The organism is Pseudomonas sp. S32 (genome assembly GCF_016648095.1).
Classification (GTDB): Bacteria; Pseudomonadota; Gammaproteobacteria; order Pseudomonadales; family Pseudomonadaceae; genus Aquipseudomonas; species Aquipseudomonas parafulva.
This window is the reverse complement of the sequence record NZ_JACVVF010000010.1, coordinates 1-56,703: the sequence shown is the minus strand read 5'-3', so window position 1 is coordinate 56,703 and position 56,703 is coordinate 1. Positions and strand designations below refer to the sequence as shown.

General features: G+C 64.5%; 53 protein-coding genes and 1 riboswitch (1 of these 54 only partly in view). Of the genes, 22 read left to right on the top strand and 31 right to left on the bottom strand.

The features are described 5' to 3' along the window. The 3 genes in view from trxA to IAE38_RS07805 are tightly spaced (at most 31 nt apart) and all read right to left on the bottom strand, a layout consistent with a single transcriptional unit that may run on beyond the window. Positions 1-825 carry the 5' portion of a thioredoxin gene (gene trxA / locus IAE38_RS07815; RefSeq protein WP_201162808.1) on the bottom strand. It extends 48 nt beyond the left edge of the window, so the window shows 825 of its 873 coding nt (coding positions 1-825); it begins with the start codon at positions 823-825; its stop codon lies off the left edge, out of view. Positions 826-856: 31 nt separating this feature from the next. Beyond that, positions 857-1,516, bottom strand: coding sequence for a class I SAM-dependent methyltransferase (locus IAE38_RS07810; protein ID WP_201216908.1), 660 nt, complete (start codon positions 1,514-1,516; stop codon positions 857-859). After that, positions 1,517-1,969 carry a YbaY family lipoprotein gene (locus IAE38_RS07805; RefSeq protein WP_201216906.1) on the bottom strand — a complete coding sequence of 151 codons (453 nt, stop codon included), beginning with the start codon at positions 1,967-1,969 and terminating at the stop codon, positions 1,517-1,519. A gap of 106 nt (positions 1,970-2,075) precedes the next feature. On the opposite strand from IAE38_RS07805, the gene nrdR reads away from it, so the two are divergent. The 12 genes from nrdR to IAE38_RS07745 all read left to right on the top strand — a co-directional run bounded on the left by nrdR (position 2,076) and on the right by IAE38_RS07745 (position 10,773). Further along, the gene (gene nrdR, locus IAE38_RS07800; RefSeq protein WP_027915127.1) at positions 2,076-2,540 is read left to right on the top strand and encodes a transcriptional regulator NrdR; all 465 of its coding nucleotides are present in this window, start codon (positions 2,076-2,078) and stop codon (positions 2,538-2,540) included. A 2-nt stretch (positions 2,541-2,542) separates the two neighbouring features. After that, complete coding sequence (gene ribD, locus IAE38_RS07795) at positions 2,543-3,673, top strand: bifunctional diaminohydroxyphosphoribosylaminopyrimidine deaminase/5-amino-6-(5-phosphoribosylamino)uracil reductase RibD (RefSeq protein ID WP_201216904.1); 1,131 nt, start codon at positions 2,543-2,545, stop codon at positions 3,671-3,673. Between the two features lie 41 nt (positions 3,674-3,714). Then, entirely contained in the window at positions 3,715-4,380 is a 666-nt protein-coding gene (locus tag IAE38_RS07790) for a riboflavin synthase (RefSeq protein WP_201216902.1), read from the top strand. 17 nt (positions 4,381-4,397) lie between these two features. Further along, positions 4,398-5,489 carry a bifunctional 3,4-dihydroxy-2-butanone-4-phosphate synthase/GTP cyclohydrolase II gene (ribBA, locus tag IAE38_RS07785; protein ID WP_201162812.1) on the top strand — a complete coding sequence of 364 codons (1,092 nt, stop codon included), beginning with the start codon at positions 4,398-4,400 and terminating at the stop codon, positions 5,487-5,489. A gap of 92 nt (positions 5,490-5,581) precedes the next feature. After that, a complete protein-coding gene (gene ribH / locus IAE38_RS07780) occupies positions 5,582-6,058 on the top strand; it encodes a 6,7-dimethyl-8-ribityllumazine synthase (protein ID WP_028633048.1) in 477 nt (158 codons plus the stop codon). Next, entirely contained in the window at positions 6,055-6,555 is a 501-nt protein-coding gene (gene nusB / locus IAE38_RS07775; RefSeq protein WP_201162814.1) for a transcription antitermination factor NusB, read from the top strand. Before ribH ends, nusB begins: the two co-directional genes overlap by 4 nt. Before the next feature lie 17 nt (positions 6,556-6,572). Then, the gene (gene thiL / locus IAE38_RS07770) at positions 6,573-7,541 is read left to right on the top strand and encodes a thiamine-phosphate kinase (RefSeq protein WP_201216899.1); all 969 of its coding nucleotides are present in this window, start codon (positions 6,573-6,575) and stop codon (positions 7,539-7,541) included. Further along, positions 7,538-8,041 carry a phosphatidylglycerophosphatase A family protein gene (locus tag IAE38_RS07765; RefSeq protein WP_028633045.1) on the top strand — a complete coding sequence of 168 codons (504 nt, stop codon included), beginning with the start codon at positions 7,538-7,540 and terminating at the stop codon, positions 8,039-8,041. The genes thiL and IAE38_RS07765 overlap by 4 nt, the downstream gene beginning before the upstream one ends. A gap of 16 nt (positions 8,042-8,057) precedes the next feature. Further along, positions 8,058-8,801 carry a substrate-binding periplasmic protein gene (locus tag IAE38_RS07760; RefSeq protein ID WP_201216897.1) on the top strand — a complete coding sequence of 248 codons (744 nt, stop codon included), beginning with the start codon at positions 8,058-8,060 and terminating at the stop codon, positions 8,799-8,801. A gap of 126 nt (positions 8,802-8,927) precedes the next feature. Further along, entirely contained in the window at positions 8,928-9,545 is a 618-nt protein-coding gene (gene ribA / locus IAE38_RS07755) for a GTP cyclohydrolase II (protein WP_028633043.1), read from the top strand. Beyond that, on the top strand, positions 9,542-9,961 hold the full coding sequence (locus IAE38_RS07750; RefSeq protein WP_201216895.1) for an MFS transporter: 420 nt from the start codon (positions 9,542-9,544) through the stop codon (positions 9,959-9,961). The genes ribA and IAE38_RS07750 overlap by 4 nt, the downstream gene beginning before the upstream one ends. After that, positions 9,961-10,773, top strand: coding sequence for a cobalamin-binding protein (locus tag IAE38_RS07745; RefSeq protein ID WP_201162818.1), 813 nt, complete (start codon positions 9,961-9,963; stop codon positions 10,771-10,773). The genes IAE38_RS07750 and IAE38_RS07745 overlap by 1 nt, the downstream gene beginning before the upstream one ends. Here IAE38_RS07745 and IAE38_RS07740 read toward each other — a convergent pair. From IAE38_RS07740 to IAE38_RS07705, 8 genes are all read right to left on the bottom strand, one after another. Then, positions 10,751-12,625: a TonB-dependent receptor domain-containing protein gene (locus IAE38_RS07740; RefSeq protein WP_201216893.1), complete on the bottom strand. Its 1,875-nt coding sequence runs from the start codon at positions 12,623-12,625 to the stop codon at positions 10,751-10,753. The two genes, IAE38_RS07745 and IAE38_RS07740, sit on opposite strands and share 23 nt — an antisense overlap. 60 nt (positions 12,626-12,685) lie before the next feature. Continuing rightward, entirely contained in the window at positions 12,686-14,581 is a 1,896-nt protein-coding gene (dxs, locus tag IAE38_RS07735) for a 1-deoxy-D-xylulose-5-phosphate synthase (protein ID WP_201216891.1), read from the bottom strand. Positions 14,582-14,672: 91 nt separating this feature from the next. Further along, a complete protein-coding gene (locus IAE38_RS07730; protein WP_201216889.1) occupies positions 14,673-15,560 on the bottom strand; it encodes a polyprenyl synthetase family protein in 888 nt (295 codons plus the stop codon). Then, entirely contained in the window at positions 15,557-15,799 is a 243-nt protein-coding gene (locus tag IAE38_RS07725) for an exodeoxyribonuclease VII small subunit (RefSeq protein WP_028633037.1), read from the bottom strand. The genes IAE38_RS07730 and IAE38_RS07725 overlap by 4 nt, the downstream gene beginning before the upstream one ends. Positions 15,800-15,930: 131 nt before the next feature. Next, the gene (gene ribB, locus IAE38_RS07720) at positions 15,931-16,581 is read right to left on the bottom strand and encodes a 3,4-dihydroxy-2-butanone-4-phosphate synthase (protein ID WP_201216887.1); all 651 of its coding nucleotides are present in this window, start codon (positions 16,579-16,581) and stop codon (positions 15,931-15,933) included. A gap of 82 nt (positions 16,582-16,663) precedes the next feature. Beyond that, positions 16,664-16,805, bottom strand: a riboswitch (FMN riboswitch). Between the two features lie 55 nt (positions 16,806-16,860). Next, on the bottom strand, positions 16,861-17,778 hold the full coding sequence (locus IAE38_RS07715) for an alpha/beta hydrolase (RefSeq protein WP_201216885.1): 918 nt from the start codon (positions 17,776-17,778) through the stop codon (positions 16,861-16,863). Between the two features lie 70 nt (positions 17,779-17,848). Then, positions 17,849-19,195: a HAMP domain-containing sensor histidine kinase gene (locus IAE38_RS07710; RefSeq protein WP_201216883.1), complete on the bottom strand. Its 1,347-nt coding sequence runs from the start codon at positions 19,193-19,195 to the stop codon at positions 17,849-17,851. Then, complete coding sequence (locus tag IAE38_RS07705) at positions 19,195-19,887, bottom strand: response regulator transcription factor (RefSeq protein ID WP_201216880.1); 693 nt, start codon at positions 19,885-19,887, stop codon at positions 19,195-19,197. Before IAE38_RS07705 ends, IAE38_RS07710 begins: the two co-directional genes overlap by 1 nt. Before the next feature lie 182 nt (positions 19,888-20,069). Here IAE38_RS07705 and IAE38_RS07700 point away from each other — a divergent pair, with 182 nt between their 5' ends. Beyond that, complete coding sequence (locus IAE38_RS07700; protein WP_201216879.1) at positions 20,070-22,235, top strand: TonB-dependent siderophore receptor; 2,166 nt, start codon at positions 20,070-20,072, stop codon at positions 22,233-22,235. A gap of 276 nt (positions 22,236-22,511) precedes the next feature. Here IAE38_RS07700 and IAE38_RS07695 read toward each other — a convergent pair whose 3' ends face one another. The 9 genes from IAE38_RS07695 to exaC all read right to left on the bottom strand — a co-directional run bounded on the left by IAE38_RS07695 (position 22,512) and on the right by exaC (position 31,749). Continuing rightward, positions 22,512-23,213, bottom strand: coding sequence for a LexA family transcriptional regulator (locus IAE38_RS07695; RefSeq protein WP_201162827.1), 702 nt, complete (start codon positions 23,211-23,213; stop codon positions 22,512-22,514). A gap of 194 nt (positions 23,214-23,407) precedes the next feature. Further along, the gene (ppa, locus tag IAE38_RS07690; RefSeq protein WP_016484715.1) at positions 23,408-23,935 is read right to left on the bottom strand and encodes an inorganic diphosphatase; all 528 of its coding nucleotides are present in this window, start codon (positions 23,933-23,935) and stop codon (positions 23,408-23,410) included. A gap of 93 nt (positions 23,936-24,028) precedes the next feature. After that, positions 24,029-24,844 (bottom strand): zinc-dependent peptidase, encoded by an 816-nt coding sequence (locus tag IAE38_RS07685; RefSeq protein WP_201216876.1) that lies wholly within the window; start codon positions 24,842-24,844, stop codon positions 24,029-24,031. Positions 24,845-24,863: 19 nt separating this feature from the next. Next, the gene (locus IAE38_RS07680; protein WP_028633029.1) at positions 24,864-25,511 is read right to left on the bottom strand and encodes a DedA family protein; all 648 of its coding nucleotides are present in this window, start codon (positions 25,509-25,511) and stop codon (positions 24,864-24,866) included. Between the two features lie 188 nt (positions 25,512-25,699). Beyond that, a complete protein-coding gene (locus IAE38_RS07675) occupies positions 25,700-26,158 on the bottom strand; it encodes a GNAT family N-acetyltransferase (RefSeq protein ID WP_201162829.1) in 459 nt (152 codons plus the stop codon). Between the two features lie 107 nt (positions 26,159-26,265). Beyond that, positions 26,266-27,084 carry an ethanolamine ammonia-lyase subunit EutC gene (eutC, locus tag IAE38_RS07670; protein ID WP_201162830.1) on the bottom strand — a complete coding sequence of 273 codons (819 nt, stop codon included), beginning with the start codon at positions 27,082-27,084 and terminating at the stop codon, positions 26,266-26,268. Positions 27,085-27,092: 8 nt separating this feature from the next. Beyond that, positions 27,093-28,487, bottom strand: coding sequence for an ethanolamine ammonia-lyase subunit EutB (locus tag IAE38_RS07665; protein ID WP_028633026.1), 1,395 nt, complete (start codon positions 28,485-28,487; stop codon positions 27,093-27,095). Between the two features lie 46 nt (positions 28,488-28,533). Further along, on the bottom strand, positions 28,534-29,982 hold the full coding sequence (gene eat / locus IAE38_RS07660; protein ID WP_201216873.1) for an ethanolamine permease: 1,449 nt from the start codon (positions 29,980-29,982) through the stop codon (positions 28,534-28,536). Between the two features lie 246 nt (positions 29,983-30,228). Beyond that, positions 30,229-31,749: an acetaldehyde dehydrogenase ExaC gene (gene exaC / locus IAE38_RS07655; RefSeq protein ID WP_028633024.1), complete on the bottom strand. Its 1,521-nt coding sequence runs from the start codon at positions 31,747-31,749 to the stop codon at positions 30,229-30,231. 256 nt (positions 31,750-32,005) lie between these two features. Between exaC and IAE38_RS07650 the strand changes: the two genes are divergently transcribed. The 4 genes from IAE38_RS07650 to IAE38_RS07635 all read left to right on the top strand — a co-directional run bounded on the left by IAE38_RS07650 (position 32,006) and on the right by IAE38_RS07635 (position 36,248). Further along, a complete protein-coding gene (locus IAE38_RS07650; protein WP_201216871.1) occupies positions 32,006-33,922 on the top strand; it encodes a sigma-54-dependent Fis family transcriptional regulator in 1,917 nt (638 codons plus the stop codon). 66 nt (positions 33,923-33,988) lie between these two features. After that, positions 33,989-35,338, top strand: a complete 1,350-nt coding sequence (gene mpl, locus IAE38_RS07645; RefSeq protein ID WP_201216869.1) for a UDP-N-acetylmuramate:L-alanyl-gamma-D-glutamyl-meso-diaminopimelate ligase — start codon at positions 33,989-33,991, stop codon at positions 35,336-35,338. Continuing rightward, complete coding sequence (gene ubiX / locus IAE38_RS07640; protein ID WP_028633021.1) at positions 35,335-35,964, top strand: flavin prenyltransferase UbiX; 630 nt, start codon at positions 35,335-35,337, stop codon at positions 35,962-35,964. Before mpl ends, ubiX begins: the two co-directional genes overlap by 4 nt. Next, positions 35,961-36,248 carry a YceK/YidQ family lipoprotein gene (locus IAE38_RS07635; protein WP_201216866.1) on the top strand — a complete coding sequence of 96 codons (288 nt, stop codon included), beginning with the start codon at positions 35,961-35,963 and terminating at the stop codon, positions 36,246-36,248. The genes ubiX and IAE38_RS07635 overlap by 4 nt, the downstream gene beginning before the upstream one ends. Positions 36,249-36,251: 3 nt before the next feature. On the opposite strand, the gene IAE38_RS07630 is transcribed toward IAE38_RS07635, so the two are convergent. The 5 genes from IAE38_RS07630 to IAE38_RS07610 all read right to left on the bottom strand — a co-directional run bounded on the left by IAE38_RS07630 (position 36,252) and on the right by IAE38_RS07610 (position 41,998). Beyond that, positions 36,252-36,896, bottom strand: a complete 645-nt coding sequence (locus IAE38_RS07630; protein WP_201216864.1) for an oxidoreductase — start codon at positions 36,894-36,896, stop codon at positions 36,252-36,254. Positions 36,897-36,923: 27 nt separating this feature from the next. After that, positions 36,924-38,657: a C13 family peptidase gene (locus tag IAE38_RS07625; RefSeq protein WP_201216861.1), complete on the bottom strand. Its 1,734-nt coding sequence runs from the start codon at positions 38,655-38,657 to the stop codon at positions 36,924-36,926. Between the two features lie 204 nt (positions 38,658-38,861). Then, positions 38,862-39,968: an acetoin dehydrogenase dihydrolipoyllysine-residue acetyltransferase subunit gene (locus IAE38_RS07620; RefSeq protein ID WP_201216859.1), complete on the bottom strand. Its 1,107-nt coding sequence runs from the start codon at positions 39,966-39,968 to the stop codon at positions 38,862-38,864. Then, positions 39,965-40,987 carry an alpha-ketoacid dehydrogenase subunit beta gene (locus IAE38_RS07615; protein WP_028633016.1) on the bottom strand — a complete coding sequence of 341 codons (1,023 nt, stop codon included), beginning with the start codon at positions 40,985-40,987 and terminating at the stop codon, positions 39,965-39,967. The genes IAE38_RS07620 and IAE38_RS07615 overlap by 4 nt, the downstream gene beginning before the upstream one ends. A gap of 33 nt (positions 40,988-41,020) precedes the next feature. Beyond that, the gene (locus IAE38_RS07610) at positions 41,021-41,998 is read right to left on the bottom strand and encodes a thiamine pyrophosphate-dependent dehydrogenase E1 component subunit alpha (protein WP_201216857.1); all 978 of its coding nucleotides are present in this window, start codon (positions 41,996-41,998) and stop codon (positions 41,021-41,023) included. Positions 41,999-42,319: 321 nt separating this feature from the next. Here IAE38_RS07610 and IAE38_RS07605 point away from each other — a divergent pair, with 321 nt between their 5' ends. Further along, a complete protein-coding gene (locus IAE38_RS07605) occupies positions 42,320-44,173 on the top strand; it encodes a sigma-54-dependent Fis family transcriptional regulator (RefSeq protein WP_201216854.1) in 1,854 nt (617 codons plus the stop codon). 70 nt (positions 44,174-44,243) lie between these two features. Here IAE38_RS07605 and accC read toward each other — a convergent pair whose 3' ends face one another. The 6 genes from accC to IAE38_RS07575 form a co-directional block, all read right to left on the bottom strand. Beyond that, the gene (accC, locus tag IAE38_RS07600; RefSeq protein WP_201216852.1) at positions 44,244-45,599 is read right to left on the bottom strand and encodes an acetyl-CoA carboxylase biotin carboxylase subunit; all 1,356 of its coding nucleotides are present in this window, start codon (positions 45,597-45,599) and stop codon (positions 44,244-44,246) included. Between the two features lie 17 nt (positions 45,600-45,616). After that, the gene (gene accB, locus IAE38_RS07595) at positions 45,617-46,078 is read right to left on the bottom strand and encodes an acetyl-CoA carboxylase biotin carboxyl carrier protein (protein ID WP_060482302.1); all 462 of its coding nucleotides are present in this window, start codon (positions 46,076-46,078) and stop codon (positions 45,617-45,619) included. A 95-nt stretch (positions 46,079-46,173) separates the two neighbouring features. After that, positions 46,174-46,629 carry a type II 3-dehydroquinate dehydratase gene (gene aroQ / locus IAE38_RS07590; protein ID WP_028633011.1) on the bottom strand — a complete coding sequence of 152 codons (456 nt, stop codon included), beginning with the start codon at positions 46,627-46,629 and terminating at the stop codon, positions 46,174-46,176. A gap of 180 nt (positions 46,630-46,809) precedes the next feature. Beyond that, a complete protein-coding gene (locus IAE38_RS07585; RefSeq protein ID WP_201216850.1) occupies positions 46,810-48,594 on the bottom strand; it encodes a protein-disulfide reductase DsbD in 1,785 nt (594 codons plus the stop codon). Between the two features lie 73 nt (positions 48,595-48,667). Beyond that, positions 48,668-50,629, bottom strand: a complete 1,962-nt coding sequence (locus IAE38_RS07580) for a methyl-accepting chemotaxis protein (RefSeq protein ID WP_201216848.1) — start codon at positions 50,627-50,629, stop codon at positions 48,668-48,670. A gap of 129 nt (positions 50,630-50,758) precedes the next feature. Next, positions 50,759-52,117, bottom strand: a complete 1,359-nt coding sequence (locus IAE38_RS07575; protein WP_201216846.1) for a diguanylate cyclase — start codon at positions 52,115-52,117, stop codon at positions 50,759-50,761. A 249-nt stretch (positions 52,118-52,366) separates the two neighbouring features. Between IAE38_RS07575 and IAE38_RS07570 the strand changes: the two genes are divergently transcribed. The 4 genes from IAE38_RS07570 (at position 52,367) to speA (ending at position 56,630) form a co-directional block, all read left to right on the top strand. Next, positions 52,367-53,434 (top strand): DUF2333 family protein, encoded by a 1,068-nt coding sequence (locus IAE38_RS07570; protein WP_028633007.1) that lies wholly within the window; start codon positions 52,367-52,369, stop codon positions 53,432-53,434. 1 nt (position 53,435) lies between these two features. After that, a complete protein-coding gene (locus tag IAE38_RS07565) occupies positions 53,436-53,969 on the top strand; it encodes an NUDIX hydrolase (RefSeq protein WP_201162843.1) in 534 nt (177 codons plus the stop codon). A 235-nt stretch (positions 53,970-54,204) separates the two neighbouring features. Then, entirely contained in the window at positions 54,205-54,576 is a 372-nt protein-coding gene (locus IAE38_RS07560) for a translation initiation factor Sui1 (RefSeq protein ID WP_028633006.1), read from the top strand. A gap of 140 nt (positions 54,577-54,716) precedes the next feature. Next, positions 54,717-56,630, top strand: a complete 1,914-nt coding sequence (gene speA / locus IAE38_RS07555) for an arginine decarboxylase (RefSeq protein ID WP_060482296.1) — start codon at positions 54,717-54,719, stop codon at positions 56,628-56,630. The last annotated feature ends 73 nt before the right edge of the window (positions 56,631-56,703 follow it).

Sequence of the window (56,703 nt, the reverse complement as noted above, 5' to 3'; positions counted from 1 at the left end):
GTGATCACTGCCCAGCAGCTCGAACACCTGCAGCAGGGCTTTTTGTGGCAGGCCGTTTTCGTAAGCGCGGTTACGCTGGAACAGCTTCAACAGACCTTCCAGTGCAGCCTCGTACTGCTGGCGCGCCAGCTGCTGAATACTCAGCTGGTAAGCCGCCTCATCGTCTTCGGCGTTCTGCGCCAGCCGGCTTTTCAGGTCAGCCACTTCCGGCAGGCTCTCGGCCTGGCGCAGGAAGGTCAGTTGCGCCTTGGCACCGGCCAGTGCAGCCTTGTGTTCGTCGCTTTTGACCGCATCCAGCACCACTTGGGCTTCACCCAGCTCACCGCGCTCGGCCAGGCAGCGGGCGTAGAAGATCAGCGCTTCAGCGTTGCTGTTGTCCTCAGCCAGCAGTGCCTGCAACAGCGCCTCGGCTTCGGCGAAGCGGCTTTCGGCAAACAGCGCCTTGGCTTGTTCCAGCGGCGACGCCGCGGCCGGGGCTGGCATTTGCACGTGGGGTTCAAGCAGGGCGCGGATTGCCGATTCAGGCTGGGCACCGGCGAAACCGTCCACCGGCTGGCCGTCCTTGAACAGCACCACCGTGGGCAGGCTGCGGATACCGAACTGGGCCACGACCTGCTGTTCAACGTCGCAGTTGACCTTGGCCAGCAACAGCTCGCCCTGGTAGCCCTCGGCGATTTTTGCCAGCAGCGGCATCAGGGCCTTGCAGGGCGCGCACCACTCGGCCCAGAAATCCACCAGCACGGGCTTATGGAAGGAGTTCTCGATCACCAGCTGCTGGAAGTTGGCATCGGTGACGTCGAAAATGTAGGGCGTGTCTTGGGTCATCGCGACTCTCACAAACGGGTGTATGGCACCACTATAAGGGGTCGCGGCTGGCGTGGTACAGGCTGACCCGGCGGAATTCGTACGGTTCGGCCAGGTCTGGCAGGGTCAGGGCGTCCAGTACCCCCAGTTGCCGGTACAGCGGGTGGCTGAAGTCGCGCACCCTGGAGTCTGCCACCAGCGCCTGGCGGCCGCGGCCGAGAAAGGCATCCAGCAGCGGCAGGTTGGCGCGGTCGTACAGCACATCGGCTACCAGAATGAGGTCGAAGCGGTCGTCTTCGGCAAAAAAATCGCTGCTGTAACCCAGCGTCACGCCATTGAGCGCCGCATTCGCCTGGCATGCCTGCAAGGCCAGCGGGTCGAGGTCGCAGGCCACAACCTCCAAGGCCCCCGCCCGCGCGGCCGCAATACCGGCGATGCCGGAGCCTGCGCCAAAATCCAGCACTCGCTTGCCCGCTACCCATTGCGGGTGCTTTGCCAGAAAGTGCGCCATGGCCAGGCCGCTGGCCCAGCAGAAGCTCCAGTACGGCGGCTCTTCCAGGATGCGCCGGGTTTCATCACTGCTGAAGGCCCGGTCCATGTTCTGCTCGTCGATCAGCCATAGCCGCAGGTCGCAGCCGGGCAGGTCGCTGACGACCAGGCGGGCTTCACCGATCAGCGCGCCAAGCGCCTGCGTCAGGGCCAGCGGCGCCACTCAAGGCGCCTTTTCGAAGCGCAGCGGGCCAGTGGCCTGGGTTTGCGCCTGGGCGATGGCCACCGGCGGCAGGTGCAGGATCAACTGGCCGGAGCGGCTGGCGCGACCGCGCAACTCTACACGTGCGCCGGCCGGGAAGGCTTCGGGGTTGAAACGCAAGTGGTAGGGCAGCGCCTGGCCAGTACCGGTCAGGTTGCTGCTGGCCAGCAGCCGTTGCGGGCGGTTGCGCTCGTCGATCACCAGCAGGGCGAGTTCAACCTCGGCCCCGGCCGGCACCTCCAGCAAGGTACCGCTCAACTCGCGCTGGTAGACGGGCAGCGGGCCCAGCACTTCGGCAGGCTTGGCTTTGGCAACCGGCGCAGGCGCAGGCGGGGTGTCGGTCTTCGGCCTGTCGCTGCCACACGCGGCGAGCAGGGCGGCGCAGCACAGCACAACGAGTGCTCGGTGGTGCATGGAGGAGTCCTTAGCGGGCAGATTTCCCTTGGATGTTAACCCCTTTGGCTTGTCTTGCCAGTGCAATGCGCTACCATGGCCCTCCCTTTTTTTGTTGCCTGCCACCATGCACTGTCCCTTTTGCGGTGCCAACGACACCAAGGTCATCGATTCTCGCCTCGTTGCCGAGGGCGAGCAGGTGCGCCGCCGCCGCGAGTGCGTGGCCTGCGGCGAGCGCTTCACCACCTTCGAAACCGCCGAACTGGTGCTGCCCCGGCTGATCAAGCAGGACGGTACACGCCAGCCCTTCGACGAAGACAAGCTGCGCGCCGGCATGCAGCGGGCCCTGGAAAAGCGCCCGGTGAGCGTAGAGCGCCTGGAAGCTGCGCTGGCGCACATCAAGAGCCGGCTGCGCGCCACCGGTGAGCGTGAAGTGAAATCCCTGGTGGTGGGCGAACTGGTCATGGGCGAGCTGCGCAAGCTCGATGAAGTGGCCTACATCCGTTTTGCCTCGGTTTACCGCCGCTTCCAGGACCTGGACGAGTTCCGTGAAGAAATCGACCGCCTGGCCCGCGAGCCAGCCAAAGAGTGAACATGCAAAGCCCCTCTGCCGCCCTTGATGCCCACTACATGGCCCGCGCGCTCGAACTGGCGCGCAAGGGCGTGTACAGCACCCATCCCAACCCCCGCGTGGGTTGCGTCATCGTGCGCGATGGCCAGGTGGTGGGCGAGGGCTGGCACGTGCGCGCCGGCGAGCCCCATGCCGAGGTGCACGCGCTGCGCCAAGCCGGGGAGCAGGCCCGGGGCGCCTGTGCCTACGTGACCCTCGAACCCTGCAGCCACCATGGGCGCACCCCACCGTGCGCCGAAGCCCTGGTCAAGGCCGGCGTGGCTCGGGTGGTAGCAGCCATGCAGGACCCGAACCCGCAAGTGGCAGGGCGTGGCTTGCAGCGCCTGGCCGACGCCGGCATTGAAGTGGCCAGCGGTGTGCTTGAAGCCGAAGCGCGGGCGCTCAACCCGGGCTTTCTCAAGCGCATGGAGCACGGCATGCCGTTCGTTCGCGCCAAGCTGGCCATGAGCCTGGACGGGCGCACCGCCATGGCCAGCGGCGAGAGCCAGTGGATCACCGGCCCAGCTGCCCGCTCGGCCGTGCAGCGCCTGCGCGCCCGCTCCAGCGCGGTGCTGACCAGCGCGGCCAGCGTGCTGGCCGACAATGCGCGCATGACCGTGCGCGGTGACGAACTAGGCCTGGATGCCGACACCACTCAACTTGCCCTCAGCCGCCGCCCTCTGCGCGTGCTGGTCGATGGCCGCCTGCGCCTGCCGCTGGACGCGCCTTTTTTCCAGGCCGGCCCGGCCCTGGTGGTGACCGCTGTCGCAGATGACCCGCGCTATGCCGCTGCAGGCCATGAACTGCTCAGCCTCCCCGGCGACAATGCCCAGGTCGACCTGCCGGCGCTGCTGCACGCCCTGGCGGCCCGGGGCGTCAACGAAATCCTGCTGGAAGCCGGCGCCGGGCTGGTGGGGGCGTTTGCCCGGCACGGCCTGGTCGATGAGTACCAGCTGTTCGTCGCCGGCACCTTCCTCGGTTCGCTCGCCAGGCCGCTCCTGGAGTGGCCACTGAGCAAGATGAGTGAGGCGCCGCGGCTGAAAATCACCGACATGCGTGCAGTAGGCGATGACTGGCGCGTCACAGCCGTCCCGCTGCCGCCGCCCGGCGTATAATGCCCGGCTTGCCCCGCGCAAAGCGTTTTTGAGGAAGACCCATGTTCACCGGCATCATCGAATCCATCGGCACCATACTCAGCCTCACCCCCAAGGGGGGCGACGTGCGTGTATACGTCGAAACCGGCAAGCTCGACCTGGCAGACGTCAAGCTGGGGGACAGCATTGCCGTCAATGGTGTGTGCCTGACGGCGGTCGAGCTGCCCGGCAACGGCTTCTGGGCCGACGTCAGCGTCGAAACCCTCAAGCGCACGGCCTTCATCGACCTGAAAAGTGGCAGCAAGGTCAACCTTGAAAAAGCCCTCACCCCTACCACCCGCCTGGGTGGGCACCTGGTCAGTGGCCACGTCGACGGGGTGGGCGAAATCATCTCGCGCAGCGATAACGCCCGCGCCATCCAGTTCCGTGTGCGCGCACCCAGGGAGCTGGCCAAGTACATCGCCCACAAGGGTTCGATCACCGTCGATGGCACCAGCCTCACGGTCAACGAGGTCGATGGCGCCGAATTCGAGCTGACCATCGTCCCGCACACCCTGTCCGAAACCATCATGGCCGACTACCGCGCAGGGCGTCGGGTAAACCTTGAGGTCGACCTGCTGGCCCGTTACCTGGAGCGTCTGCTGCTGGGTGACAAGGCTGCCGAACCGAGCAAGGGCAGTGGCATAACCGAAAGCTTCCTGGCCGCCAACGGCTTCTTGAAATCCTGATTGAGAAGGGGGTGCCAGTGGCGCTCAACAGCATCGAAGAACTGGTCGAAGACATCCGCCAGGGCAAAATGGTCATCCTCATGGACGACGAAGACCGCGAGAACGAAGGCGACATCATCATGGCAGCCGAGTGCTGCCTGCCCGAGCACATCAACTTCATGGCCAAGCATGCCCGCGGCCTGATCTGCATGCCGATGACCCGCGAGCGCTGCGAAACCCTGAAGCTGCCCCTGATGGCCCCGCGCAACGGCTCGGGCTTCGGCACCAAGTTCACAGTGTCCATCGAAGCGGCCGAGGGTGTCACCACCGGTATCTCCGCGGCCGACCGTGCACGTACCGTGCAAGCGGCAGCTGCCAAGGACGCCAAGGCCGAAGACATCGTCAGCCCCGGGCACATCTTCCCGCTGATGGCCCAGCCGGGCGGCACCTTGGCCCGCGCCGGCCACACCGAAGCGGCTTGCGACCTGGCGCGCATGGCCGGTTTCGAGCCCAGCGGCGTGATCTGCGAAGTGATGAACGACGACGGCACCATGTCGCGCCGCGCCGAGCTGGAAGTGTTCGCTGCCGAGCACGGCCTGAAAATCGGTACCATCGCCGACCTGATCCACTACCGCATGATCCACGAGCGCACCGTGCAGCGGGTGTCCGAACAGCCCGTGGAAAGCGAGCTGGGTGAATTCAACTTGGTCACCTACCGCGACGCGGTGGAAGGCGACGTGCACATGGCCCTCACCCTGGGCAGCATCTGCGCCGAAGAGCCGACCCTGGTGCGCGTGCACAACATGGACCCGCTGCGCGACCTGCTGCTGGTCAAGCAGCCGGGCCGCTGGAGCCTGCGCGCTGCCATGGCCGCCGTGGCCGAGGCCGGCAGCGGCGTGGTGTTGCTGCTGGGCCACCCGCTGGACGGCGATGTACTGCTGGCGCATATCCGCGAAAGCGCGGGCGATGCCCCGGCCAAGGCGCCCACTACCTACAGCACCGTCGGCGCCGGCTCGCAGATCCTGCGGGACCTTGGCGTACGCAAGATGCGCCTGATGAGTTCGCCGATGAAGTTCAACGCGATATCCGGATTCGACCTGGAAGTTGTAGAATACGTGCCCTCCGAGTGACTTGAGGCGGCATTGACGCCCTGCAGCTCGAGTCCATACCCCTGTCGAGGCCGCCAGCAAGCGGCCTCGCGTTTGAAGATGAGAATATCGGAATGAACCTGAAGACCATCGAAGGTACCTTCATCGCCCCCAAAGGTCGCTATGCTTTGGTGGTTGGCCGCTTCAACAGCTTCGTCGTCGAAAGCCTGGTGAGCGGTGCCGTTGACGCCCTGGTACGCCACGGTGTCAGCGAAAGCGACATCACCATCATCCGTGCCCCGGGTGCTTTCGAGATCCCGCTGGTGGCACAGAAGGTCGCCCAGCAAGGTGCCTATGACGCAATCATCGCCCTGGGTGCAGTGATCCGTGGTGGTACCCCGCACTTCGAATACGTAGCGGGCGAATGCACCAAGGGCCTGGCCCAGGTGTCCATGGAGTTCGGCGTACCGGTGGCATTCGGCGTACTGACCGTCGATTCCATCGAACAGGCCATCGAGCGCTCCGGCACCAAGGCCGGCAACAAGGGTGCCGAAGCCGCCCTGTCCGCTCTGGAAATGGTCAGCCTGCTGGCGCAGTTGGAGGCCAAGTGATTAGCGACGAAAGCGATCGTTTCAACCCGCGCGATCCTAAACCTGCGGATGCCGGCAAGCCGTCGAAGAGTGCCAAGCGTCGTGAAGCGCGCAAGCTTGCGACCCAGGCGCTGTACCAGTGGCACATGGCAAAGCATTCGCTGAACGAGATCGAGGCGCAGTTCCGGGTCGATAACGATTTCACCGATGTCGACGGCGCCTATTTCCGCGAGATCCTGCATGGGGTGCCGGCAAGCAAGGACGAGATCGACAACGCGCTGGTGCCGTGCATGGCCATTGCACTGGATGAACTGGACCCGGTTGAACTGGCCGTGTTGCGCCTGTCCACCTGGGAGCTGATCAAGCGCGTCGACGTACCGTACCGCGTGGTGATCAACGAAGGTGTGGAACTGGCGAAAGTGTTCGGGGCCACCGACGGCCACAAGTTCGTCAACGGCGTGCTGGACAAGCTGGCACCTGTGCTGCGTGAAGCTGAAGTCAAGGCTAACAAGCGCTGACCCCGGCGCTGGCTGCCATGGGTGAGTTCGAGCTGATCAACCACTACTTTGCCTCTGCGGCGTGTGCGCAAGGGGGTGAGGGGGTGGTGCTGGGGATCGGCGACGACTGCGCCCTGCTCAGCCTGCCACCCGGCGAGCAGCTGGCCGTGTCCACCGACACGCTGGTGGCTGGGGTGCATTTTCCCGACGCCTGCGACCCTGGCCTGCTTGGCCAGCGCTCGCTGGCCGTGGCAGCCAGTGACCTGGCCGCCATGGGCGCCACCGCCATCGGGTTCACCCTGGCGCTGACACTGCCCGAGGTCGGCCCGGCCTGGCTGCAGGCTTACGCCAATGGCCTCAGCCGCATGGCCCACCGCTGCCGCATGAGCCTGGTGGGCGGCGACACCACCCGTGGCCCGTTGAGCATCACTATCACCGTTTTTGGCCGTGTGCCCGCCGGGCAGGCACTGCGCCGCAGTGGCGCGCGCCCTGGCGACGTGCTGTGTGTGGGCGGCCCGCTGGGCAACGCGGCTGGCGCACTGCCGCTGGTACTGGGCCAGCGCCAGGCGCCTGCCGAGCAGGCCGAGCCGCTGCTCAATCACTACTGGGCCCCCATGCCACAGCTCACCCTGGGGCAATGGCTGCGTGGCTCTGCCACGGCAGCGCTGGACATCTCCGACGGGCTGCTCGCCGATTGCGGGCACATCGCCAAGGCCTCGGGCGTGGCGCTGCAGGTGAACCTGGCCCAGGTGCCAGTGTCTCCTGCTTTGCAGGCATTTCTCGGGCATGACGCTGCGTTGCAGGCGGCGCTCACCGGGGGTGACGACTACGTGCTGGCCTTCACACTGCCGCCCGAGGCACTGGCGCCGCTGGCCAGCCTGGGCTTCATTGATGTGCATGTGATTGGCCACGTACTGGAAGGGCAGGGCGTTACCTTGCTCGACCGCAACGGCCAGGACATCACCCCCGTGCAGCGGGGCTACCAACATTTTAGGGAGACACCGTGACCGACCACCCCAATCAGGTGCCTGCGGAGTTCGTTCCGCCTTCGGTCTGGCGCAACCCGTGGCACTTCATCGCCTTTGGTTTTGGTTCGGGCACTTTGCCCAAGGCCCCGGGTACCTGGGGCTCGCTGGTAGCAATACCGTTCATCCCGCTGTGGCAGATGCTGCCAGACTGGGGTTACTGGTTGCTGCTGGGTGTGAGCATGCTGTTCGGCATCTGGCTGTGCGGCAAAGTGGCCACCGACTTGCGTGTGCACGATCACGAAGGCATTGTCTGGGACGAGATCGTCGGCATGTGGATCACCCTCTGGCTGGTGCCGGACGGGTGGCAATGGTTGCTGGCGGGCTTCCTGATGTTCCGTTTCTTCGACATCCTCAAGCCCTGGCCCATTCGCTGGATCGATCGCCACGTGCACGGCGGTGTGGGCATCATGCTGGACGATATCCTGGCAGGCGTGTTCGCCTGGCTGGGCATGCAGGTGCTGGTTTGGGCGGTTGCCTGACACAGGGAGCGTAGGGATGGCGTTGAGGGCTGTGTTGCTGGCAATGCTGCTGAGTATTTGCCCTTGGGTGGCGGCTGGTGAACGCCTGCCCCAGCAAGTGCGCCTGGCCAGCGAAGAATGGCTGGACTACACGAATGCTGATGGCAGCGGGCTCGCCTGGGACCTGATGCGCAAGGTATTCGAGCCGGCCGGCGTCAAGGTGGTGGTGCAGAGTGCCCCCTATAGCCGGGCCATCGGCCTGGTCAAACGCGGCGAGGCCGATGCCTGGGTGGGGTCATACAAGGAAGAGGGCGAAGACAACCTCTACCCGCGCTGGCACTACGACATGGACCATATCTACGCCTTGGGGCTGGCCAGCAAGCCAGCCCCCACCTTGGCGAACATCGGTGACTATCGCCTGGCATGGGTACGCGGCTACGACTTTGGCAAGTACTTGCCGCGGGTTGGTGATTTCCGTGAAATCCAGCGCCGCGAAGGTATCTTGCCGATGCTTGAGCACGACCGGGTGGACTTCTACATAGACGCGCTTACCGAAGTCGACTATGTGTTGGGGCAAAGTTCGCGGCCCGAACATTTTCGCCGTACCCACGTGGCCGAATTACCGCTGTACCTGGCCTTTGCCCGTAACGACCAGGGCAGGGCCTTGCGCGACCTGTTCGACAAGCGCATGGACGAACTGGTACGCAGCGGCGAGCTGAAGGCCATTTTCGAGCACTGGAAGCAGCCGTACCCATTCGGGGCAGGCAGCGCTCCTCAGTGATCGCCTGCGGGCAGCGGTATATCGAATTTTTCGATATCAACCGCCCGTATTCAGCCAGCGCACAGTCGCCGACCTGCTGATACAATCGGCCCACGAGAAATCACCTACTTATGCCAGGAGCACAACGTGCCCGTCGTCTTTGTTGCCGCCTCTAAACTCCCGACCCCCTTTGCGACCTTCACCATGCATGGCTTTCTCGATGAAGCCACGGGCCGTGAGCACGTGGTGCTCAGCCTGGGTGACATCGCGGACGGGCAGCCGGTGTTGGGGCGTCTGCACTCCGAATGCCTGACCGGGGATGCCCTGTTCAGCCAGCGTTGTGACTGTGGGTCGCAGCTTGAAGCTGCGCTGCAGGCCATCGCCCGCGAGGGGCGCGGTGTGCTGCTGTACCTGCGTCAGGAAGGCCGTGGCATCGGCCTGCTGAACAAGATCCGCGCCTATGAACTGCAGGACGGCGGTGCCGATACCGTCGAAGCCAACGAGCGCCTGGGCTTTGCTGCCGACCAGCGTGATTACGGCATCTGCCTGCCGATGCTCGAGCACCTCGGGGTGAAGTCGCTGCGCCTGATGACCAACAACCCGCGCAAGGTCAAAGCCCTCACCGACATGAACATCATGGTTGCAGAGCGCGTGCCGCTGCACACCGGCCACAACCCGCACAACCGCTACTACCTGGCAACCAAGGCCGGCAAGCTGGGCCATATGCTGGGCAATGAACACCAGGGCGAGGTGCCCCAGGCGTGACCCGCGCCCAGGTCAAACGGCGCCTGGCGCTGGCTTGGTGGCAATACCTGGCGGTCGGCCTGGTGCCGTTGCCTGTCATGGCCTGGGCCTTCGGCGGGGGCGATGCGCTGATTCCGGTGCTGGCCATGCCGCTGTTCATCGCTGGCGCGGCCACCATGTTCCTCAGCCTGCCGCGCTTTGGTGCCTACAAGCTGGCCCTTATCGCCACTTCCAAGGTATTGGGCACCAGCGCAGAGCCTGCTGCCTGGATCGAGCTGGCACGGGCCCGGCGCATGGCCATGTTGTACGCGTGCTTCCCGGCCTGGGTCGGGGCGCTGTCGGTACTGGTAGGCCTTGAGACGGTACCGCGCCTGCTGCTGGCGTTGTCGACGCTGGTGCTGTTGTACCTCTATCGCATCCCACGCCAGCTCGGCTGATGCGCCTGCTGCTCGGGTTGCTGGCGCTGCTGGCATCCACCGCCATGGCGGCGGCGCCGCTGCGGGTCGTCAGCCTGGCGCCTTCCATGACCGAAATCATGCTCGAACTGCACGCTGGTGACCTGTTGGTGGGTGTGCTCGACGGTGGCGAGCGGCCTGGCGCGCTGGCGGCGCTGCCCTCGGTTGGGCGCCAGGGCCAGTTGAATATAGAGCGCCTGGTCGGCTTGCAGCCAGACTTGCTGCTGCTGTGGCCGGGCAGTATTGGCCCCGCCCAGCGCGATCAGCTAAAGCGCCTGGGCATTGCGACCTTCAGTGCCGAACCTCGTACTGTCGACCAACTGATCGGGCAGATCGAGGCCATTGGCCAACAGGTGGGGCGTGGCGAGGAGGGCCGCCGGTACGCACAGGCACTGCGTCAACGGCTGCAGCAGCTGCGTCAGCAATACCAGCGGCGTGAGCCGTTGCAGGTGTTCTACCAGGTATGGGACCGACCGCTGTATACCCTCGGTGGCCGCCAGGTGGTCAGCGACGCCCTGGCCGTGTGCGGGGCACGCAATGTGTTCGCCGACCTGAGCTTGCCGGCACCGCAGGTCAGCGTTGAGGCGGTGCTGGCGCGCAACCCCCAGGTGATTGTGGCCGGGGACCAGGCCCAGTTGGCCGGCTGGAAGCGCTGGCCGCAGCTGCGTGCGGTAGCCGATCAGCGCCTGCTGGTCGTGCCCGACAAAGGGCTGGAGCGGCCCAGCGGGCAAATGATCGAGGCCACAGCCCGCCTATGTGCACTGCTGGCGGCTAAAGCGCCGGCGTCCAGGTAACGCTGAACAGCAGGGTGCGGCCTTCCTCGCGGTAAGTCGGGTTGGTCCCTTCATAACTGTAGCGTGCCCGGCCGTACGAGCGGCCCAGCAGGTTGTCCACCTTGGCCTCCAGCTTCAGCGCATCCGTGGCCGCCCAGCTGCCGCGTAACCCCAGCAGCCCATAGCCGCCGATGCGGTTACGGTTGCCCTCGTCGTCATAACTGCTGCTCACGGCCTGCCAGCTCGCGCCAACGTTGAAACGCCCCAGTTCCCTGTCCACATCCAGGCTCAACGTACGGCGAGCACGGCGGGCGAGGGTGTGGCCACTGTCGCGGTCACGTGGGTCGATCAGCGCCAAACCCAGCTGGCTATGCCAGGCGCCCCACTGCTGGGCCAGGGCCATTTCCAGGCCATTGATGCGTGCCGAGGCGACGTTGCGCGGTATCGAGCCCTCACCGAACACGATCGCATCGCGCAGGTCGGTGCGGTACAGCGAGGTTTCCAGCCGGCTGTCAGTCGTCAGCTGGCTGCGCCACTGCAGCTCGTAGCTGCGTGAGTGCTCAGGCTTCAGGCCAGGGTTGCTGTACTGCGGGTAGTACAGGTCGTTGAAGGTTGGGGCGCGGAAGCCCTCGCTGTACGACAGCAGCACATCGTTGCGCTGATCAAGCGGCAGGGTCAGGCTGCCGCTCCAGGTGGTCTGCCCGCCAAACTGCTGGTTGCGGTCGTGGCGGACGCCCAGCTCCGTGGCAAAACCTTCCCCCGCATACCTGTGCTGGATGAACACGGCGCCGTTCCAGCGGCTGTCCTGGGTGAAGTCGGTGCTGGCATGTACCCGGTCTTGGTACCAGTCTGCACCGGCCAGCAGGCTGTTGCGCTCGTTCAGCACCAGGTCGTTCTGCCAGGTGACCTGGTCCCGGTAGGTGTTGAACACGGAGCGTTCGCTGCTGAGCTTGTCACGCTTGTCGTCGCGGTTTTCGCTGTGGGCCAGCTCCAGCCTGGAATGCCAGCCGTCGCTGAACTGGGCGTCCACATAGCTACCCAGGCTGCTCACGCTGAAGTTGGTGTAGGGTTGCTGGCCACTGACCTCGAAGGTGTCCATGTCGAAGCGGCCATAGGGGTTGTCGTATTCGCTGCGGCCCTGGCTGTTCAGCAGGTTCAAGCCGGCCTCGAAGCGTTCGCCAAAGGTGTGGCTCAGGCTGAAGTTGAGCGCTTTGTTGCGGTAGGCATCGTGGTCGCTGTCGCTGGCAAACGATGGGCCGGTCGCATCGATACCGGCGGTTTCATCCAGGCTGGCGCCAAGGTTGAATCGTGTAGCTCCGTCGCCACCAGCCAGGCCAAGGCTGCGCTGGAATGTCTGGTGGCTGCCGGCTGCCAGGCGCAGGCGTGGTTGCAAACCGCCACCGCTGCTGCGCCGGGTGAAGATCTGGATAACTCCGCCAATGCCATCGCTGCCGTAAATCGCCGAACGAGAACCGCGCAGTACCTCGACCCGCTCGATCTGGTCCACATTCAGAAACTGCAGGCCGCTGTCACCGGAGGTAGCGTTGGCGATACGCACGCCATCGACCAGCACCAGGCTTTGTGCTGTCTTGGTGCCGCGGATAAAAATACCAGGCAGGCTGCCACGACCACCGGTGGGTGCCACTTGCACGCCAGGTACGCGGGTGAGCAGGTCGGTGATGCTGGTGGGCTGCAGGCTGTCGATGTCGGTGCGGGTGAACACGGTATTGGCCGCGCTGGTGGCAGTGCGCGATTCCACCTGGCGGCTGGCGCTGATCAGCACATCGGGCAGCTTGAGGGCGTCATCACGCTCAGCCGCCAGTAGTGGCACCGGCAGGCACAGCAGGGTCGCGGTGAGGGTTGGGAGTTTCATTGGCTTTACCCTAGCAACCACCGGCTTGCCGGCGATCGGGCCGCAAAGCGGCCCAGTAAATCAAAGGCCGAGCTTGCCCATGCGGGCTCTCACCGAAGCCTCTATCCCCGCCGCATCAAGCCCGCACTCGGCCAGCATCTGCGCAGGCTTGGCGTGCTCCACATACAGGTCTGGCAAGCCCAGGTGCAGCAACGGCTTGGTCACCGCCTGGCTGGCGAGGAACTCACCCACCGCAGCCCCCGCGCCGCCCATGATGGCGTTTTCTTCGATGGTCACCAGCAGTTCATGGCTATCGGCCAACTGCAGCACCAGCGCCTCATCCAGCGGCTTCACGAAACGCATGTCGACCACGGTGGCGTCGAGCTGCTCGGCCACCTGCAGCGCTTGCGCGAGTTGCACGCCGAACACCAGCAGGGCCACTTTGCTCCCTTGGCGGCGCACCACACCCTTGCCGATTTCAAGCGGCTCCAGGTCGTCGCTGATCGGCGCGTTCGGGCCGGTGCCACGTGGGTAGCGCACAGCCGCCGGGCCGTTGTACAGGTGGCCGGTGCTGAGCATCTTGCGCAACTCGTTTTCGTCGCTGGGGGTCATCACCAGCATGCCCGGGATACAGCGCAGGTACGACAAATCGTAGCTGCCGGCGTGGGTCGGCCCGTCTTCGCCCACCAGGCCGGCGCGGTCGATGGCGAACAGCACGTCCAGGTTCTGCACGGCCACATCATGGATCAACTGGTCATAGGCACGCTGCAGGAAGGTGGAGTAGATCGCCACCACCGGCTTGCTGCCCTCGCAGGCCATACCGGCCGCCAGGGTAACCGCATGCTGTTCGGCGATGGCCACGTCGAAGTAGCGCTCGGGGTAGCGTTCGCTGAAGGCCACCAGGTCGGAGCCTTCCTTCATGGCCGGGGTGATACCCACAAGGCGGTCGTCGGCAGCCGCCATGTCGCACAGCCACTGGCCAAACACGGCAGAATACTTGGGGCCGCTGGCCTGCTTGGGTGCAGCGGGTTTGTCCGCTGGCTCAAGCTTGGTAATGGCGTGGTAGCCGATGGGGTCGATTTCAGCCGGGGCGAAACCCTTGCCCTTCTTTGTCACCACATGCAGGAACTGCGGGCCCTTCAGGTCTCGCATGTTGCGCAAGGTGGCGATCATGGTGGGCAGGTCGTGGCCGTCGATGGGGCCGATGTAGTTCCAGCCGAGCTCCTCGAAGAGGGTGCCGGGCACCAGCATGCCTTTGGCATATTCTTCGGTGCGGCGGGCGATTTCCCAGGCACCGGGCAGGCGCGACAGCACCTTCTTGCTGCCCTCGCGCATGCTCGCGTAGGTACGGCTGGAGAGGATCTTGGCCAGGTAGTTGGAGAGCCCGCCGACGTTGCGCGAGATCGACATGTCGTTGTCGTTGAGGATCACCAGCATGTCGGCGTTGACTTCCTGGGCGTGGTTCAACGCTTCGAAGGCCATGCCTGCGGTGAGCGCACCATCGCCGATCACGGCAATCGACTTGCGCCCACTGTTTTGCAGGCGTGCAGCAATGGCCATGCCCAGCGCGGCACTGATGGACGTACTGGAATGGCCGACGCCAAAGGTGTCGTACTCGCTTTCGCTGCGGCGCGGGAAGGCGGCCACGCCGTCCTTCTGGCGCAGGCTGAGCATGCGCTTGCGGCGCCCGGTGAGGATCTTGTGCGGGTACGCCTGGTGGCCCACGTCCCACACCAGCCGGTCGTCCGGGGTATCGAAAACGTAGTGCAGGGCGATGGTCAGCTCGATCACGCCCAGGCCGGCACCGAAGTGCCCACCGGTCTGGCCCACGGTGTACAGCAGCTCCTGGCGCAGCTCGTCGGCCAGGCTCTCCAGGTCGGCTTCGGCCAGGCGGCGCAGGCCGTCAGGCGTGTCAGCGCGGTCGAGCAGCGGCGTGACCGGGCGTTCGCGGGGGATCTCTTGAAACGTCGTGGGCATCAGGCGAGTCGTTATAGGTGTTAAGACGCGGCAGTTTACCCCATTGGAGGAAAAGCTGCCCATTCACACGGGTGTCGCAGGGGCCGTAGGGTCAGCTGCGGCGTTCGACGATATAGCGCGCCAGCTCACGCAGCGGCTGGGCTTTTTCATCGAACCCTTCCAGTGCGACCAGCGCCTGGTCGCGCAGTTCGATCGCATAGGCCTTGGCGGCCTCCAGGCCCAGCAGCGAGGGGTAGGTGGGCTTGTCACGGGCAATGTCTGCGCCCTGGCGTTTGCCCAGGGTGGCGGTATCGCTCTCGACATCGAGAATATCGTCCTGCACCTGGAACGCCAGGCCCACGGCCTGTGCATACGCCTGCAAGGCATCCAGTTGAGGTTGCTCGGCGCGGCCGCTGGCCAGGCCGCCCAGGCGCACACTGGCTTCGATCAGCGCACCGGTCTTGTGGCGGTGCATGAATTCCAGCGCCCGCTGGTCCAGCCTGATGCCCACCGAACCGAGGTCGATGGCTTGCCCGCCCACCATGCCGGCAGGGCCCGCCGCCTTGGCCAGGGCTTGTACCATGGCCAGGCGAATGCTGTCGGCCTGAGGGCTCAGGCGTGGGTCCAGCAGGGCATTGAATGCCAGGCTCTGCAGGCCGTCACCGGCAAGAATGGCACACGCTTCGTCGAAGGCTTTGTGGGTGGTCGGCTGGCCGCGGCGCAGGTCGTCGTCGTCCATGGCCGGCAGGTCGTCATGCACCAGTGAGTAGGCATGGATCAGCTCGACCGCACAGGCGGCGCCGTTGGCTTGCTCTGCCGGTGCACCCAGTGCCTCGCAGGCGGCGTAGGCCAGCAGCGGGCGCACCCGCTTGCCGCCGTTCATCACGCTGTAGCGCATGGCAGCATAGAGCCGTTGCAGCGGTTCGCTGGGGGCGACGAACAGCGGTTCGAGGGCGCTGTCGACGCGCGCCTGGCAGGTGGCCTGGTAGGCGCCGATCATGCCTCGGGCTCCACATCGAAGGGCTGGGCGGCCAGCTCGCCGTCGCGCTCCAGCAGAATCTGCACCTTTTGCTCGGCCTGGGCCAGGGCGCCCTGGCAATCACGGGTCAGGGCGATGCCCTGCTCGAAGGCGGCCAGTGAGTCTTCCAGCGACAACTCGCCGTTCTCCAGGCGCTCGACCAGTGCTTGCAGCTCGGCAAGGGATTGCTCGAAATCGAGGGAAGCTTTTTTACGGGCCATGGCGGCTGTCTCGGTGGCATTCTGAACGCCGCGACACTAGCAGAGCGGGCCGGGGGGAGCAAACTTGAGCGGCGAGGCCCCGCCTGCCCGTGCAGCTTGCAGGCAGGAGAAGCCGGCCAGGGTATGGCGGGTCAGGCGGTTTCGGCCACCCGCTGCAGCTGTGCTTCGCGGTAGCGTGCCAACTCGTCGATGGTCAGCATCGGCAGCCCGTACTGGCGCGCATACACGGCCACGTCTTCACCCCGTGCCATGCTGCCATCGGGGTTCATCAGCTCGCACAGCACGGCAGCGGGGCGCAGGCCTGCCAGGCGCGCCAAGTCGACCGAGCCTTCGGTATGGCCACGACGCACCAGCACCCCACCATTGCGTGCACGCAGCGGAAACACATGCCCTGGGCTGACGATATGGCGCTGCGCGGCGGTGGAGGCCAGTGCAGCGGCAATGGTGGTGAGGCGGTCCTGAGCGCTCACGCCGGTGGTGATGCCTTCTGCGGCTTCAATGGTGACCGTGAACCCGGTGCCGTGCCGTGCCTGGTTGTTCTGCACCATGGGCGGCAGTTGCAGGTCATCGACGGTGGTTTCGTCCAGGCACAGGCAGACGATGCCGCTGCAATCGCGAATCATCATGGCCATGGTCTGCAACGAAATGTTCTCGGCGGCGGCGATGATGTCCGCTTCGTCCTCGCGGTCGTCATCATCGAGCAACAGCACAGGGCGGCCAGCCTGGAAGGCGACGATGGCAGCACTGACGTTGGGGAAGTGCAAAGGGTGCAACGTAGACATGAAACGCTCCTCGTGAAGGGTCGATGAACGTCTCGGGGCGAACACAATGCGCGCGCAGGGGCGCCCGTTGATGGCCCCTGCCTGACGCCTTCTTTCATCCGGACTATGACCGTCGGCCCTGGATTCTCACCAGGTCTGCTGACCCCCGGCATGGCCGGGGCGCTCGCGGGCTCATCTTTCGATTTACCGCCGGTGGGGACTTTCACCCCGCCCTGAAGACCGGCCCAGCATACCGCACCGGCCTACGGCTTTGGCAAGCCTGAATGGCGAGGGCCTGGGCTACCGGGGCAGTGGGCGGTTGCCTTGCATGCCGCCCATGCCCTGGATCACCCAGCCCAGCGAGGCGGGCAGCATGGGCCCATGCCCGAGCCCCTGGAAGCGCTCGAACTGCACCTGCAGGCCTGCAACGCTGCCAAGGTACTGCAGCAATTCGCGGCTGCGTTGCTCCGCGTCATCACCCACGGGGCCTTGCGGGCTGCCAGGCTCGTCCGTACCGCGCATCAGCACCACATGTGGCCGGGCAGTGCCCAGGCGCTGTTGCACACCTTGGGCTTCATCGATGATGGCCCCGTCGTGCCACCACAATGAGGGGCTGGCGGCCGCGTAGAGGCTGAATTCCCCTGGCCGGGTGAACAGCGCGTGGAGCACGGCAAGGCCTCCGTAGGAGTGCCCCCACAGCGTCTGGCGCTGTGTGTCGATGGGCGCAACCTGCGCCACCATCGGCCGCATGCGGGTGCGCAGCAGGTCGAAAAACGCCTCTACGCCGCCGCTGGGTTGCCCGGTGAGCGGGTCTCGCTGGTCAGCCTGCCCGGCCAGCGCCGGGGTGTAGTCGTAGGTGCGGCTTGCCCGGTCGATGCGGTGGTCAGTCTGGTACCCCACCGCCACCAGCAGCGGTGCCTGGCCCTCGGCGAGCTTGGCCAGCTGGGCTTCGTCCAGTGCGCTGAGGGCGGCGTTGCCATCGAGCATCCACAGAACCGGGTAACCGGCTGCCGGTGCAGGGCGGTTCGGCTTGCCGACCCACAAGCGGTAGTGGCGCTTACCGTCGGCCGAGTCCAGGTCGAGCTGGCTGAAGCGGTAAGCCAGCCCGGGGCGGTGCAACAACGTGGTGTCCATCACTTGGTCGTGTTGGGGCTGGGCCGTGGCGCCGCAGGCGACGAAGGCCAGTGCGAGCGTCAGTGCCAGGATCAACTTGCTCATCGGGCGTCTCGTCAGGGGGCAAGGGTTGAAGCGCCAGATGATAGACAGCCCCGCCAGCGCGTAAAGCGCCTTAACTTTCTAAACCGTCAGGTGCCATGGGCAGGGTCAGGTGCAGGTGCAGCCCAGGGTTGCCATTGCTGGCCCACAGCCGGCCACCCTGCAATTCGATGGCGCGGCGGGCGATGGCAAGGCCCAGGCCGAACCCTGTGCCACTGCCCGGCAGGCGTTGGTAAGGCGTGAAGATGCGCTCCAGCTCATGCTCGGGAACGCCCGTGCCCTGGTCACGCAGGCACAGGTGCCAGCTACCCCCTTCGCGCCAGCCGTCCAGGCTCACCCGGCCTGCCGGCGGGGAGTGGCGAATGGCATTGCGCATCAGGTTTTCCAGGGCCTGGGCCAGGCTGTCCAGATGGGCCTGGACAACGCAGTCGCTACCGAGCGAGCAGGGCAGGCGCTCCCGGCCCCAGCCACTTTCGAAGCAGATATCCTGGCACAGCGCCTCCCACACCGAAGCCATCAGCACAGGCTCGGTGGCCAGGCTGGGCTGTTCGGTATCCATCCAGGCCAGGTCGAGGGTGTTTTCCAGCAGCTTCTGCATATCGGCTACTTCGTAATCCAGGCGCTCGCGTAGCTGCGCTGCTGGCAGGCCGCTGTCATGGGCGATACGCAGGCGTGCCAGGGGCGTGCGCAGCTCGTGGGACAGGGTGCGCAGCAGCAGGCGCTGTTGCTCCAGGCTGTGGCGCAGGCGGGTGGCCATGTGGTCGAACGCCTGCGCCAGTTCGCCCAGTTCGTCGTGGCGGCCGTGCAAATGCAAACCGGGGCTCTCCAGGTCGTTGGCGCGCAGGGCATCGGCGCGGTCACGCAGGCGGTTCAGTGGCGCCACAAGGTGCCTGTACAGCGCCAGGCCCAGCAGCAGCGCCAGCAGTGCCGGGGCAATACCGTGGGTGACCACGTGGGTCCAGGGGGTCAGCCCGGTGGGTAGCAGGCGCTCGGGCAGCTGCATCACCACCCGACCTTGCTCGGGGTGTTGCGCGAAGGCAATGCTCACGTAGGGCAGTTCATCCTGCAGGCGTCGGCTCATGGGCCAGGCCAGCTTGCGCATGAAGGTGAGGTGGCTGGCCTCTTCGGCGGTCAGCGGCGTGGTACCCAGGCTTTGCAGGTGCGGGCCTACCACGGCGACCCAGGTGCCCTCGCTTGCCTGCACGTGCTGGCGCCAGGCTTCGACTGCAGGCGCTCCACCTGCCGCCAGGGCCTGCTCGGCCTGTTGGCCATAGCGAGCCAGGTACAGCTGGTCGGCCTCAGGCAGAAAGTAGCTGCCACGTTCAACACTCAGGCCCCACGTCCATATCAGCCAGGTCAGCAGCAGGCAGAAACTCACCTGCAGCAATGCCAGCTTCCATAGCAGCGGGTGACGGCGCATCACGCCTGCCCCTCTTCGACCAGCACGTAACCCTGGCCACGCACCGCCTGGATCTGCACATGCTGCACGTCGATGTCGGCGAGTTTGCGCCGCAGGTTGCACACGTGCACGTCAAGGCCCCGGTCCAGGCGGGTATAGGCCCGGTGCAGCACGGTCTGGTACAAAAACGGTTTGCTCAGCGGCTCGCCGGCATGGGCCTGAAGTGTCACCAGCAAGCGGAATTCGGACGGCGTCAGGCCGGCCGGTTTGCCACCGTTCAGGACATCCTGGCGGTCCTGGTCCAGCTGCAAGTCGCCAAGGGTTGCAAGGCGAGCGGGTTGGCGGGCAAACGCCGCCCGGCGTAGCAGCGCGTCCACCCGCGCATCCAGCTCTGCCAGGCTGAAAGGCTTGGGCAGGTAGTCATCGGCGCCCCGGGTAAAGCCGGTGATGCGGTCCTGCTCCGCGCCCAGCGCCGACATCAGCATCACCGGTACGGCCTGGCGATGGCGCAGGGCGTCGAGCAGGGTCAGGCCATCGATGCCTGGCAGCATGATGTCCAGCAACACCAGGTCGAACGGTGCCTGGGCGATGGCGCCAAGGGCCTGCTCGGCACAGGCGCAGGCCTGCACGCGAAACCCGCGGTCGAGGAAGTGGCGGTCCAGGTCGTGGCGCAGGCAAGGGTCGTCTTCGACGAGCAGCAGGGAGGTGGGCACGGGCAGCCTTGAATGAGAATGTCTATCAGTTGTGGATCATCCCACTGTCACCCCGGCAGGGGCAATGCCTGCGTGTGTTAAGAAGGTTAATCCTGCTGCACCCCTGATTTTGCTCCGGTATCGTTCGCAAAAAGCAACGTGTTTCGTTTGCGAATTATTTTTATTTGGGCGAAGGGTAGGTCATGAAGGGTTCAAACGGGGTGGGGCGTGTGCGTTGGGTAATGCTGGGGTTGATGGCGCCGTTTTCGTTGTCGGCACTGGCCGAAACGGTGGCGGTGCAGGCTTCGGCCGCAGACAGCACGCTTGATCTGCCGGCGCTGACCATCGAGGGCAACCGGCTCTACGACATGCTGCCATCGGAGCAGACTGGCGGTTACAGCGTGGACGCCGCCACGGTGGGGACCAAAACGCCGGCTGCGCTGAAAGACATCCCGCAATCGATCACCGTCTATACCCAGGACTACGTCAAGGATCGCCAGTTCGTGCACCTGGATGACCTGGCCAAGTACACCGCCGGCCTGCGCACGCTGACCAACGACAGCGGCCGCTCTTCCATCTATGCCCGTGGCTACGAATACAGCGAGTTCAACATCGACGGCCTGCCGGCGCCCATGGCCAGCATCTTCGGTACCGTACCGTCGCTGGTGGCCTTCGACCGTGTGGAAATCATGCGTGGCCCGGCGGGGCTGTTCAGCAGCACCAGCGAACTGGGTGGCATCGTCAACATGGTGCGCAAGCGCCCTACGGCCGAGTTCCAGGGCCATGTGGAAGGCCGCTACGGCAGCTGGGACACCAACCATGAAGAAATCGACCTGAGCGGGCCGCTGGACGATGCTGGCCGCGTGCGTGGCCGCCTGATTGCCTCACGCGACGACACCAATGGCGAGGTCGACTACAACGCCAACACCAGCAACAGTTACTACGGTGCGTTGGATGTGGACCTGGACGATGCCACCACCCTGTCGTTCGGGCTGATCCATGAGGTGAAGAACATCACCCCGCACAACGGCTACCCGGCGACACTGGCCGGCCAGGTGCCAGACTTCAGCCACTCCCGCTTCCTGGGGGCGGACTGGAACAGCTTCGACGGCAAGACCACCGACCTGGTCGCAGAACTGACCCACCGTTTCGACAATGGTGGTTATGGCCGTATCGCCGCCCGCGGCTCGCACCGCGATACCGATTACCTGTATGCCTTCACCGCCACCAATGCGGCCAATGGTGCCAACTCCGAACGCGCCAGCGCCCGGGATTTCACCCAGGACACCTACGCGCTGGACGCCAGCTACAGCCAGCCGTTCGAAACCTTCGGCCAGGTCAGTGAGTTCGTGGTGGGCAGCGACTACAAGAACTACGACACCGAGTACCTCAACGGCACCACCAACCTGGGGGCCATCAACGTCAATACCTACACGCCCAAGCGCTTCGCCAAGCCGTCGCCCAACTACAGCACCGAGACCGGGATGCAGGAAGAAGAATACGGCCTGTACTCGAAGGTGACCTTCCGCCCGGTCGAGCGCCTGGCGCTGATCGCCGGTGGCCGCTTCAGCTGGTACCGCGGCGACTTCTACACCACCACGCTCAAGACCGGCGCCACCACCAACGACAGCAAGCAGGTCGATGGCCATTTCACGCCTTACGGCGGGCTGGTCTACGACCTCACCGAGAACCACGCCCTGTACGCGAGCTACTCGCAGGTGTTCAAACCGCAGTCTGCCACTGATGGCAATGGCCGTGTATTGAAGCCGCGCGAGGGCGAACAGTATGAGTTCGGCTTGAAAAGCAGCTACTTCGGTGGCGACCTGAATACACGGTTCTCGGTATTCCGGCTGACGGATGAGAACCGCGCTACCACGGTGTACGACGCCGACGGCGTGGCTACCAATGACTCGGCGGCATCAGGCAAGACCCGGGTGAAGGGCGCCGAGGTGGAAGTAAGCGGCAAACTGACGCCGAACTGGGAATTGCTGGCCGGTTACACCTGGATGGAAACCGAAACGGTCAAGGGTGATGCCGAAACCACCTTCTTCATCATGCCGCGCAACCAGGCTTCGTTGTGGAGCAAATACACCCTCAGCGAGGGCCCGCTGACAGGGCTGGCCATCGGCGGCGGCGTTTCGGCGATGAGCAACTTCCACTCGGAGAATGGCGGGGTTCGTATCAATGCACCGGGGTACGCTACCGTGGATGCCATGCTGTCGTACCCGGTGACCTCGAAGCTCACGGCCACGTTGAACGTGAACAACCTGTTCGACCGGGACTACCTGTCGCGGGTGGGGTCTACCTCGACGTTCAACTTCTACGGGCCGTCGCGCAGCATGATGGTGGGGGCGCGTTACGACTTCTGAGGGGGTGATGCGTTTTTGAATCGACCTCACGCAGCCGAAAAAAACACAATAAAAAGCCGGCTTGTGGCCGGCTTCTCGGGGACGCTTCCGGCTAATTTATGGTAAGCCGCAATCGCCTTAACAGGGTGGCCAGCAAAGGCCTGAAAAAGAAGGCAGATGCCCGTGTGGGGTATCGCCGAGCCCTCTGGGCCGCGGTTTGCACCGGGCGGGGCTGATGTGCGGCGTAGCATACAAGGCCCCAGCCATGATGCACAGCAAAAAATGGCACCGGGTGTGTCACCGCGGGCGTTGCTGGCGGAAGAACGCCCAGTGGAACACCCAGCCCAGAATCTCCAGCCCCTGGGCATGGCGTTGGGCGGGCGTGTAGCGCTCAACCGCGTAGTTGTTCCGGTCGTGGCTGTGCAGGTACAGGGTGCCGTTCTGGCCAAGGCTGAGGTTGTGCACGCGCAAGGCCCCATTGAGCATCAAGGCATAGGTTTCGCCCTCGACAATCTGCGTCATGCCCATGTCGATTGCCAACGTCGCCTGCAGTGGAATCAGCGGCGCCATGTTGCCCGTGGGCATGGCCACGCACAGGGTGTTGTCGGGGTGTACCCCCAGCCCCTTCAAGGCATTGGCGGGCAGGCGCAAATGGCGGCCGGCTACCGGGCACAGCAGGCCACTGCGCAACTCATGGAAGGGCACATTCACCACCCGGCCGCGCTGCACCGACAACGGGATGGGCACCTGCGCAGGCGCAGGCCGCGGCGCGCAACTGCGCAAAATCGCATTGGGGTGCTTGATGCCCTCGCCGCTGCGCAGCCAGCGGCGGTGCACGCAGAACAGATCGGCAAGTTCGTCCAGGCGCGCCAGTGGCACGCCGCGGTTGAACCAGTTGTTGACATGCTGTGGGGTCACGCCGCACTGGGCAGCGAAATCGGAGGCTGTAAGCCCGCATTCATGAAGCAGGGCCCTGAGGCGGTCACCGGATGTGTTCATGGCGCGAGTGTAGCGGCGAGGTGCCAGCAAGGATATGAACAGCAGGTTGACAGGGCTTGTAAGAAATAAGCTCGTTTGTAGGGCCAGGACGTAAGACGTTGTAGGACCTGTTACCGGCTTCATTACACAGCGCGTGACGCGTTCAGCCGCCATAAAAAAACCCCGCCAAAGCGGGGTTTCTCATGCAAACGGTATCAGCCCTTGTAGGCAGCGACCGATTTGGTGATCGCAGCGCGGGCGGCGTCTGCGCCATCCCAGCCTTCGATCTTGACCCACTTGCCTTTCTCGAGATCTTTGTAGTTGGCAAAGAAGTGCTCGATCTGCTGGATCAGCAGGGCTGGCAGGTCGGTGTATTCCTTCACGTCCACGTACAGCTGCGACAGCTTGTCGTGTGGAACAGCAATAACCTTGGCGTCGCCGCCGCCATCGTCGGTCATGTTCAGCACGCCTACCGGGCGGGCACGGATGACCGAGCCTGGGGCTACCGGGTAAGGGGTGACCACCAGCACGTCCAGCGGGTCGCCGTCGTCAGCCAGGGTGTTGGGGATGAAACCGTAGTTGGCCGGGTAGAACATCGGGGTAGCCATGAAACGGTCGACGAACAGGGTATCGCTGTCCTTGTCGATTTCGTATTTGATCGGCGCGTGGTTGGCCGGGATCTCGATGGCGACGTAGATGTCGTTCGGCAGGTCTTTGCCCGCCGGAATCTTGCTGTAGCTCATTGGGCAGTGCCCCCGTGTTTGACCAAAAAAGTGGCGGCGATTATAGGCATATTCTGCCTGCGCATGCCACGCCTGGCCTGATGCAGCGGGGCGTCAGGCGGGGTGCTCACGGTACGCGGGGTGCTCCGTCTGCAATTGGTTGAGCCGGGCCAGCGGGTTCTGGCGGTAGAACAGCGACAGCTGGTGGTAGACCTGTGGGTAGGCCTGGTACAGCAGGTCGGGCCCACTGAAGAAGTACTCGCTGGCCACTGCAAAGAATTCCGCGGGGTTTTCTGCCGCATAGGGGTCGATGGCGGTTTCGGCGTCGGGGTTGGCGTCCAGCTGCCGGTTGAGGTCGTCGTAGGCGTGTTGCATGGCGCTGGCCCAGTGCTCGATCGACATGTCGCTGTGCAGGGGCGGCAGGCCATTGGCGTCGCCGTTGAGCATGTCCAGCTTGTGCGCCAGCTCGTGGATGACCAGGTTGTAGGCTTCCCAGCCACCGCTGGCCAGTACCCCGCTCCAGGCCAGGATGATCGGGCCCTGCTGCCAGGCCTCGCCGCTGTGCTCGCCGTCCCAGGCATGCTCGATGCCACTGGCATCACGGTGGCGCTGGGGGCTCTTGAAGTCGTCGGGGTAGAGGATGATTTCGTGAAAGCCCTGGTACCAGTGCAGCTCGCCCAGGTGCAGCAACGGCAACTGGGCCTGGGCTGCCAGTACCAGGCGCTGCTGGTCGTCCAGCTCCACCCCCGGCAGGCATGTCAGGTGCTTGTCCAGCAGGAACAGAATGCAGGCTTCGCGCAGCCAGTGGTCTTCGTCGTCGCTGATGCCGTCGAGCATTGGCAGGCGCTCGCGCACGGCCTGCCATTGCTGGGGCGTGATGGGGTAGCGCGCCAGGGTGCGCTTGCGCCGCCAGGCGCTGAATGACCACATGAACGTAACGCCTTGGCGGTCAGTGTGCCTTGGCCGTGCGGCCCAGGCGGGTGCGCAGCAGGCCCAGGATCATGGGCACCAGTGACAACACGATGATGCCCACCACCATCAGCGATAGGTGTTGCTTGATGAACGGCACGTTACCGAAGAAGTAACCCAGGGTGACCAGCCCACCCACCCACAGCAAGGTCCCGGCAATGCTGAACCCCAGGAAGCGGGGGTAGTGCATGTGAGCGATGCCGGCAACAAACGGGGCAAAAGTACGCAGGATGGGCAGGAAACGCGCCATGGTCACGGTCTTGCCGCCATGGCGTTCGTAGAAATCGTGGGTGCGCTGCAGGTAGTCGCGGCGGAAGATCTTGGAGTTGGGGTTGCTGAACAGACGCTCCCCGGCCGTTCGCCCGATGACGTAGTTGGTACTGTCGCCCAGGATAGCGGCGATCATCAGCAACCCGGCAAGCAGTACCGGGTCCATGCCGCCCCCCGCGGCGACGGCGCCGGCGATGAACAGCAGTGAGTCACCCGGCAGGAACGGCATGACCACCAGGCCGGTTTCGCAGAAAATCACGGCGAACAGAATGGCGTAGATCCAGGGGCCGTAATTGGTGACCAACAGGTCGAGGTACGCATCGAGATGCAGGATAAGGTCCAGCGGGTTGAAATCCATGTACAGCACCTGTGTTCTTGGTCGAAGGCTCGGTTACCTGGGAGAGGGGAAACATTTCTCACATGACAAGTAGGCCATTATACGGCGAAGTCAGGATCATGCCCGGGGAGTTTGTAGCGGCGGGTTACGACGGAAGTCGTCCTCGGCTGGCCTTGTCGCGAGCATACCCGCGCTAAGGCAACCGCAGGTCATTCCTGGCTGATGGGCAGGATGTAGTTGCGGAACTCGGTGTCCTCGCGAAACCCGATGGACTCGTAGGTCTTGTGCGCCACCTGGTTGTCGCTGCTGGTGGAAACCCGCATGCGCACGGCGTTGGTCTGGCGCGCCATCTTCTTCGCTTCGCGCATCAGGTGGTCAGCCACCAGCATGCGCCGGGAGTCTTCGGCCACATAGATGTCGTTGAGAATCCACACCCGCTTCAACGACAGTGACGAGAAGCTAGGATACAGCTGGCAGAAGCCCAGCAGCTTGGTGTCATCGTCATCGGGCAATGCAAGGTATATCACCGACTCTTCGCGCGCCAGGCGCTTGCGCAGAAAGCTGCGCGAGCTGTCGGGGTGGGGCAGTTGGCCGTAGAACTCCCGGTATTTGACGAACATCGGGGTAAGCAGGTCGAGGTGATCCAGGGTTGCCTTGATGATGCGCATGTGCGGCCCTCAGCGTCCATGTGGAAAACAGTGCAACGCCAGCAGCGTCCAAGGCCATGCTGCCCAATGCCCGGGGCAAGTGCAATGTGCCCCGCATGACAGCTTGGTTAACCTTTGCCCAGCAGGAAGTTTCCCTTCTGGCTGGCCAGGTCGTCGCTTTCCAAGCTATGCACCTCGGCTTCGTCCTTCAGGTTCACGCCCGACAACTGGCGCCGGCAGGCTTCGCGCATCAGGTACAGCAGGCGGTGCGCTGCCATGCCGTAACTCAGCCCCTCCAGGCGTACGTTGGAGATGCAGTTGCGGTAGGCGTCGGTCAGGCCTACCCGGGGGGCGTAGGTAAAGTACAGCCCCAGGCTGTCGGGTGAGCTGAGCCCCGGGCGCTCACCGATCAGCATGACCGTCATGCGCGCGCCCAGCAATTCGCCCACTTCGTCGGCCACCGCTACCCGGCCTTGTTGCACCAGCACGACCGGCGCGCAGGCCCAGCCGTCGGCGCTGGCCTGCTCTTCGAAGCGGGCCAGAAACGGCAGGGTATGGCGATGCACGGCCAAGGCCGACAAACCGTCGGCCACCACGATCGCCAGGTCGACCCCGCCGGGGTTTTGCTGGGCGTGCTGGCGCAGGGTTGCCGCCGACTCGTCGTTCAGCCGCCGCCCCAGGTCGGGCCGCTGCAGGTACTGGTGGCGGTCGCTTGCTGCGCTGTGCAGCAGCAGGCTGTGGCGGCCACGCTCGCTCAGCTGGGCAGCCAGGCCGTCAGCATCGAATGGCAGGTGCACCGCATCGCGTGCCTGGGCATGGGCATACTGGAAGTCCAGCTGCGCGCCGGTGGGCAGGCTGGTGCCGGCACGGCCCAGGGCAATGCGCGCCGGGGTGAGGTTGCGCAGGGCCAGCCAGGGGTTGTCGGCGGTAGGTGTGTGTTTGTTCATGGTCATCCTTATGCGAGCTGCGCCAATGCCTGGCGGAACGCCGGCGGCAGATTGTCACCGAAACGCACCCGGCCGTCGGCCTGGGTGAAGATGCCGGTGCGGGCCAGCCAGGCTTCGAACTCCGGCCCGGGTTTCAGGCCCAGGGTCTGGCGCGCGTACAGGGCATCATGGAACGAGGTGGTCTGGTAGTTGAGCATGATGTCGTCGGAGCCGGGGATGCCCATGATGAAGTTGATCCCGGCCACCCCCAGCAGCGTCAGCAGGGTGTCCATGTCGTCCTGGTCGGCTTCGGCATGGTTGGTGTAGCAGATGTCACAACCCATGGGCACGCCCAGCAACTTGCCGCAGAAGTGGTCTTCCAGGCCGGCACGGATGATCTGCTTGCCGTTGTACAGGTACTCCGGGCCGATGAAGCCGACCACGGTATTGACCAGAAACGGCTTGAAGTGGCGGGCGACGGCGTAGGCGCGGGTTTCACAGGTTTGCTGGTCGACACCATGGTGGGCGTTGGCCGACAGGGCGCTGCCCTGGCCGGTCTCGAAGTACATCAGGTTCTGGCCGAGGGTGCCGCGCTGCAGCGACAGGCCGGCTTCGTAGCCTTCCTGCAACACGTTGAGGTTGATGCCGAACCCGGCATTGGCGGCCTCGGTACCGGCGATGGACTGAAACACCAGGTCCAGCGGTACGCCACGGTTGACCGCCTCGATCGAAGTGGTGACGTGGGTGAGTACGCAGGCCTGGGTAGGGATGTCGTAGCGCTGGATGATGGCGTCGAGCATCTCCAGCAGTGCGCAGATGGAGGCGATGCTGTCGGTGGCCGGGTTGATGCCGATCATGGCATCGCCATTGCCGTACAGCAGGCCGTCGAGAATGCTCGCGGCAATGCCTGCCGGCTCGTCGGTGGGGTGGTTGGGCTGCAGCCGCGTCGACAGCCGCCCGCGCAGGCCCATGGTGCCGCGAAAGCGCGTGACCACGCGAATTTTCTGGGCTACCAGCACCAGGTCCTGCACGCGCATGATCTTCGACACGGCTGCGGCCATTTCCGGCGTCAGCCCAGGTGCCAGTGCCCGCAGGCTCGTCTCGTCGGCCTGCTCGCTGAGCAGCCAGTCCCGCAGGCCACCTACCGTCAGGTGGCTGACCGCGGCAAATGCCTGGGCATCATGGGTGTCGATGATCAGGCGGGTGACTTCGTCGTCCTCGTAGGGGACCAATGCCTCGCTCAAAAAGTGTGTCAGCGGGATGTTCGCCAGGGCCATCTGCGCAGCCACCCGCTCGCCATCGTTGCTGGCGGCGACGCCGGCCAAGTAGTCACCGGAACGCGCCGGGCTGGCCTTGGCCATCACCTCCTTGAGGCTGTCGAAGCGGTAGACCATCTGGCCGACCGTGTGCACGAAAGTTGCCATACAGGTTCTCCAGAGCCGCGGGCTGCCCCGCGGCAGGTGGCGATGATCAGTGCAGGGCCTGTTCGGCCTGCTGGATCGCGGCGAATTCCTCTTCCGGTGTGCCGGCTACCAGGTGGTGGCGGCTGTAGAAGGCAAAGTACGCGATCAGCACCGCATAGATCACGGCGGCGCCAATCACCACCCGCGGGTCTACCAGGAAGCCCGCGACCACCGCGATACAGGCCAGCACCAAAGCCAGGCCCGAGGTGAAGATGCCCCCCGGCGTGCGGTAGGGCCGCTCCATCTTCGGCCGACGGATCCGCAAGGTGATGTGTGCCGCCATCATCAGTACATAAGACAAGGTAGCGCCAAACACCGCCACCAGGATCAGCAGATCACCCTGGCCGGTCAGCGACAAGGCAAAACCGATGATGCCAGGGATGACCAGGGCCATCACCGGCGCCTTGCTCTTGTTGGTTTCCGACAGCTTGCGCGGCAGGTAACCGGCCCGGGACAGGGCGAAGATCTGCCGGGAATAGGCGTAGATGATCGAGAAGAAGCTGGCGATCAGCCCCGCCAGGCCCACCAGGTTGACAAAGCTGCCCATCCAGGTGGAACCACCATAGGCCTTGGCCAGGGCCTCGACCAGCGGGTTGCCGGAGGCTTTCAGGGCTTCGGAGCCCGCGCCACCTGGGCCTACCACCAGAATCAGCAAGGCAAAGGCAACCAGCACCAGCATGGCGCCGATCAGCCCGCGCGGCAGGTCGCGCTTGGGGTTCTTGGTTTCTTCAGCGGCCAGCGGCACGCCCTCCACTGCAAGGAAGAACCAGATGGCATAGGGGATGGCCGCCCACACGCCCACGTAGCCGAACGGCAGGAAGCTGCTGGCGCCTGCGGCGTCGGTAACGGCGATGTCGAACAGGTTGGCTGCATCAAAATGGGGCACCATGGCCACCAGGAACACGGCCAGTGCAATGGCCGCGACGGCGGTGATGGCAAACATCAGCTTCAACGCCTCGCCCACGCCGAAGATGTGGATGGCGATGAACACCACGTAGAACACCAGGTAGATCAGCCAACCGCCGATGCCGAACAGCGACTGGCAATAGGCGCCGATGAACGTGGCGATGGCGGCGGGGGCAATGGCGTACTCGATCAGGATCGCCGTCCCGGTCAGAAACCCGCCCCAGGGGCCGAATGCGCTGCGGGCAAAGCCGTAGCCGCCGCCGGCTGTAGGGATCATGGACGACAGTTCAGCCAGGGAGAAGCACATGCACAGGTACATGGTGGCCATCAGCAAGGTGGCCAGGAACATGCCGCCCCAGCCACCCTGGGCCAGGCCGAAGTTCCAGCCGGCATAGTCGCCGGAAATCACGTACGCCACACCCAGGCCGACCAGCAAAACCCAGCCTGCGGCGCCCTTTTTCAGTTCACGATGCTGGAAATAGTCGGAGCCGACCTTTTCGAAATCGACGGAAGAGCCTGCCGGCGAGCCGGCGGAATGATCGCTTGGCATAATTTCACCTTTCAAAAAAAAGCGGCAAGCGGCAAGCCATGAGCTGCAAGACAAAGCGAACAGCGCCTGGCTCGCCATCTTCTTCAGCTTGGAGCTCGCTGATTGAATTTATGTGGTTGTTATCAGTGGCGAGCGTTGAGCCACGAAGATCACTAGCAAACTTCTAGCCAGAAGCGAGCAACAGGGGCAGCCATGATGCGGTCCGCCCCTCTTGCCGCTTGTAACTTGCAGCTTGCAGCTGCGCCTTTAGAAGAAGCCCAGCGGGTTGATGTCGTAGCTCACCAGCAGGTTTTTGGTTTGCTGGTAGTGGTCGAGCATCATCTTGTGCGTTTCACGGCCAACACCCGACTTCTTGTAGCCGCCGAACGCCGCGTGCGCCGGGTACAGGTGGTAGCAGTTGGTCCAGACACGGCCAGCCTTGATCCCGCGGCCCATGCGGTAGGCGCGGTTGATGTCGCGGGTCCACACCCCGGCACCCAGGCCAAACTCGGTATCGTTGGCAATCGCCAAGGCCTCCGCCTCATCCTTGAACGTGGTCACGCTGACCACCGGCCCGAAGATTTCCTCCTGGAACACGCGCATCTTGTTGTTGCCTTTGAGCAACGTCGGCTGGATGTAGTAACCGGTGGCCAGCGAGCCCTCCAGTTTTTCCACCTTGCCGCCGGTCAGCAGCTCGGCGCCTTCCTTCTGGGCGATGTCGAGGTACGACAGGATCTTCTCGAACTGCTGCTGGGAGGCCTGTGCGCCGACCATGGTGTCGGTGTCCAGTGGGTCGCCGCGCTTGATCTGCAGCACCTTCTTCATCACCACTTCCATGAACTGCGGGTAGATCGACTCCTGCACCAGTGCCCGCGACGGGCAGGTGCACACCTCGCCCTGGTTGAAGAACGCCAGCACCATGCCTTCGGCGGCCTTGTCGATGAAGCTCGGCTCGGCCTGCATGATGTCTTCGAAATAGACGTTCGGCGACTTGCCGCCCAGTTCGACGGTGGAGGGGATGATGTTTTCGGCTGCGCATTTCATGATGTGCGAGCCCACCGGGGTAGAGCCGGTGAAGGCAATCTTGGCGATGCGCTTGCTGGTGGCCAGCGCCTCGCCGGCCTCGCGGCCAAAGCCTTGCACCACGTTGAGCACGCCCTTGGGCAGCAGGTCGCCGATCAGCTCGACCAGTACGGTGATGCCCAGCGGCGTTTGTTCAGCAGGCTTGAGCACTACGCAGTTGCCGGCCGCCAGCGCCGGGGCCAGCTTCCATGCGGCCATCAGGATCGGGAAGTTCCAGGGAATGATCTGACCGACCACGCCCAGTGGCTCGTGAATGTGGTAGGCAACGGTGTTTTCGTTGATCTCGGCAGCGCCGCCTTCCTGGGCGCGTATGCAGCCGGCGAAGTAGCGGAAGTGGTCCACTGCCAACGGGATGTCGGCGTTCAGGGTTTCGCGGATTGGCTTGCCGTTGTCCCAGGTTTCGGTAATGGCCAGCACTTCGAGGTTCTGCTCGATGCGGTCGGCGATTTTCAGCAGCACGTTGGAGCGGTCCTGCACCGAAGTGCGGCCCCAGGCATCGGCAGCCGCGTGTGCAGCGTCCAGGGCTTTGTCGATGTCTTCGGCAGTGGAGCGCGGGAAGTCGGCAATCGGCTGGCCGTCCACCGGGGACGTGGTGGTGAAGTACTCACCCTTTACCGGAGGAACGAACTCACCACCGATGTAGTTGCCGTAGCGGCTCTTGAAGGAAACCTTCGCGCCTTCGGTACCGGGATGTGCGTAACGCATGGTGTGTCTCCTGGCTATTGTGTTTGTGTGGAGTTACCAAGCGTAGAGCAAAGCGCGGGCCACTGTGCCTTGGCTCAATAAAATCAATGGCTTGCGCCAGTACTTGGATGTTGCAGCCTGGCCCTTGTACCACGGGCGGTACGGTTGGGCATGACACTGTGTACCGTTTACGGCACAACGTTGGGCCGCTGCATTGCAAACCCCTGCACGGTGGAGGATGCTGGGGCGATGCACTCATCTGCGGAGCACAACAACAATGCAGAGCAACCCGTTCACCCGCCACGCCCGGCAAGTGCACACGGTGGCCCACGGCGGCGCCAGCGAGGGTGGCGGCGACCCGTCCATCGCTCGCTCCTGGCTGCGTTGCCTGGAGGACTATCACCTCGACCCGGCACTGATCGAGGCCCCGGTGGTGCTGGAGCATGGCCGCCTGCAGGAGAGCCGCGAGCGCCTGCGCCAGGTACTGCAAATTGCCGAGCACGAGATGAACAGCCTGCACCAGCAGCTCTCGGGTGCCGGCCACGCGGTGCTGCTCACCGACGCACGCGGGGTGATCCTCAACTGCGTCACCGCGCCTGCCGAGCGGCGCAGTTTCGAGCGCGCCGGGCTGTGGCTGGGCGCCGACTGGAGCGAAGCCCGGGAGGGCACCAACGGCATTGGCACCTGCCTGGTCGAGCGCCAGGCGCTGACCATTCACCAGCATGAACATTTCCGTGGGCGGCACACCGGGCTGACCTGCTCGGCAAGCCCCGTGTTCGACCCCCACGGCCAGTTGCTGGCGGTGCTCGACGTCTCGTCAGCGCGGCCCGATGTTTCGCGCCAAAGCGAATTCCACACCATGGCCATGGTCACCCTGTCGGCCAAGATGATCGAGAGTTGCTATTTCCTGCGCCAGTTCGAGCAGTACTGGCTGCTGCGTTTTCATGTACAGGCCGAATCGGTCGGGCTGTTCAGCGAAGGGCTGCTGGCGGTGGAGGGTGATGGGCGCATCTGCGCTGCCAACCAGAGCGCGCTCAACCTGCTGGGGCGCGTGCGCGGGGGCGTAGTCGGCCAGTCACTGGAAGACTTTTTCACCTGCCGCCACGACGACGTATTCAGCCGAGCCACCCCGGGCGGCAGTGCGGTGTGGCCGCTGCACACCGTCGATGGCCGGTTGGTGTTTGCCAGCCTGCGTGGTCAGGCGCCCGCGCCGGTGTGGTCGGTGCCTGCGGCTCAGCCGCTGCCGGTGCCCGAGGTGCAGCCGCAGGTGTGCCTGCTGGACCCTGCGTTGCAGAACCACTTCCGCCGTAGCGTGCGGGTGTTCGAGCGCAATGTGCCGTTGCTGCTGCGCGGGGAGACCGGTTGCGGCAAAGAGGCCTTTGCCCTCGCCGTGCACCAGGCCAGCGGGCGGTGCGACAAACCGTTCGTGGCCATCAACTGCGCGTCCATCCCCGAAAGCTTGATCGAAAGCGAGCTGTTCGGTTACCGGGGCGGCAGTTTCACCGGCGCACGCAAGGAAGGCATGCGCGGCAAGCTGCTGCAGGCCGATGGCGGCACCTTGTTGCTGGACGAGATTGGCGACATGCCGCTGGACCTGCAGACTCGCCTGCTGCGGGTGCTGGAGGAACGCCAGGTGGTGCCGATTGGCGGCGAGCCCCAGGCGGTGGACGTGCGGATCATCAGCGCCACTCACCGTGACTTGCTGCAACGGGTGGAGCAGGGCACCTTCCGCGAAGACCTCTACTACCGCCTCAATGGCCTGGAGGTAGCACTGCCTGCGGTACGCGAGCGCAGCGACAAGGCCCAGTTGCTGGACTTCTTGTTCCGCGAGGAGGCCAAAGGCCAGTTGATCGACATCGCACCCTGCGCGCGCCAGGCGCTGCTGGCTTTCGCCTGGCCCGGCAACGTGCGGCAGATGCGTAACGTGCTGCGCACCCTGGTAGCGCTGTGCGAGCACACCCACATCGCTTTTGCCGATCTCCCCGGCATCATCCGCGAGGGCTCGCCCCTGCGTGCAGGTGCTGGCTTGCCCGCGTCAGGGCCCGACGCCCTGAAAGATGCCGAATGCCAAACACTCCTGGCTGCCCTGCAAGCAAAACACTGGCACCTCACCCGGGTAGCCGAGTACCTGGGCATCAGCCGCAATACCCTGTACCGGAAACTGCGCAAGCACAACCTCAACCGGCCAGCCTGAGCGAAACAGCGGGTGCGATTTATCGCGCCCTGGGCTACCCTGCCTCGATGTTTTGCGAGGTCGACCATGCATATTCACATTCTCGGTATTTGCGGCACCTTCATGGGCTCGCTGGCGGTGCTGGCCAAGGAACTTGGCCACCGCGTCACGGGCTCCGACGCCAATGTCTATCCGCCCATGAGCACCCAGCTCGAAGCCCAGGGCATCGAGCTGACCCAGGGCTACGACCCTGCGCAACTCGACCCGGCGCCAGACCTTGTGGTCATCGGCAACGCCATGTCCCGCGGCAACCCGGCAGTGGAGTACGTGCTGAACAAGGGCCTGCCCTATGTGTCTGGCCCGCAGTGGCTGGCCGACCATGTGCTGCAGGGGCGCTGGGTACTGGCGGTAGCGGGTACCCACGGCAAGACCACCACCAGCAGCATGCTGGCCTGGGTGCTGGAACACGCTGGCATGAGCCCGGGTTTCCTGATTGGCGGCGTGCCGCAGAATTTCTCGGTGTCGGCCCGCTTGGGCGCGACGCCCTTCTTCGTGGTAGAGGCTGACGAATACGACAGCGCGTTCTTCGACAAACGCTCCAAGTTCGTGCATTACCACCCACGCACCGCCATCCTCAACAACCTGGAATTCGACCACGCAGATATCTTCCCGGACCTGGCGGCCATCGAGCGGCAGTTCCATCACCTGGTGCGCACCATCCCCAGCGAAGGCCTGGTGATTCACCCCACCTCCGAACAGGCGCTGGAGCGGGTGATCGGCATGGGTTGCTGGACGCCGGTACAGACCACGGGCGATGGCGGGCAGTGGCAGGCGCGCCTGCTCAGCCCGGACGGCTCGCGCTTCGAGGTGCTGTTCGAAGGCCAGGTGCAGGGCGTGGTGGACTGGGCCCTGACTGGCCAGCACAACGTGGCCAATGCCCTGGCTACCCTGGCGGCAGCGCGCCATGTGGGCGTGGTGGCCGCCATGGGTATCGAAGGCCTCAGCGCATTCAAAAGCGTTAAACGGCGCATGGAAAAGGTCGCTGAAGTCCAGGGTGTAACCCTCTACGACGACTTCGCCCATCACCCTACTGCCATCGCCACCACCCTGGACGGCCTGCGCAAGCGGGTAGGCGAGGCGCCGGTCATTGCGGTGATCGAGCCACGCTCCAATTCCATGAAGCTGGGTGCTCACCGCGACGGCCTGCCCGAAAGCGTCAATGATGCCGACCAGGTCATCTGGTACGCGCCTGCCAACCTGGGCTGGGACCTGGCGGGCACCGCTGCGCAGTGCACGATACCGAGCATGGTGGCGGGTAGCATCGAGGCAATCATCGAGCAGATTAAGGGCCAGGCCCGCCCAGGTACCCACGTGGTGATCATGAGCAACGGCGGCTTTGGCGGCCTGCACGGCAAACTGGCAGAGGCCCTGAAGTGAGCGGGCCGCAGCGCATCACCCTGGCCATGACGGGGGCCTCGGGCGCTCAGTATGGCCTGCGCCTGCTCGACTGCCTGGTGCGCGAGGACCGCGAGGTGCATTTTCTGATCTCCAAGGCCGCACAACTGGTGATGGCCACCGAGACCGACGTGCTGCTGCCGGCCAAGCCTCAGGCCATGCAGGCGTTCCTTACCGAGTACACTGGCGCCGCCGCCGGGCAGGTGCGGGTGTACGGCAAGGAAGACTGGATGTCGCCGGTTGCGTCGGGCTCCGGCGCGCCCGCTGCCATGGTGGTAGTGCCCTGTTCGACGGGCACGTTGTCTGCCATTGCAACTGGCGCCTGCAACAACCTGATCGAGCGGGCTGCCGATGTGACCCTCAAGGAGCGTCGCCAGCTGATCCTGGTGCCGCGCGAAGCGCCGTTCTCCACCATTCACTTGGAGAACATGCTCAAGCTCTCGCAGATGGGCGCGGTGATTTTGCCTGCCGCGCCCGGGTTCTATCACCAGCCGCAGACCATCGATGACCTGGTGGACTTTGTGGTGGCGCGCATTCTCAACCTGCTGGACATCCCGCAGGACATGCTGCCGCGCTGGGGTGAGCATCACCTTGGGGTGGATGATTGAAACGAGCGTTGGCCTGCATGATGGCAGTGGCTGCGCTGGGCGGCTGCGCCACGGTGCGTACACTGGATGCGAATGTACCTGGGGCCCCGGTGGTGTACGCCGGGGCCCGGCTGGACTGGTACGTGATCAATGGCGGCTGCTGCCCGCGGGAACGCTTTGGTGCTGACGCACCCCAGTTCGCAAAGGCCGACCTTGTGCCCAGCATGCTCCTCGATACCCTGCTGCTGCCACTGTCCCTGCTGACCGCAGCGGGTGTCGAGTACAGGGCCTCGGGCGGCCTTTGACGGCTACGGCCTGCCCAGCTTTCGCAGTTCGTCCGATTCGACGATGCGCACCCCGTCCTGTTCTTCCAGCGCCAGGCGCCACAGCGCCCTGGCTAAGGTGCAGGCCTCGATACCCCGGTATTTGCCCGGTATCAGCTTGGAAAACGGCGCTGCGAGTTTTTCTGTAAGCCGCGGTTGGCTGCGCTCGCCCAGCAGCAGGGAGGGGCGCACGATGGTGAGCTGTGGCCAGTCCTGGGCCTTCAATGCTTCCTCCATCTCGCCCTTGACCCGGTTGTAGAAAATCGAGGATTTCGGGTCTGCGCCCAGCGCGCTGATCACCAACAGGTGCCGGGCGCCCATTTCTCGCGCCCGCTTGCTGAAGGCCACTACCATGTCCAGGTCCACTGCCCTGAAGGCAGACTCGGAGCCCGCCTGTTTCAGCGTGGTACCCAGGCAGCAATAGGCGATGTCGACACGCCCACCCAGCTGTGGCAAGAACACCGCCGGGTCGCCGACGGGGTTCTCCAGGTGCGGATGTTCGGCCAATGGCCGCCGGGTCGGGGCCAGCACCCGGGTGATGGTCGGCTCGTTGAGCAGGCGGTCGAGCAGGTGTTCACCGGTCAGGCCGGTCGCTCCGGCAAGCAGGACATGCTGAGGCGTCAAGTACATGATGTCTCTCCCTTGTTACACCCAAGCTTAGTGGTTGCGCGGCGTTTTTGCCTGCGCCCCCACCTTGGCATGGGTGGCATTGCGCAAGGCTTCTTCGGCTTGCTGGCTGCGCAGCCGCTGCCAGTGTTCCAGCACCTTAGGCGGCGCCCACAGCTGCGGTTCAGACGCCTCGAAGCCTTCCCTTCGTTCCCGTTCGGCAACACTGCCACGCGCCAGTTCAAACGCCTGTTTCAGGTCGTCGGTCTGGTTCAGTGCCTGGGCGAACAGGGCATCGCCAAAGTAGGTGAAGTCGGCCTCTTCCGAACAACCGAACGACACCCGGTCAGCCCGCGCTGCGGTCATGATCACGGTGCGCTCGTCCTTCAGGCCGGCGATGTAGCCACCGGAATAGCAGGCAGAGATGACGATTACCTTGTCCCGGTCCTTGAGCGGTGCCAGGGCGCTGGCCAGCTCGTCGGCAGACAGGTCCGCCAGCTGCAGCCGTGGCTGGTCCAGCACCAGCTGGTGATCCTCGCTGCCGTGGCTGGTCAGGTAGATGAACAGCAGGTCTTGCGGGCCGCTGCGTTCTGCCAGTGCCTGGGCGGCGCGGGTAATGCTCTGGCGGGTGGCCATGGGGCGTGTGGCCATGAAGTCGCGGTGATTGACCAGGGTTACCTGGCCACGGGCACCGAAGCGTACCTTCAGCAGGTTGCTGACGTAGTCGGCCTCACGCAGGAACACGCTCTGCTGCCCGTCGCCGGCCACCACCAGGCTGTACAGCTGGATGGGCGCCAGCGAGCGCGGCACTGCCGCCAGCGCTTCGTCCAGCAGCCGGCCCTGGTTGAGCAGGGCGAGGTCGAGAGGGTCGGGCAGCAGCTTGCCGTGCTGGTCGCGCACGCGCACGCCATTGGCCCAGACCCCGCTTTGCACCTGGCCGTTGGCCAAGGTCAGGCGCCCTTGGCCGTGGTAGGCATCGTTGAGCAGGTTACCCACGTACTGGCTGCCATCGGCCAGTTGCAGGCTGCCGTGGCCAGACATGCGCCAGTCGACGAAGGCGCCTTTGTAATGGCTGCCATCGCTGCCGAGCATTTCGCCTTCGCCCACCAGCGCACCGTCCTTGAACTGGCCGATCCACACATCACCGTCGGCATTTTCGTAGCGGCCCCGGCCTTCCAGGCGGTTGTCCTTGAATTCACCGATGTACTGCTCGCCGTCGACGCTGTCGTAAGTACCGGTGCCTTGCAATTGGCCGTCCACGAAGCGCCCGCTGAACTGGTTGCCGCTGGCGTCGCTGCGTACCCCGGCGCCGTTGGGTTTGCCTTTGGCGAACAGGCCTTGGTAGCGGCTGCCGTCGGCCAGCTCCAGCTGGCCGGCGCCTTCGTACTGGTCGTCCTTGAACTGGCCACGGTAGGTCTGGTCGGCCTGCTTGAGGGTGCCTTCACCGTCACGGCGTCCGTGGCGGAAGGTGCCGGCGTAATGGCTGCCGGGGGTGATCAGGTCGCCCAGGCCTTCGAACAGGCCATCCTTGAACTGGCCACGGTACACCTCACCGTTCTGGCCATGCCATTCACCCTGGCCGTGCCACTGGCCATTCTTGAAGGTGCCGGCGTACCAGCTGCCGTTGGGGTAGTCGATGCGCCCTTCGCCCTGCAGAAGGCCATCGACCACCTGGCCTCGGTAGCGGCCGCCGTCGGGCAGGCGCGCATCTGGCGGCAACAGGGATTCGCCATCGCCACAAGCGGTAAGCAGCAGAAGCAAGGTAAAAGGCAGCAGTGGACGCATGGCGATGACCGGGCAATAAGTTTGCCGAGTATGACGCAGATTGGGTGAGCGACGGTAGGAGGGAGGGAGGGCTTGAAGGTGCCCGCCCTGATGATTTTTCCGCCTGTGAACCCGAGCGCCGCCCGCTCCTACACTGGAATAATTGCCCACAAAAATGTAGGAGCGAGCGCAGCTCGCGATGGGCTGCGTAGCAGCCCCAGTCCATCAGGCGCTGCGCAAAAACGCCAGCATGCTGCGATTCACCGCTTCGGCAGCTTCCATCTGCACCATGTGGCCAGCCTCAGGCACCAGCAGCACTTCAACATCGAGGCCTTCGGCATGGCTGGCCGGGATGATCGCGTCCTTGCCGCCCCAGATCACCAGCGCCGGCTGCTGGGCAAGTACATGGCGCAGGTCGTGGCGCTGGGTATCGCCCTCGGCAAGGCCCGAAGCCAGCTGGCGCAAGGCACCGTCCACGCCCTCCAGCCGCTTGAACTTGAGCATGTCCTCCAGCATCTGCCGGGTCACCAGCGCCGGGTCGGCGAACAGCTGAGCCATTTGCGGTTTCAGGGCATTGCGGTTGGCGGCAGCCACAAAGCCTTGCAGGTACTGCCCATTGATACGCTCGCCCAGGCCCACGCTGGCGATCAGGCTCAGGCTTGCCACCCGCTGCGGGGCCATGCGCGCAATGTTCAGGCACACTGCGCCGCCCATCGAGTGGCCAGCCAGGTGAGCCTTGGCGATGCCCAGGTGGTCAAGCAAGGCCAACACGGTTTCGGCCAGCTCATCCAGGTCGCCGCGTTGCAGGGCTTTGGCCGACTCGCCGTGGCCCGGCAGGTCGAGTGCGATCACCCGGCGCTCGGCGGCCAGGGCGGGGTGGTTGAACAACCAGTTGTTGAGGTCGCCGCCAAAGCCGTGCACCAGCACCAGCGGCGTACCCCCTTCGCCCAGCTCGAACCAGCGCAGCAGTTGCCCGGCCACCTCGGCCTTTTGCGGGGCGGGCCCCTGGGCCTGGTCGGCGTTGCCCTCTGCGACGAACTCGGCCTGGAACCGCTGCACCACGGCATCGATTGCGGCCTCGTCAGCCTCGCCTTCGACCACCACCGCCAGCAGCGCCCCCACCGGCAGGGTTTCATCGGGTTTGGCCACCACGCGGCGCAGCACCCCGCTGAAAGGCGCCTCGACGCTGCTGCTGATCTTGTCGGTCTCCACGTCCAGCACTTCATCGCCCTTGCTGATCGGGTCACCTTCCTGCTTGAGCCAGGTGTCCACCCGGCCTTCGGTCATCGACAGGCCCCACTTGGGCATGGTCAGGGTATGGATCTGGCTCATGCGGCGCTCCTTTTCGCGTCGATCACCTTGCGTACGGCGGCCTCGACCTTGGCTGCGTCAGGGATGTACAGGTCTTCCAGCGCATCGGAGAACGGCACGGGGGTATGCGGTGCGGTCACCATCTCGATCGGCCCCTTGAGTGCGGCAAACGCCTTTTGTGCTACGAGCGCGCTGATGTCGGTGGCCACGGAACAACGCGGGTTGGCTTCGTCGATGACGACCAGGCGCCCGGTTTTTTCCACGCTTTCCAGAATGCTGTCCTCGTCCAGCGGGCTGGTGGTGCGCAGGTCCAGTACCTCGCAGTCGATCCCCTGGCGGGCCAGGTTGTTGGCAGCTTCCAGTGCCACATGGACCATGCGGCCGTAGGTCACCAGGGTCACATCGTCACCGTCGCGCAGGTAGTTGGCCTCGCCGAACGGTACGCTGTACACCTCTTCCGGCACCTCGCCCTGCAGGCTGTACAGCAGCTTGTGCTCGCAGAAGATCACCGGGTCGTTGTCGCGAATGGCCTGGATCAACAGGCCCTTGGCGTCGTAGGGCGAAGACGGGCACACCACCTTCAGCCCGGGAATGTGCGTCCACAGCGAGGTGAGCATTTGCGAGTGCTGGGCAGCGGCACGCAGCCCGGCACCGTACATGGTGCGCATCACCAGGGGGGTGACCGCCTTGCCACCGAACATGTAGCGAAACTTCGCGGCCTGGTTGAGTATCTGGTCCAGGCAGCAGCCGGCGAAGTCGACGAACATCAGCTCGCAGACCGGGCGCAGGCCCTGGGTCGCGGCGCCCACCGCCGCCCCCACATAGCCAAGCTCGGACAAGGGCGCGTCCAGCACCCGCCCGGGGAACTGGTGGTACAGGCCTTTGGTAACCCCCAGTACGCCGCCCCAGGCGTCATCCTCGCCCGGCGCGCCGGCGCCGCCGGCGACGTCTTCGCCAATGATGAAAACACTCTCGTCGCGGCGCATTTCCTGGGCCAGGGCTTCGTTGATGGCTTGCTGGTAGCTGATCTTTCTTGCCATGGTGATTCTCCTGTCGTTCTTGTTATGGGCAGCTCAGGGGTAGGCGACGTAGACGTCGGTCAGCAGGTCGGCAGGTTGCGGTTTGGGGTCGGCCTTGGCGCGCTGCACGGCGTCCTCGATCAGGTCTTCGATGCGCGCATCGATAGCGTCAAGTTGTGCGGTGCTCAGCCAACCGGCCCGCGTGGTCTTATCGCGAAATTGCATCAGGCAGTCGCGGGTCTCGCGCAGGTTCTTTACCTCGTCGGGCGCACGGTAGGTTTGTGCGTCGCCTTCGAAGTGGCCGTAGTAGCGGGTGAGCTTCATCTCGACCAGCGAGGGGCCCTGGCCACTGCGGGCCCGTTCGACGGCGGCGCCGGCAGCTTCGTGTACGGCAAAGAAGTCGAAGCCATCGATGGTCACCCCTGGCATGCCGAAGCCTGCGGCGCGGTCGGCAATGTGCTTGCAGGCCACCGACCAGTTCGAGGCGGTGGCTTCGGCATAGCCGTTGTTCTCGGCCACGAAGATGCAGGGCAGCTTCATGATCGCGGCCATGTTCATGGCCTCGAACACTGCACCCTCGTTGGAGCCACCGTCGCCAAAAAACACCACCGCCACATCGTCACGCCCCTTGATCTTGGCCGCCAGCGCGGCGCCGACCACAAGCGGTGCGCCTGCGCCGACGATGCCGTTGGCCCCGAGCATGCCTTTGCCCAGGTCGGCAATGTGCATCGAACCGCCCTTGCCGCCGCACACACCGGTCTTCTTGCCGTAGATCTCGGCCATCATGCCGTACACATCCACGCCCTTGGCGATGCAGTGGCCATGGCCACGGTGGTTGGAGGCGATGCAGTCGCTGTCGCGCAAGTGCGCCATGACGCCGGCTGCCGAGGCTTCCTCGCCGGCATAAAGGTGGACAAAGCCGGGTATCTCGCCGGTGGCGAATTCGACATGCAGGCGTTCTTCGAACGCGCGGATGGTGCGCATCACCTCGTAGGCATGCAGCAGTTGTTCGGTGCTCAGTTGATTGGACATGTTGTTGTTCTCCGGGGTGTCTCAACGGTTCACAGCGTGCAGGCCCATCGCACGTGCTTGCCTGGGCTGGAGCAAGGCCGGTGCCAGCTTTGTGCGGGCTGCCGGAAAGGCCCGTTGCAGAGGGGCCGTGCATGCATTTCGCGATCAGGCTGGCCAGGCAGGCTGAGACGCCCGGTGCCGGCGCGCGGCTGCGGCCGGTGAGACGTTGAGACGCTGCGTCTCACGCCTGCCGATAATCACCCCGTGCTTGTCGGGGCATGCCAGCGGGCGCTTAATGGCCCAACAACCATAAAAAGCTGTAACGAGAACCGGAGGGCCTGAATGCTTGCCGCGAACTCCCGAGCCCATGTCGACTGCGTCAGCCGGGTGCTGAAAAATGCCGACCGCCTGCCCCAGGCGCCGGTGCCACCGCTGATCCTGGACTCATGGCGCCGCTCCATGGAGCTATACCGCCTTGACCCTGCCTCCCAACAAGGGCCGCGGGTGCTTTCACCCAGCCTGCTGAACGAATGCCGCGAGCGTGCCGAGCTGTTTTTGCGCATTGCCAGCGATGCGGTGGCACGCCTGCATGAACGGGTGCGTGGCGCCGACTACTGTGTGCTGCTGACCGATGCCCAGGGCCGTACCATCGACTACCGTGTCGAGTCAGCCATCCGCAAGGACTGCCGCAAGGCCGGGCTCGACCTGGGCACCTGCTGGTCGGAGGGCGTGGAGGGCACCTGCGGGGTGGCCGCGGTGCTGACCAGCAGGGCCCCGGTCACGGTGCACAAGCGCGACCACTTTCGTGCGGCCTTCATCGGCCTGACGTGCACGGCGGCGCCGGTGTTTGACCCGCAAGGCGAGTTGCTGGGCGTACTGGATGTATCCGCCCTGCAGTCGCCGGATGACCGTCGCAGCCAGCACCTGATTCGCCAACTGGTGGAGCAGACCGCGCGCGAGATCGAGAACGCGGTATTCATGCACAGCGCGCAGGGGCACTGGGTGATGCGTGCCCATGGCACCCCGGGCTACGTGGAAAGCCAGCCCGACTACCTGCTGGCCTGGGACGCCGATGGGCGCCTGCAGGCGCTCAACAGCCTGGCACGAGAGCACCTGGCGCAAAGGCTTGGGCGCTTGCCGGCGCACATCGGCGAGCTGTTCGACCCTGGGCAGCTGCGGCGTGTCAGTGCTTCCAGCGCCCAGCGCCTGCCAGGCCTTGCCGGGCTGTACGGCCGGGTCAGCCCGCCCCAGCGCCGCACGCCTGCGCGTGCCGTGCAGCAAGGCCAGGACGCGCGTATCGAGCAGCACCTGCAGTTGGCCACGCGGGTCAAGGACTGTGGCCTGGCAATACTGGTGCTGGGCGAGACGGGGGCTGGCAAGGAAGTGTTCGCCCGCCAGTTGCATCGCCTGAGCCGGCGCCACGAAGGGCCGTTCGTGGCCCTTAACTGTGCGGCCATTCCGGAAAGCCTGATCGAGAGCGAACTGTTCGGGTATACGGCGGGGGCGTTTACCGGGGCTTCCAGCAAAGGGATGCAGGGGCTGTTGCAGCAGGCCGACGGCGGCACGTTGTTCCTCGATGAAATCGGCGACATGCCCCTCACCCTGCAAACCCGCCTGTTACGTGTGCTGGCAGACGGCGAAGTGGCGCCCTTGGGTGCGGCGCGGCGTGAGCACGTGGACATCCAGGTGATCTGCGCGACGCACCGGGATCTGGCAGCGAGGGTGGAGCAGGGCCAGTTCCGGGAGGACCTCTATTTCCGCCTGGCCAACGCCAGCTTCGCGCTGCCGCCGCTGCGTGAGCGTGATGACCTGCTGGGGTTGATCCACCAGATGCTGAGTGAAGAAGCGGCCGGCTGCAGTACCGACGCCGTGTTGGCCAATGATGCGCTGCAAGCGCTATTGGGGTACCGCTGGCCTGGGAACCTGCGGCAGTTGCGCCAGGTGCTGCGCTACGCCTGTGCAGTGAGTGAAGGCGGGCACATCCGGATGAAAGACCTGCCCCAGGCGCTGCAACACGACCCCCCTGTTGCAGATGCCCCAGGGGTATCGTGCCCCGCCCGGCAGTTGCTGCTCGATGCCTTGATTCGTCACCGCTGGAAGCCGGCTGAAGCGGCGCGGGCATTGGGCATATCGCGCGCGACGCTGTATCGGCGCGTACATGAACACCACATCGAAATGCCGCGGATGAAGGGGTAAGCACACGCCCGGACAGGCCATAAAAAACCCCGGCACCAGGGCCGGGGTTGTTGAACATCACACTACGCGATCAATCCTGGTTGGCCAGTTTGTGCTCGAGGTAGTGAATGTTGACGCCGCCGTTGCAGAAGCCTTCATCACGCACCAGGTCGCGGTGCAGCGGGATGTTGGTCTTGATGCCATCGACGACGATTTCGTCCAGGGCATTGCGCATACGGGCCATGGCCTCGTCGCGGTCCTTGCCCCAGGTGATCAGCTTGCCGATCAGCGAATCGTAGTTCGGCGGTACCGAGTAGCCGCTGTACAGGTGCGAATCGACACGTACGCCGTTGCCGCCGGGTGCGTGGAAGTGTTTCACCGTGCCTGGGCTCGGGATGAACTTCTTCGGGTCTTCGGCGTTGATCCGGCATTCCAGCGAATGGCCGTGGACCACGATATCTTCCTGGCGGAACGACAGCTTGTTGCCAGCGGCGATGCTCAGCATCTCCTTGACGATGTCGACACCGGTGACCATTTCCGAAACCGGGTGCTCAACCTGTACGCGGGTGTTCATCTCGATGAAGTAGAAGCGACCGTCTTCATACAGGAACTCGAAAGTACCCGCACCGCGGTAGCCGATCTCGATGCACGCGTCCACGCAGCGCTTGAACACTTCCTGGCGGGCTTTCTCGTCGATGCCCGGGGCCGGCGCTTCTTCCAGTACCTTCTGGTGACGGCGCTGCAGCGAGCAGTCACGGTCGCCCAGGTGGATGGCGTTGCCCTGGCCGTCCGACAGCACCTGCACTTCAACGTGGCGCGGGTTGGTCAGGAACTTCTCCAGGTACACCATCGGGTTGCCGAAGGCAGCACCGGCTTCGGTACGGGTGAGCTTGGCCGAGGCAATCAGGTCCTCTTCCTTGTGCACCACGCGCATGCCGCGACCACCACCGCCACCAGCGGCCTTGATGATCACCGGGTAGCCGACGTCACGGGCAATGGCCAGGGCCATTTCTTCGTCTTCTGGCAGCGGGCCATCGGAGCCCGGCACTGTAGGTACGCCGGTCTTGATCATGGCGTCCTTGGCCGAAACCTTGTCGCCCATCAGGCGAATGGTGTCAGCTTTGGGGCCGATGAAGGCGAACCCGGATTTTTCCACCTGTTCGGCGAAGTCGGCGTTTTCCGCCAGGAAGCCGTAGCCCGGGTGGATCGCCGTGGCGCCGGTGACTTCGGCGGCCGCGATGATTGCCGGAATATGCAGGTAGGAATCCTTGGACGATGCAGGGCCGATGCAGACCGACTCGTCTGCCAGGCCCAGGTGCATCAGTTCACGGTCGGCGGTGGAGTGCACCGCGACGGTCTTGATGCCCAGCTCTTTGCAGGCACGCAGGATCCGCAGGGCAATTTCCCCACGGTTGGCGATCAGGACTTTTTCGAGCTTCCCAGACATCGTTGGCTCTCCGCGATTCAAACGACGGTGAACAGCGGCTGGTCGAACTCAACCGGCTGGCCGTCTTCTACCAGGATGGCGTCGATCACACCGCCGATTTCGGCTTCGATGTGGTTCATCATCTTCATGGCTTCGACGATGCACAGGGTGTCGCCTTTTTTCACGGTCTGGCCAACTTCAGCGAAGTTCGGCGAGGTCGGCGAAGGCTTGCGGTAGAAGGTGCCGACCATTGGCGAGCGGACCACGGTGCCTTTCAGGGCAGGGGCAGCAGCAGCGGCTTCAGCAACCGGGGCCGCGGCGGCTGCCGGGGCGGCTACTGGGGCAGCAGCCATTGGCGCAGGTGCGTAGAACTGCTGGGCAGCCGGGGTCTTGCTGTGACGGCTGATACGGACAGACTCTTCGCCTTCCTTGATCTCCAGCTCGTCGATGCCAGACTCTTCCAGCAGCTCGATCAGTTTCTTGACTTTACGGATATCCATTAATCATCAACTCCCAAAGGTTCGGTCAGGGGGCGAAAGGTAAAAACGTGTCGACACGTTTCTCTCGACCCTGGCCACCGAGGCCAGGGTTTTCATTATTTGGGCTGTGCGTTGGCAGCCAGTTGTTCCAGCGCAGACTCCAGGGCCAGCCGATAACCGCTGGCGCCCAGGCCGCAGATCACACCCACTGCAACGTCGGAAAAGTAGGAGTGATGGCGGAACGGTTCGCGTTTGTGCACGTTGGACAGGTGCACTTCGATGAATGGGATGCTCACCGCAAGCAACGCGTCACGTAATGCGACACTTGTATGGGTGAACGCCGCCGGATTGATCAGGATGAAGTCCACACCCTCATTGCGCGCCGCGTGAATGCGCTCGATCAGTTCGTATTCGGCATTGCTCTGCAAATACTGCAAATGGTGGCCCGCTGCACGGGCGCGTTGCTCCAGGTCCTGGTTGATCTGGGCCAGGGTCACGGCGCCGTAGTGGCCAGGCTCGCGGGTACCGAGCAGGTTCAGGTTGGGGCCGTGAAGCACCAGTAGCGTTGCCATCTGCGGATTCCTTGGATTTGTAGGGCAATTCGACACAGCGCGGCGAGTGTGCCGTAAAGGGGTACCAAGTGTCCAGTTCCCCGAAATAGCCAGCACGATGCCCGAGGTTCGCGCGAAGTATGTGACCAGATGTTTGGATCCGGTCACTCAGCGCAGGTTTGCGCCCGGCATACGGGCGCCTCAAAGGCCTGCTGTAGCGCGTACGCGCTGAAGAATAGCGGCAAATTCATCGGCGTTTACTTCACCAATGACCCGATCAGCGGTTATTTCGCTGCCATTACCGCCAAAAAACAGGATTGCAGGTGGGCCGAACAGCCCGTACCGGTCCAGCAGGCCGCGTTGGGCGGCATCACTTTGGGTGATATCGAAGCGCAGCAGCTTGAACCCAGCCAGCTGAGGGCGCACCTGTGCGGCATTCAGCACCTCGTGCTCGATCACCTTGCAACTGATGCACCAGTCGGCATACCAGTCCAGTAGCACCGGTTGGCCAGCCGCCTTGGCCTGTGCCAGCGCTGCGTCCAGGGCGGCGGGGGCGGTTAGGGTTTGCCAGGCGTCGGCCGGTACCGAAGGGGTGCCGACACCCGCCTGAACGGCGGGTGGCAATGGCCGCAGCGGATCGCCCTGGCCACTGAGCGCGCCGTACCAGCACGCCAGGGCGTACACCAGCAACGCCAGGCCCAGCAACTGTGCCAGGCGCTGGCGTGGCGACTTGACCACGAACTCAAGGGCGCCGAGAAACAGCGCCACACCGGCGCTCAGCAGGCCCACCAGCAACAACGTCAGCGGGCCGGGCAGCACGCGGCTGAGCAGGCCGACAGCCAGCCCCAGCAACAGCACGCCAATGGCATTTTTCACCGTGTTCATCCAGGCTCCGCCTTTTGGCAGCCAGGCGGCACCACCGGTGGCGATCAGCAGCAGCGGGGTGCCCATGCCCAGGCCCAAGGCAAACAACTTGAGGGCGCCGCCCAGGGCGTCGCCACTGGCGCTGATGTAAAGCAGGGCACCGGCCAAGGGGGCCGAAACGCAGGGTGAAACCAGCAGGCTCGACAGCACCCCCAGCGCTGCCGCGCCCAGCAGCGAGCCGCCTTTGGTGCGGCTGGCCACACTGTCCAGGCGGCTGCTCAGCGCCTGTGGCAGTTTCAGTTCGAACAAGCCGAACATGGCCAGGGCGAACACCACGAAGAACAGCGCGAAGGGCACCAGCACCCAGGCCGACTGCAAGCGGGCCTGCAGGTTGAGGCCTGCGCCAAACAGGCCCATCAGCGCGCCCAGGGCGGCAAAGCTTGCGGCCATCGGCAATACATACGCCAGCGACAACGCCAGGCCGCGCAACCCGCCTACCTGGCCGCGCAGCACCACCCCGGACAGAATCGGGAGCATCGGCAGCACACAAGGGGTAAAGGTCAGGCCCAGGCCGGCGAGAAAGAACAGCAGCAGTGACTTCCACGTCCAGCCCTGCTCGCTGCCAGGGGCAGAAGGGCTAGCCAGTGCGGTGCTGGCGCCTTGGCCGTCGATGCTGATGCGTTCGGTTTCCGGCGGGTAGCACAGGCCCTTGTCGGCGCAGCCCTGGTAACCCACCTGCAACGTGAATGCACGGGAGTCTGTACGCGGCAGTTCGATGTCGAGCACCCCGTGATACACCTCGACGTCGCCGAAAAACTCATCATGCTTGGGCTCGCCTTTCGGGATATTCGGCGTGCCCAGGGCGATATCTGCCGGCTCGGTATGGAACTGGAACCGGTGGCGGTACAGGTAGTAGCCATCGGTGGCCACAAAGCGCAGCTTGATGCTGTGCGCATCGGCCTGTACCAGGCTGAGCTTGAAGGCCTCGTGCACCGGCAGGAAGTCGGCATTGTTGGCCAGCGAGGCGGCGCCAAGGGTGGCGCTGGGGCGGTTGTCCAGCAGGCCGGTGGCGAACACCGGGCTGGCCAGCAGCAGGAACAACAGGAAAAACAGGCGGCGCATGGCGGACTCGCGAGGTGGAACGTGCCGCGCATGATAGCGGAGCGCCCGTGCGATGTCCCCCATGGGCACTGGCTCACACCCTGAACGCGCGTACCGCCCGGTTCAGCTCGCCACCCAGGCTGAGCAACTGTTCGCCTTGCTCGCGGCCTTCGCCTATGCGCTGCAGGTTGTCGCCGCCCAGTTCATGGATGCGTTCGCTGTGGTCACGAATTTCGCTCACGGCGCCGCTCTGCTGGGCGGTGACGTCGGCGATGCGCACGGCGGTATCGGAGATGGTGCGGATGGCGCAGACGATTTCATCCAGCGCGCCGTCCGCCGTCTGCGCCTGGCTGGCGGTCGCCTCGGCGTGCTCAAGCTGGGTGCGCATGCCGGTCACGGCGCTTCTGGCCGCCTGCTGCAGCCGGTCGATCAGCGTCTGGATTTCGCCGGTGGCGCCCGTGGTGCGCTGGGCCAGGGAGCGCACCTCATCGGCCACTACCGCAAAGCCGCGGCCCATTTCGCCAGCGCGGGCCGCCTCGATGGCGGCGTTCAGCGCCAGCAGGTTGGTCTGCTCGGCGATCGAGCGGATGACCGTAAGCACGCCGCCAATGGTGGCAGACTCCTCGGCCAACTGCTCGATCATGCGGGCGTTGCCCTGCACCTCGTCGACCAGCGTGCGCAGCCCTGACAGGCTCTGGCCTATCACCGTCTGCCCCTGTTCCACCGCGCGCCCGGCATCACGGCTGGCATGGGCGGCGGCGCTGGCATCGCCGGCCACCTGCTGGATGGTCGCCTCCAGCTCGCCCAGGGCGTCGCGGATCTGGCCGGTGTCGCCGGCCTGGCGCTGGGCGCCGTCGTGCAGGGCGGCGCTCATGCCTGCCAGGGCATGGCTGCTGCCGGCTACCTGTTCGGCATTGTGGCGGATGGTGCCCACCAGCTCGACCAGGTATTGGCGTAGGCGGTTGAGCGATTCCTGAATATCGTGCAGTTCGCGGTTGGTCTTGCCCAGGGCGATGGCCTGGGCGAAGTCGCCTTCGGCCCAGCACGACAGGGCCGGGGCCAAGCTGGTGAGGGTGCGCGCAAGGCGCCGTTGCAGCGTATCGATCAACAAGGCGATCAACAGGATCAGGCCGATCATCAGGCCCTGGATGATGCGCACCTCCCCTGCAATCTTGCCATGCAGGTTGCGGACTTCTGGTTCCAGGGCGGCAATGGCCTGTTGCACCGCATCCAGACGCTGGCCGGTGCTGGTCGCCAGCGCGGCGCGCCGCTCAATCTGGGCTCGGGTGCGCTGCAGCTCGGCAGGGTAGCGGCTCAGCAGGCTCTGCAGTTCGCGCTTGAGGGGCACGGCCACATCTTCCTGCTGCTCGCTGGCCTGGGTTTGCAGGCCCATCATGGCGGCAAAATCGTCCGCCCCAGACTCGGCGGCGCGGGTCACCCCCAGCAGCGGCAGGCCGTCGATGACCTGGGCCTGGGCGCGTATCAGTTGCAGTTCACGCTCCACTTCATCGGCAAGCTCCGGTCGGCCGCTGCTGACCAGCTTGTCCCGTGCAAGCGACAGCCGGCCCAGGTGCACGGCGGCATCCAGCAACGGCACCTGATAACGGTTGGCGTCGGGGCTGTTGCTGTCCCGGGCATAGCCGGCCAGTTGCTCAAGGTTGGCGCCCAGTTCACGCTCGGCCTGCAGCAGCAGGGCTTGCGGGTCGCCTGCCAGCTTGCCTGCCGCCAGTAGATCGCCGGCGGTGAAGGCCTGCAGCCCATCCAGGCTAGGCCGCAGCTTGTCGGCGAGTTCGCCCGGCCATTCGGCCAGGCCCGCCTGTAACTGTTGGGTGGCTTCCAGCGCGGCAGCGTGGCGCAGGGCATCACCGCTGCCCAGGTAGGCCTGGATATTGCGCGCCGCCTGGTTCTGGAACTGCTGGGACAGGCCCAGGTAGCGCTCCATCATCTGGTAAGGGCGTTCCAGCGCCCGCTGCGACCACCACAACGTGGCCGCCAGCGCAATGCACACGGTCACCAGCAACAGCGTGTTGAAATTGGTCAGCCACTTCAGGCGCATAGCCGCACACTTCCTGCGCAGGGGGGAGATAGGCGCCTGAAGTTATTGCGATTTTGTGACGTGGTGATGACGACAAAGGCCTGGCGTCAAAAAAAGTGGCAAAGTGCCGCTATTTGCGTAGGTCCCGTTTCAAGGCTCTACGCGTACCACGCAGTTACGGCCCGCATGTTTGGCCCGGTACAAGGCTTCATCGGCGGCACTGGCCATGGTCAGTGCGTCCAGCCCGTCATCCAGTTGCACCACACCTGCACTGAAGGTGCACTGCAGGTCCCGGGGTTGGGCCGGGTACAGGATGTCGGCAAAGCGCCGGCGGATCTCGTCCAGCACTTTGTGCGCCGCGTCCAGGGCGGTATTGGGCATGACGATGGCGAATTCCTCACCGCCGTAACGGCCAATGAAATCGGACTTGCGTAGCCGCTGTTTGAGGAACAGCGCCAGGCTCTTGATCACTCGGTCACCCATGGGGTGGCCGTGGCGGTCGTTGATCTTCTTGAAATGGTCGATGTCGAGCATGGCAAAGCTGAGCGGCTGGCACTCACGCCGCGCCCGGAAGCTGCAGTCTTCGAGCAGTTGCAGGATGTGCGTGTGGTTGTACAGGCCCGTCAGGCTGTCGCGCACCATGCGTGCCTTCAGGTGCCTGGCGCGGGCGGCGCGGTTGCGCACGGTGGTGATCAGGTGGCGTGAGCGAAACGGTTTGGTCAGGAAATCGTCGCCGCCTTCACTCATCGCTTCGAGCTGCTTGTCCAGGTCGTCTTCGGCCGACAGGTAGATGATCGGCACGCTCACGTAACGGTCGTTGTGACGGATGACCTTGGCCAGCTCCGGGCCCGTGCAGGCGGGCATGTACATATCCAGGATGATCAGGTCGGGCTGAAAGTCGGCCAGTTCGGCCATGGTACGAATCGGGTCGCTCAGGCTGCGGGTAACCATGCCCGCCCCGGCCAGTACCCGTTCGGTGTACAGGGCCTGGGTACGCGAGTCATCGATGATCAGCACCCGCAGTGGGTCGTAGGGGGCGGCGTCGGTCAAGCGTTCGACCTTCTCCAGCAGGCTGGAGGCCTCCAGGGTGCCGGTGAGAAAGTCTTGGCCACCTGCCCTTACCGCAGCCAGGCGGGTAGGGGTGTCGGTTTCGTGGTGGCTGAAGAACAGCAACGGCACGGGTTTTACCAGCGTGGCCTGGATCTCGGCAGCCAGTGCCAGGCCTTGGCCGGCGCCACTGAAATCGACATCCATGATCACCGCCGACGGCGGGCATTCACTGAAGGAGGCACGAAACGCATCAGCCGTTGGCAACGCCTGCACGCCAAGGCCGAAGAATTCCAGTTGTTGCGCGAGGCGCTCGGCACGCTCGTGGTCCTGCAGCAGGATGTAGACCGGCCGGCGCACAGGCGCGAGCAGTACCTGGTCGAGCGGGTCATCCTTGCGCAGGCCGCTACGCGTGAGCTGCTGGGCGGGGCGCTGCGGGCTCGGCTCGACTGCTTGGCTCATGTCCTGGCTACTTTGTAGGTTGTGGTATGCAGGGGCAGTGATGGCTCTATGCTAGCACCTCTTCATGGCAGGGTGAGTGTCACATGTCAACAAAATGACCAGGATCACTATTCAGTTCATGACCGATGGGTCGCTTATGCGTAAGGCAGTGTCTGCTTTATAGTGCAGCAAGGCGGGCTTGCCGTGGCACCCTGGCGTAGGCCTGTGGTCCAAGCCCCTGAACCGTCGTGACTGATTAAGGACAAAGCCATGCTGGACTGGAAAAACCGCGAGGCGAAAGCCGAGCCCCGTGAGCGTGCCGACAGCCGCGGCGCTGCCGCCCGTAGCTACTTTGGCGGGTTGTGGAGCCGTGCGCTGCTGACCCTGGTCGGGTTGTACCTGTTGGTCTGCATTGGCCTTGGCTGGTACTGGAGCCAGGAGCCGGACCTGTTCCCGGTCCAGCAGAACGCGCAAGCGGCCGCCCAACGCAACGCCCAGCAGATGGTCGTGGGTTACACCACCATCGAAACCCTCAAGACCGTGGCCGGCACGTTGCTGGACAAACCGGGCGGTTACATTTCCAACGACCGCTTCCCGCCAGGGCTGTGGATGGACAACATGCCGAGCTGGGAATACGGCGTACTGGTCCAGGTGCGTGACCTGTCCCGGGCCCTGCGCAAGGACTTCGCCCGTTCGCAGTCGCAGTCCACCGAAGACGCCGACCTGGCCAAGGCCGAGCCACGCTTCAACTTCGACAACAAGAGCTGGATTCTGCCTTCCAGCGAGTCGGAGTTCGAGGAAGGTATTAAGTCGCTGTCGCGTTACCAGGCACGCCTGGCCTCGGGTGACAAAGGTGCAATCTTCTACACCCGCGCCGACAACCTGAACAACTGGCTGGGCGATGTCGCCACCCGCCTGGGTTCGCTGTCCCAGCGCCTGTCGGCCAGTGTTGGCCGGGTCAAGCTCAACACCACGTCCAAGACCGACTCGGTGGTGGCTGGCCAGGCGCCGCAGGTGGACGAGGAAGTGGTGGAAACCCCTTGGCTGCAGATTGACAACGTGTTCTACGAGGCCCGTGGTCAGGCCTGGGCACTGTCGCACCTGCTGCGCGCCATCGAGGTGGACTTCGCCGACGTGCTGGCGAAGAAGAATGCCACGGTGAGCGTGCGCCAGATCATTCGTGAACTGGAAGCCTCGCAGGAACCGCTGTGGAGCCCGATGGTGCTCAACGGCAGCGGCTTTGGCATGTGGGCCAACCACTCGCTGGTCATGGCCAACTACATCTCCCGCGCCAACGCTGCCGTCATCGACCTGCGCCAGTTGCTGTCGCAGGGCTAAGGTGAGCATCACTGCCCGCGAGGCCGCCCACCGGGCGGCTTCAGACCGCGAGCTGGTGACCTGGGTGGATGAAGCCGACCAGGTGCAGGGTGCTTTGCCCCGGGCGCAGTTACGCGAACGCGGCCTGATCGGCCGCTGCACCTTCATTCTGCTGTTCAATACCGCCGGTGAGCTGTGCGTGCACAGGCGCACCTTGAGCAAGGCGCTGTACCCGGGTTACTGGGACGTCGCGGCAGGGGGTATGGTCGCAGCGGGTGAGGGCTATGCCGAGTCTGCGGCCAGGGAGCTGGCTGAGGAATTGGGGGTCGAGGGCGTTGAACTGCGCTTTCATGAGCGGTTCTACTTTGACCAGCCTGGCAACCGCTTGTGGTGTGCAGTTTATTCGGCGGTGTCCGATGCGCCGTTGCGCTTGCAGCCGGAAGAGGTGATGGAGGCGCGGTTCATGGGGTTGGAGCAGGCTGAGGCGCAGAGCCTGAGCGAACCTTATTGCCCGGATTCGTTGGCGGCGTTGCAGCGCTATAAAGCCAGCCTTTGAGTGCTTGCGTGTTGCTCAGGAAGTGGGGCTGGCCAATGACCCCGTTCCTGTGCAAATACTTCGATCGCGATCGCGGCGCGCCTACACAATAGCCAGATTTATCGTTACACTGCGCGCCCTTTTCAGGCTGCCGCAACACCTTGCGGCAGTAGCGCTGCCCCTGCCAGAGTGGGGCTTTGCGGTCGGCCTTGTCCCAGGCTCGACCAGTTTTTGTCCTCAGCGCAGAGGAACAAAAGTGGCCAAGAAAGCTTCTTCCTTTTCCGCCCTTGGCGGTCTCGTTTACTCCACCGATGCCGGTCGGCACTGCCCCGACTGTGGCCAGCCGGTGGATGCCTGCACCTGCAAGCAGCAGGCTATCCCCGAAGGGGATGGCATTGCCCGCGTGCGCCGCGAAAGCAAAGGCCGCGGCGGCAAGACCGTGACCACCGTCACCGGGGTGCCGCTGCCGCTGGATCAGCTCAAGGAGCTGGCCACCACCCTCAAGCGCCGCTGTGGCACCGGTGGTGCGTTGAAGGACGGGGTTATCGAAATTCAGGGCGACCATGTGGAGCTGTTGGTTGCCGAACTCATCAAGCAGGGTTTCAAGGCGAAGAAGTCCGGCGGCTGAGTCTTTTTGCCCGGTGCTTTCTAAACTCGTTGCTGTGACCAGGGTCTACCCAGGCAACAGACAAACCGTCACTTTTGGCTTTTACACTGCGCCCGCCAGCTGGCAGGGCCGTGTTTACGACTTACTTATAGGGGACTTGAATGTCCGTACGACGCACACGCAAAGACGATGGTAGCCAATGGACCGTGGCCGACAGCCGCAGTGTGTATGGCATCCGCCATTGGGGCGCTGGTTATTTCGCCATCAATGATGCCGGGCGCGTCGAAGTGCGCCCCAATGGGCCGGACAGTGCCCCGATCGACCTGTTCGAGCAGGTTGACGAGCTGCGTCAGAGTGGGCTGTCACTGCCGTTGCTGGTGCGCTTCCCTGACATTCTGCAGGACCGCGTGCGCCAGCTGACCGGGGCCTTCGATGCCAACATTGCGCGCCTGGAATACCAGAGCCAGTACACCGCGCTGTACCCGATCAAGGTCAACCAGCAGGAAGCGGTGGTGGAAAACATCATCGCCACGCAGAACGTGTCCATCGGCCTGGAAGCCGGCTCCAAGCCTGAGCTGCTGGCAGTGTTGGCATTGGCGCCCAAGGGCGGCACCATTGTCTGCAACGGCTACAAGGACCGTGAGTTCATCCGCCTGGCGCTGATGGGCCAGAAGCTGGGCCACAACGTGTTCATCGTCATCGAGAAAGAGTCGGAAGTGGCGTTGGTGATCGACGAGGCCGCCGAGCTCAAGGTCAAGCCGCAGGTGGGCCTGCGGGTGCGCCTGTCGTCGCTGGCCTCGAGCAAATGGGCCGACACCGGTGGCGAGAAGTCCAAGTTTGGGTTGTCGGCCGCGCAGCTGATTTCGGTGGTACAGCGTTTCCGTGACGCCGGGCTGGACCAGGGTATCCGCCTGCTGCACTTCCACATGGGCTCGCAGATCGCCAACCTGGCCGATTACCAGCATGGGTTCAAGGAGGCCATCCGCTATTACGGCGAACTGCGTGCCCTGGGCCTGCCGGTGGACCATATCGACGTGGGTGGTGGCCTGGGCGTGGACTACGACGGCACCCACTCGCGCAATGCCAGCTCGATCAACTACGACATGGACGACTACGCCGGCGTGGTGGTGGGCATGCTCAAGGAGTTCTGCGACGCGCAGGGCCTGCCGCACCCGCACATCTTCTCGGAGAGTGGCCGCTCGCTGACCGCGCACCATGCCATGCTGGTGATCCAGGTGACCGACGTCGAGAAACACAACGACCAGGTGCCGACCATCGAGAACAAGGCCGCCCTGCCCGAGACCGTGCAGTGGCTGGTCGACCTGCTGGGCCCTACCGACATCGAGATGGTGACCGAGACCTACTGGCGCGCCACCCACTACATGGGGGATGTGGCGGCGCAGTATGCCGACGGCAAGCTGACCCTGGCCGAGAAGGCCCTGGCGGAACAGTGCTACTTTGCCGTGTGCCGCCGCCTGCACAACTCGCTGAAGGCTCGCCAGCGCTCCCACCGCCAGGTGCTGGACGAATTGAACGACAAGCTTGCCGACAAGTACATCTGCAACTTCTCGGTGTTCCAGAGCCTGCCCGACACCTGGGCCATTGGCCAGGTGCTGCCGATCATCCCGCTGCACCGCCTGGACGAAGAGCCCCTGCGCCGCGCCGTGCTGCAGGACCTGACCTGCGATTCCGACGGCAAGATCAACCAGTACGTGGATGAGCAGAGCATCGAGACCAGCATGCCGGTGCATGCCTTGAACGAGGGCGAGGACTACCTGCTGGGTGTGTTCCTGGTGGGTGCGTATCAGGAGATCCTGGGCGATATGCACAACCTGTTCGGTGATACCGACTCGGTGAACATCTACCAGAACGCTGATGGCAGCGTTTACCACGCCGGTATCGAGACTCACGACACCATCGAGGACATGCTGCGCTATGTGCACCTGTCGCCGGAGGAGCTGATGACCCATTACCGCGACAAGGTAGCCAGCGCCAAGATCACCGCACGCGAACGTACCCAGTACCTGGATGCGTTGCGCCTTGGGTTGACCCGGTCTTCGTACTTGTCGTCGTAAGCAGCGGTATATCGCTCGCTTCTACCCCCCTGTAGGAGCGAGCGAAGCTCGCGATGCGCCGCAACGCGGCGCC

Bases quoted from the DNA above. Each gene is read 5' to 3' on its own strand.
- IAE38_RS07805 (WP_201216906.1), bottom strand. From the start codon at position 1,969: ATGCACCACCGAGCACTCGTTGTGCTGTGCTGCGCCGCCCTGCTCGCC.
- nrdR (WP_027915127.1), top strand. From the start codon at position 2,076: ATGCACTGTCCCTTTTGCGGTGCCAACGACACCAAGGTCATCGATTCT.
- ribD (WP_201216904.1), top strand. From the start codon at position 2,543: ATGCAAAGCCCCTCTGCCGCCCTTGATGCCCACTACATGGCCCGCGCG.
- IAE38_RS07790 (WP_201216902.1), top strand. From the start codon at position 3,715: ATGTTCACCGGCATCATCGAATCCATCGGCACCATACTCAGCCTCACC.
- ribH (WP_028633048.1), top strand. From the start codon at position 5,582: ATGAACCTGAAGACCATCGAAGGTACCTTCATCGCCCCCAAAGGTCGC.
- thiL (WP_201216899.1), top strand. From the start codon at position 6,573: ATGGGTGAGTTCGAGCTGATCAACCACTACTTTGCCTCTGCGGCGTGT.
- IAE38_RS07760 (WP_201216897.1), top strand. From the start codon at position 8,058: ATGGCGTTGAGGGCTGTGTTGCTGGCAATGCTGCTGAGTATTTGCCCT.
- IAE38_RS07745 (WP_201162818.1), top strand. From the start codon at position 9,961: ATGCGCCTGCTGCTCGGGTTGCTGGCGCTGCTGGCATCCACCGCCATG.
- IAE38_RS07740 (WP_201216893.1), bottom strand. From the start codon at position 12,625: ATGAAACTCCCAACCCTCACCGCGACCCTGCTGTGCCTGCCGGTGCCA.
- dxs (WP_201216891.1), bottom strand. From the start codon at position 14,581: ATGCCCACGACGTTTCAAGAGATCCCCCGCGAACGCCCGGTCACGCCG.
- IAE38_RS07730 (WP_201216889.1), bottom strand. From the start codon at position 15,560: ATGATCGGCGCCTACCAGGCCACCTGCCAGGCGCGCGTCGACAGCGCC.
- IAE38_RS07725 (WP_028633037.1), bottom strand. From the start codon at position 15,799: ATGGCCCGTAAAAAAGCTTCCCTCGATTTCGAGCAATCCCTTGCCGAG.
- ribB (WP_201216887.1), bottom strand. From the start codon at position 16,581: ATGTCTACGTTGCACCCTTTGCACTTCCCCAACGTCAGTGCTGCCATC.
- IAE38_RS07715 (WP_201216885.1), bottom strand. From the start codon at position 17,778: ATGAGCAAGTTGATCCTGGCACTGACGCTCGCACTGGCCTTCGTCGCC.
- IAE38_RS07710 (WP_201216883.1), bottom strand. From the start codon at position 19,195: ATGCGCCGTCACCCGCTGCTATGGAAGCTGGCATTGCTGCAGGTGAGT.
- IAE38_RS07700 (WP_201216879.1), top strand. From the start codon at position 20,070: ATGAAGGGTTCAAACGGGGTGGGGCGTGTGCGTTGGGTAATGCTGGGG.
- IAE38_RS07695 (WP_201162827.1), bottom strand. From the start codon at position 23,213: ATGAACACATCCGGTGACCGCCTCAGGGCCCTGCTTCATGAATGCGGG.
- ppa (WP_016484715.1), bottom strand. From the start codon at position 23,935: ATGAGCTACAGCAAGATTCCGGCGGGCAAAGACCTGCCGAACGACATC.
- IAE38_RS07685 (WP_201216876.1), bottom strand. From the start codon at position 24,844: ATGTGGTCATTCAGCGCCTGGCGGCGCAAGCGCACCCTGGCGCGCTAC.
- IAE38_RS07680 (WP_028633029.1), bottom strand. From the start codon at position 25,511: ATGGATTTCAACCCGCTGGACCTTATCCTGCATCTCGATGCGTACCTC.
- IAE38_RS07675 (WP_201162829.1), bottom strand. From the start codon at position 26,158: ATGCGCATCATCAAGGCAACCCTGGATCACCTCGACCTGCTTACCCCG.
- eutC (WP_201162830.1), bottom strand. From the start codon at position 27,084: ATGAACAAACACACACCTACCGCCGACAACCCCTGGCTGGCCCTGCGC.
- IAE38_RS07665 (WP_028633026.1), bottom strand. From the start codon at position 28,487: ATGGCAACTTTCGTGCACACGGTCGGCCAGATGGTCTACCGCTTCGAC.
- eat (WP_201216873.1), bottom strand. From the start codon at position 29,982: ATGCCAAGCGATCATTCCGCCGGCTCGCCGGCAGGCTCTTCCGTCGAT.
- exaC (WP_028633024.1), bottom strand. From the start codon at position 31,749: ATGCGTTACGCACATCCCGGTACCGAAGGCGCGAAGGTTTCCTTCAAG.
- IAE38_RS07650 (WP_201216871.1), top strand. From the start codon at position 32,006: ATGCAGAGCAACCCGTTCACCCGCCACGCCCGGCAAGTGCACACGGTG.
- mpl (WP_201216869.1), top strand. From the start codon at position 33,989: ATGCATATTCACATTCTCGGTATTTGCGGCACCTTCATGGGCTCGCTG.
- IAE38_RS07630 (WP_201216864.1), bottom strand. From the start codon at position 36,896: ATGTACTTGACGCCTCAGCATGTCCTGCTTGCCGGAGCGACCGGCCTG.
- IAE38_RS07625 (WP_201216861.1), bottom strand. From the start codon at position 38,657: ATGCGTCCACTGCTGCCTTTTACCTTGCTTCTGCTGCTTACCGCTTGT.
- IAE38_RS07620 (WP_201216859.1), bottom strand. From the start codon at position 39,968: ATGAGCCAGATCCATACCCTGACCATGCCCAAGTGGGGCCTGTCGATG.
- IAE38_RS07615 (WP_028633016.1), bottom strand. From the start codon at position 40,987: ATGGCAAGAAAGATCAGCTACCAGCAAGCCATCAACGAAGCCCTGGCC.
- IAE38_RS07610 (WP_201216857.1), bottom strand. From the start codon at position 41,998: ATGTCCAATCAACTGAGCACCGAACAACTGCTGCATGCCTACGAGGTG.
- IAE38_RS07605 (WP_201216854.1), top strand. From the start codon at position 42,320: ATGCTTGCCGCGAACTCCCGAGCCCATGTCGACTGCGTCAGCCGGGTG.
- accC (WP_201216852.1), bottom strand. From the start codon at position 45,599: ATGTCTGGGAAGCTCGAAAAAGTCCTGATCGCCAACCGTGGGGAAATT.
- accB (WP_060482302.1), bottom strand. From the start codon at position 46,078: ATGGATATCCGTAAAGTCAAGAAACTGATCGAGCTGCTGGAAGAGTCT.
- aroQ (WP_028633011.1), bottom strand. From the start codon at position 46,629: ATGGCAACGCTACTGGTGCTTCACGGCCCCAACCTGAACCTGCTCGGT.
- IAE38_RS07585 (WP_201216850.1), bottom strand. From the start codon at position 48,594: ATGCGCCGCCTGTTTTTCCTGTTGTTCCTGCTGCTGGCCAGCCCGGTG.
- IAE38_RS07580 (WP_201216848.1), bottom strand. From the start codon at position 50,629: ATGCGCCTGAAGTGGCTGACCAATTTCAACACGCTGTTGCTGGTGACC.
- IAE38_RS07575 (WP_201216846.1), bottom strand. From the start codon at position 52,117: ATGAGCCAAGCAGTCGAGCCGAGCCCGCAGCGCCCCGCCCAGCAGCTC.
- IAE38_RS07570 (WP_028633007.1), top strand. From the start codon at position 52,367: ATGCTGGACTGGAAAAACCGCGAGGCGAAAGCCGAGCCCCGTGAGCGT.
- speA (WP_060482296.1), top strand. From the start codon at position 54,717: ATGTCCGTACGACGCACACGCAAAGACGATGGTAGCCAATGGACCGTG.